Source organism: Paracoccus luteus, from assembly GCF_004522155.1.
In the GTDB taxonomy this organism is placed as follows: domain Bacteria; phylum Pseudomonadota; class Alphaproteobacteria; order Rhodobacterales; family Rhodobacteraceae; genus Paracoccus; species Paracoccus luteus.
In genome coordinates, this window is record NZ_SDEA01000016.1 from 1 (window position 1) to 54,652 (window position 54,652).

Here is a 54,652-nt window from a genome sequence, read left to right on the forward strand (position 1 = left end):
CGCGCGCGCTGGCGCCGCTGGGGCCGGATTTCGTGTCCGTCACCTATGGTGCGGGCGGCACCACCCGGCAGCTGACGCACGAGGCGGTGACGGCGCTGGCCAGCCATTACGGGCTGAACGTCGCGGCGCACCTGACCTGCGTGGACGCGACGCGCGACGAGACGATGGCCATCGTGGACGCCTATGCCGCGGCGGGCGTGACCGAGATCGTGGCGCTGCGCGGCGACGCCCCGCAGGGGGCTGCGGCGTTCGCGCCGCACCCGCAGGGCTTTGCCAGTTCGGTCGAGCTGATCGGGGCCATCGCCGACAGGGGCGGGTTCACGATCCGCTGCGGCGCCTATCCCGAACCCCACCCAGACAGCCCCGGCAACGCCGCCGATGTCGCATGGCTCAAGCGCAAGGTGGACGCCGGGGCGACCAGCGCGATCACCCAGTTCTTTTTCGACGCCGACACGTTCTTCCGCTTTCGCGACGCCTGCGCGGCGGCGGGCATCGCGGCCCCGGTCCGCCCCGGCATCCTGCCCATTCAGGGCTGGGCGGGGGCCAAGCGCTTTGCCGCGCGCTGCGGCACCAGCGTTCCGCAATGGGCCGAGGACGCGTTCGCCGCCGCCGGGCGCGAGGGCGAACGGGCGCTGGCCCGCGACATCGCCGTCAGGCTGTGCGACGACCTGATCGCGGGCGGCGTGGACGCGCTGCATTTCTATACGCTGAACCGCCCCGACCTGACCGCCGAGATCTGCGCCAGCCTGGGCGTGACCGCGCGCCAGCCCGCCGCCGCATAGGCCGGGCGGGCGTTGCAAGCGACGCGCCCGCGCCCCTGCGTGGCTGGCTGCTGGTGCGGGAACCCTTGGGCGCTGATCGCGATCCTTGCCGCGCGCGGTTCCTGACCAAGGCCGGCAGCGGCGCGAACGATGGGCGGGCGCGGGCGCTGGTGGCGAGGATGGCGCTGCCGGGGCAAGTCTGAACGCGGCGGGTGTGGCGATGGCGCTGGACGCGGGCCGGGCGCCGCAATCGGGATTTGCATCCCCGCGCTGCTGGTGACGTGGCTGGCCGCGGCGGGCGTGGCGATGGGGCCGGAACGCGTGCTGCACACGGTTTCGGGGGCGGCAATCGTGATTTGCGTCGCCGCGCCGCTGTCGTCGCTGGATGACCGGCGGCACACGGCACCGCGCGCGCGGCGCTCACGTCCTATAGCGCCGCGGGGGGCGGCCGGCCGGAACCCCCGGCATCCGGCGGAACGGCGGCCGCGCGGCGCGGCAGGCGCAGCCTGCGCCACCGGCGGGGGCGGCGGGCAAGCCCGACCAGCGCCGCGCCGTCATAGGGCAGGGCCGAGGCGTGCAGGGTATCCGCCCCGGTCGTGCCCACGGTGCGCGGCGCGCGCAGCAGGAACGCCCGCCCCCAGCCACGCCACGACCCGACCGATGGCGCGCGCGCGTCGCAGGGCAGCTTGCCGCGCCACCCCGGCGGCAGGCGCAGCCCGTGCGCCTCGGCCCGTTCCAGCATCCAGACCAGCGGGATGTTGGCCAGCGGCCGCGCCGCCTCGTCCCCGTCCAGCTGGCCGCCGATGTCGGCGTGGCTGCCGCGGAACCACGCCTGTTCGATCCGGTCCGCGCCCTCCGCGTCCAGCAGGATCGGCTGGAACGCCGCGCGCGTCTCGTCCAGCGCCAGCGCCTGCGCGCCGAAGCGGACATGGCCGCCCAGGCGGTTGTGGTCGTGGAACCGGTGCCGCGCCTCGGTCAGCATCCACAGCAGAGGCAGCCGGACGCCCAGCGCCATGACCGTGTCGAAGACGCCGACCATGTCGATGGCGACGTCCGGGTGGCAGCGCCGCCGAAAGGCCGCCATCGCCCCCGCCGACCCGCCGCGATGATAAAAGCGCCAGGCCAGCCGGATGTTGCGTTCGGTCGCCGCGCGCGGCGTCAGCAGGCCCACGCGCCCGATCATCCCCACCAGCGAGCGCGCGGCGAACGCGCCCCGCGAATAGCCGAAGACAAAGATCGGGTCGCCCGGACGCCAGCTGCTGGCCAGCCAGCCATAGGCGGCGGCGATCCGATCCTCGACCCCGCGGCCGGTGGCCACAGCGCGGATGCCGCGCCAGTCGTCCCAGGCCGGGCCGCGCGCGTAATGCACCCGCACCGGGCCTGCGCGGCGGACCAGCCGGCGGATCGTGCCGATGTGGGTCGCGCGCGGCCCGCCGGTGGTGGCCAGCGTGCCGTCCATCAGGATGATATGGGGAATGGGTCGGCGCGGTCGGGTCATGGTCAGACCCTAAACGCCCGGGATTGCGATTCGGTTGATGCCCTTTTCGACAGGCCCCCGCCTCAGCCCGGCGTCAGTCCAGCGACATCGCGGTGACGTGGCGCATCTCGCCAAAGCCGTTGAACCGGGTATTGGTCACCACCGAATAGGCGCCCGCCCCGTGGAACACGGCAAAGTCGCCCTCGGCGATGTCCTCGGGCAGCGACAGCTCGCCCGGCAGGCGGTCCACCGAATCGCAGGTCGGGCCGAAGACGACGCGGCCCGCGCCGTTTTCCCCGCGCAGCGTGCCGTCGGGGCGGAACACCTCGATCCGGTCCAGGTTGCCGATGATCGGCAGTTCCGTCAGCCCGCCATAGACGCCGTCGTTCAGGAACACGCTGGTCCCGTCGCGCACCGCCTTGACCCGCGTGATCAGCGAGAAGGCGTCCGCGCACATGCCGCGCCCCGGTTCGCAGACCAGCGTCGGCGCGTCCTTGCCGAACACCTCGGTCGTCGTCTCGCCGATGCGGGCGAAGATCGCGCTCAGGTCCGGTTCGACCCCGTGGACGCGCCAGGACGGAAAGCCGCCGCCGACGTTCAGCCGGGTCGGACGGATGCCCGCCAGTTCGGCGATGTCGCCGGCGGTGCGGATATACGTCTCCCATGCCGCGGGATCGACGCATTGCGTGCCGGGGTGGAAGGTCAGCGAGGCGACATAGCCCCGGTCGGCGACGGCGCGCAGCAGTTCGGCCGCCAGTTCCGGCGAGGCGCCGAACTTGGACCCGAAGTCATAGGCCGCCCCCGCCACCGGCAGCTTGAACCGCGGCGAGATCTCGCAGCCCTCGGGCGGCACTTGCGCGAACAGCTTGTCCAGCTCCGACCGGCTGTCCACCGACCACGCCTTGATCCCGGCATGGACGGCGTGCGCGATCTCGGCCTGCGAGCGGACGGGGTTGTGGTAATGGCGCGCGGCCAAGGGCGCGAGGCGGCCGATCAGGTCGATCTCGAACGGGGATGCCACGTCAAAGCCGCGGATGCCGGCGGCGACCAGGTTCTGGATCACCGCCTCGTCGGGGTTGGACTTGACCGCATAGGTGACAAGGCCCGGAAAGCCGGCCAGAAAGCGCCGCGCGCGATCCTGCAGCACGGTCGGCGCGAACACCATCACCGGGTTTTCCGGCTGCATCGCGCGGATGATCTCGGCCGGGTTGTCCCAGACGGTCTTGGCCAGGCGGCCTTCGGTCAATCCCATCCCTTGTCCTTTCTGACGGCGGTTCGCCCTGCCCAACGCAGGTTCGCGCCTATGCGGTCCCGATGCAGCGTTGAAAAGGGTGGAAATGCGCACGCAGGTCGTTAATCTGCCGGATGCGTCGTCAGAATGACAGGAACGGGCATGGATGAACTGGACCGCGCCATTGTGGCCCAACTGTCGCAGGATGCGCGCATGTCGGTCGCCGTGCTGGCCCGCCGGCTGAAGGTAGCGCGATCCACCGTGCAGGCGCGGCTGGAACGGCTGGAAACCACCGGCGCCATCGCCGGATACACCCTGCGCCTGGGCGAGGCGGCGCGCCTGACCCGCATCCGCGCGACATGCCTGTTGACGATCGAGCCGCGCGCGCAGGCCGCGATCCTGGGGCGGCTGCGGGCGTTTCCATCGGTGGAACGCGTCCATTCGACGTCCGGTCGCGTCGATCTGCTGCTGCAGCTGGCCTGTTCGTCCACGACCGAACTGGATGACGTGCTGGACCAGATCGGCAACCTGACCGGGGTGAAATCGTCGGAAAGCCTGATCCACCTTTCGACCAAGTTCGACCGGGCGGTCTAGCCTGCGAAGGCGCGTTCCAGCGCGGCCATGTCCAGCTTGACCATCCCCAGCATCGCCTGCGCCGTGCGGCCGGCGGCGGCGCGGTCGGGGGCACGCATCATCGCGTTCAGCCGCGCGGGCACGACCTGCCAGCGCACGCCATAGCGGTCGCGCAGCCAGCCGCATTGCTCCGCCGCGCCGCCCTCCAGCAGCGCGTCCCAGATGCGGTCCAGTTCCGCCTGCCCCTCGCAGGCGACGGTCAGCGAAATGGCGTGGTTGAACGGGTCCAGCGGCCCGGCCGCCATCGCCGTCACCGGGGTTCCGGCCAGCGTGAACTCGACCACCACGACCGCGTCCGGCGGCCCCGAGGGCGTTTCCACGGGGATCGTCCAGACATGGTCGATGCGGCTGTCGGGGATGGTGGCGCAATAGAACCGCGCGGCCTCTTCGGCGCGGTCGGTGTACCACAGGCTGGGGATCAGGCGGGTCATGCGTCTTCTCCTGCAGGAACGGGGCGACGCAGGCGGAACAGGTCGACAAAGCCCTGCCCGCGCGCGAGGTCGCCGGTGAAACGGACCCGGCCGGTTGCGGCGACCTGCGCCAGCGGCACGGGGCCGTAGATCGCCGAGGCCATGTCGTTCGGCTGGCCGGCGAAACTCATCTCTCCGACCGCCGCATCGGCGCGGCGGATGTGCAGGCCCGAGGCGTCGGCGGTCAGCGCAAAGCTCTCGCCGTCCATGTCGAAGCCGGCGGTGAAGCGGCCCGCCGGGCGGATCGTGGCCCGCATCGACAACATCAGCGCCGTCGGGCTGATCGGCAGGCGCGGGTCGTGGCCCGCCATCCCCGCGCCCCAGCGGCACAATTCGCGCACCACGGGCCACACCGCATCGCCCTGCGCGGTCAGCGCATAGCCCGACGCACCGGCCGCATCGGCCCGCGCCACGATGCCGCCCGCCGCCAGATCCTCAAGCCGGCGGGCCAGCATGTTGGTGGCGATGCCCGGCAGCCGCGCCTTGATCGCGCCGAATCGCTTTGGCCCCAGCATCAGCTCGCGCACGACCAGCAGCGACCAGCGGTCGCCGATCAGGTCCAGCGCATGGGCCGCGATGCAGCCCTCGCCATAGGATTTGCGGTTTTCTGCCAATGCGGGCGCCTCCTGCCCGCACCGTAACAAAAATCAGTTGCTTTTTGCAAGCGACACCCGCAGCCTCATCGCATCGGACGCATTCCACCGGAAAGGACAGCCAGATGCCTTACTATACCGGTTCGGTTACCCCCGTGCCGAAAGCCAACAAGGACACCTATCTGCAAAGCCTGCGCCGCAGCTGGCCGCTGATGCAGAAACGCGGCGCGGTCCGCATGGTCGAGACCTGGGCCGAGGACATCCAGCCCGGCAAGCGGACAGATTTCCTGCGCGCGGTTCAGGCCGGCGACGACGAGGCCGTCGTCTTTGCCTGGGTCGAGTTTCCCGACAAGGCCACCGCCGACGCGGCCTGGGCCGACATCATGCAGAACCCCGACGAGATGGCGCAGGCGATGGGCGACGCGCAGTATGACGGCAAGCGCATGATCTTCGGCGGGTTCGAGACATTCGTCGCCGACGGCACCGACAAGGGCGGCTTTTACACCGGCTTCCTGACCCCGGTCCCCCAAGCCAACAAGGCGGCCTTCGCGAAGATGGCGAAATCCGCGTGGGAGGAGGAGTTCCAGCCGCGCGGCTGCCTTGGCAACTATGAAAGCTGGGGCGTTGACGTGCCCCGCGGCAAGCGCACCGACATGTATCGCGCCGTGGACGCGCAGGACGGCGAGGTGGTGGTCATGTCCTGGTGCGCCTGGCCCGATCGCGCCGCCTGCGAGGAGGCCTGGCGCGGGATGCAGGCGGGCATGGAGGCAGGGCAGGACATGCCCGACATGCCCTTTGACGGCAAACGCATGATCTGGGCGGGCTTCGACACGCTGTTCGACAGCGACCGGGCCTGAGCGCGCATCCCTGTCCGGCGGCCGGCGCGGCTGCGCGCCGCCGGGTCGGGGAACGGAACCGACACCAAGCGGCAAGGACGCATGACATGAGCTATCACGGCAACCCCTGCTGGTATGAGCTGGGCACCAGCGACACCGACCGCGCCCGCGCGTTCTATGCGGGGCTGCTGGGCTGGCAGGTCCAGGACGCGGGCATGGAGGGCTTCACCTATCTGCTGGCGCAATCGGACGGCGACATGGTCGCGGGCATGATGGGGCTGGACGCGCAGGCGGGCAGCCCGCCGCCGCACTGGCTGGTCTATGTCGCGGTCGATGACTGCGACCGGACGGCCGCCGACATCGCGGCGGCGGGCGGCCGGGTCGTCCGCGGCCCCGAGGACATCCCGGGCACCGGCCGCTTTGCCGTCGCCGCCGACCCGCAGGGCGCGCATTTCGGCATCCTGCAGCCCGACACCAGCCGAATGAGCGCGGCCGACATCGCCAAGGCCGACGCGGGGCAGGGCGCCTTTGACCAGCGCAAGGCCGGGCACGGCAACTGGCACGAGCTGATGTCGCCCGACCCGGCGGCGGGCTTTGCCTTCTACGCCGCCCTGTTCGGCTGGACCAGGGGCGAGGCGATGGACATGGGCGCGATGGGCACATACCAGCTGTTCCGCCACAAGGGGGCGGATATCGGCGGGATGATGGGGCTGGGCGCGTCGCCCGTCCCCCACTGGCTGCCCTATTTCGGCGTGAACGGCATCGATGACGCCGTGCGCCGCGTCACCGACACGGGCGGCGCGATCCAGTATGGCCCGATGGAGGTGCCGGGCGGCGCCTTCGTCATCGGCGCCACCGACCCGCAGGGCGCATGGTTCGCGCTGGTCGGCCCGCGCGCGGTGACGCCGTGAGACCTGCTGCCCTGGCGCTTGCCGCGGGGCTTTGCGCGGCATGGACCGTGGCGCATCCGCCGCCCGCGCGGGCGGACGGTCACGACCGCGCGGCGCCGGCAACGGCCGCGCCCGCGCCCGACAGCATCCCGCGCGGACGCAAGGATGCGCAGGCGGCGACGGCCGGGCGCTATGTGCTGGACCCGGGGCACACGGCGGTCATCGTGCGGGTGCCCCACATGGGATTTTCCAACAGCGTGTTCCGCTTTGACAAGGTGCAGGGCGCGCTGGACTGGCAGCCCGCGCGGATCGAGGGTTCGGCGCTGACGGCGACGGTGCAGGCGGCGTCGATCTCGACCCCGGTCGCGGGGTTCGCCGCGGCGCTGGCCGGGCCGGACTATCTGGACGCCGCCGCGCATCCGACGGCCACCTTCACCTCGACCGCGTTCGCGCCCGCGTCGGCCACGGCCGGGACGGTCCGGGGTGACCTGACGATCATGGGCCGCACGCATCCGGCCGATTTCGCCGTGCAGCTTGTGGGTGCGGGGCCGGGGTATACCGGCGACGCACAGGGCAACCCGGTGATCGGTGAGCTGATCGGCGTCACCGCGACCGCCGCCATCGACCCGCAGGCCTATGGGCTGAACCCGTTCTTCACCGATCCCATCGAAATCCGCATCGACGCCGAGTTCGCCAAACTTCCCTGATGAGCAAAAGGTCCGCCATGCTGAGCATCACCACCTATGACTGGGTGCCGCCGTTCGCCCGCGGCTATGTCCGCGACCTGCGCGCCCGCTGGGCCTGCGAAGAGGCGGGGCTGGATTACCGCATCGACACCGTCCCGGTGAAGAACCGCACCGCCGCGCATCTGGCGCGCCAGCCGTTCCATCAGGTGCCGATCCTGCAGGACGGCGATCTGACGATCTTTGAAAGCGGCGCCATCGTCCTGCATCTGGCCGAGGGATGCGACGCGCTGATGCCGCCGGGCCGCGCCGGTCGCACGCTGGTCACGCAATGGGTCATCGCGGCGCTGAACAGCATCGAGACGTGGATCCTGCCCTGGGCCGTCGCCCGGTTCTTTGACAAGGACGAACAGGCCGCCGCCAAGGCCGCCCGGCAGATGAACGAACGCCTGGGGCAGCTGGACGCGGTGCTGGCCGGGCGCGACTGGCTGGTCGACGGGCGCTTCACCGCCGCCGACATAATGATGGCCGACGTGCTGCGGATCGTGGGCGACCATGACGGGCTGGCCGACTATCCGGCGCTTGCCGCCTATGTCGCCCGTGCGACGGCGCGGCCCGCGTTCCGCAAGGCGCATGCCGGCCAGCTGGCGCATTTCGCCGCGGCGGACGAAAGGCGCGCGTGATGCCGACGCTGTGGATGCACCCGTTCTCGTCCTATTGCCAGAAGGTGCTGATCGCGCTTTACGAGAACGGCACCGCCTTCACGCCGCGGCTGGTCCGGCTGGAACTGCCCGAGGACCGCGCCGCGCTGGCCGCGCTGTGGCCGCTGGCGCGGTTCCCCGTGCTGGTGGACGGGGGCGAGGCCATCGCGGAATCCTCGATCATCATCGAGCATCTGGACCGCGCCCACCCCGGCCCCGCGCCGCTGGTCCCCGCCGACGCGCTTGAGGTGCGGTTCATGGACCGGGTGTTCGACCTGTGGGTGCAGGGACCGATGCAGGCGATGGTCAATGACGCGCTGGCGCCTGCCGGCCAGCGCAGCCCCGCGCGGGTGGACCGCGGGCGCGGCGATCTGGCGACCGCCTATCGCTGGCTGGAGGGCCGCCTTGCCGGGCGCGACTGGGCGGCGGGCAGGGCGTTCAGCATGGCCGATTGCGCCGCCGCCCCGGCGCTGTTCTATGCCCATTGGGTGCAGCCGATCCCCGCCGACCTGCCGGTGCTGAACGGGTATTTCCGGCGGCTGATGGCCCGCCCCTCGGTCGCGCGTGTGGTGGACGAGGCGCGGCCCTGGCGGCATCTGCACCCGATTGCGCCCGCGGGCGACCTGCCCTGATCCCTTGGCCTTTGCCCGCGCCCCCGCTATTCCGGTCGCGAGCCAAGGGGACCGAGTGATGAGCATGGACAAGACCTTCGACGCGCGCGCCGCCGAGGCCCGCATCGCCGCCGAGTGGGAGGCGCGGGGCGCCTTTGCCGCCGGCGCTAACGCCCGGCCCGGCGCGGAAAGCTTTTCGGTCGTGATCCCGCCGCCGAACGTCACCGGCAGCCTGCATATCGGCCACGCGCTGAACAACACGCTGCAGGACATCCTTGTCCGCTGGCACCGCATGCGCGGGTTCGACACGCTGTGGCAGCCGGGGCAGGACCACGCCGGCATCGCCACGCAGATGGTCGTCGAACGCAAGCTGGCGGCCGAGGGCAAGCCCCCGCGCAAGGACTGGGACCGCAAGGATTTCACCGACGAGATCTGGCGCTGGAAGGCGGAATCCGGCGGCACCATCGTCGGCCAGCTGAAACGGCTGGGGGCCAGCCTCGACTGGTCGCGCAACGCCTTCACCATGTCGGGCGCGCCCGGCGCGCCCGCGGACGAGGGCGGCAATTTCCACGACGCGGTGATCCGCGTCTTTGTGGATATGCACGACAAGGGCCTGATCTATCGCGGCAAGCGGCTGGTGAACTGGGATCCCCGGTTCGAGACAGCGATTTCCGATCTGGAGGTCGAGAACCGCGAGGTCGACGGCCATATGTGGCACTTCAAATATCCGCTGGCGGGCGGGGCCACCTATGATTACGTCGAACGCGACGCCGACGGGAACGTCACCCTGCGCGAGACGCGCGACTATATCAGCATCGCCACGACGCGCCCCGAAACCATGCTGGGCGACGGCGCGGTGGCGGTCCACCCGGACGATCCGCGCTATGCCCCCATCGTGGGGCAGCTGTGCGAGATCCCGGTCGGGCCCAAGGCGCAGCGCCGTCTGATCCCGATCATCACCGACGCCTATCCCGATCCCGACTTCGGGTCGGGCGCCGTCAAGATCACCGGGGCGCATGACTTCAACGACTATGCCGTCGCCATGCGCAACGGCATCCCGCTGTATGCGCTGATGGACACCCGCGCCCGGATGCGCGAGGACGGGCTGCCCTATGCCGAATCCGCCGCCATCGCCACCCGCGCGGCACGGGGCGAGGATGTGGGCGACGTGTCGGCCGTGAACCTCGTCCCCGAGGATCTGCGCGGCCTGGACCGCCTGGACGCCCGCCGCCGGGTCGTGGACGCCATCACCGCCGAGGGGCTGGCGGTGACGTTCCTGCACCGCGAGATCGAGCCGGAAACCGGCGCCGAGCATCTGGAAAACCGCCCGCTGGTGGAATCGAAAAAGATCATGCAGCCCTTCGGCGACCGCTCGGGCGTGGTGATCGAGCCGATGCTGACCGACCAGTGGTTCGTGGACACCGCCCGCATCGTGCAGCCCGCCATCGACGCGGTCCGCGACGGCCGCACCCGGATCGTGCCCGAGCAGCACGAAAAGGTCTATTTCCACTGGCTGGAAAACATCGAGCCGTGGACGATCAGCCGCCAGCTGTGGTGGGGCCACCAGATCCCGGTGTGGTATGGCCTCGATCTGCACGCGCCTGCGGGCTTTGCCGATGACGAGGGCGACGGCGCGCTGGACGCGGTCGAACTGTTCACCCTGCTGGCCGACGGGCTGGTCGATCGCGGCGAGCGCCACCACGCCGCCGCCAGCTTTGACGACGTGGCCGAGGCGTTCCGCGACGACATCGCGGGCCTGCCGCAGCCGCTGGAAATCTCGCGCATCGTCGAGGTCGCCGACCGCGAGGCGGCGGTGGACGCGCTGGCCGCGTCGCTCGCCGACTACAACCTGACGCAGGATCCGACGCATCTGGTCTATCCGGTGTGGCGCGACCCCGACGTGCTGGACACGTGGTTTTCGTCGGGCCTGTGGCCCATCGGCACGCTGGGCTGGCCCGAGGACACGGCCGAGCTGCGGAAATATTTTCCGACATCGACGCTGATCACCGGGTTCGACATCATCTTCTTCTGGGTCGCCCGGATGATGATGATGCAGCTGGCCGTGGTCGGCAACGTGCCGTTCCGCAACGTCTATGTCCACGGGCTGGTGCGCGACGAAAAGGGCGCCAAGATGTCCAAGTCCAAGGGCAACGTCATCGACCCGCTGGACCTGATCGACGCCTATGGCGCGGACCCGCTGCGGTTCACCCTGACCAGCATGGCCGCGATGGGCCGCGACCCCAAGCTGGGGCCGAAACACGTCGAGGCGAACCGCAACTTTGTCACCAAGATCTGGAACGCGACCCGCTTCGCCGAGATGAACGGCGTCTTTGCGGCCCCCGCAGGCCAGCCCGCGCCGGTCCACACCGTCAACCGCTGGATCATGGGCGAGGTCGCGCGCGCGGCTGGCGGTGGACGAGGCGCTGGCGGCCTATCGCTTCAACGAGGCGGCGGCGGTGCTGTATGGTTTCGTCTGGGGCAAGGTCTGCGACTGGTATGTCGAGTTCGCCAAGCCCCTGTTCGACGGCGAACACGCCGACGAGACGCGGGCGACCATGCGCTGGGTCATCGAACAGTCGGTGACGCTGCTGCATCCGATCATGCCGTTCGTCACCGAGGAAATCTGGGCGCTGACCGGCACCCGCGACCGGATGCTGGTCCACGGCGACTGGCCGGAATACGGGGCCGAGCTGATCGACGCCGACGCCGACCGCCAGATGAACTGGGTCATCGGCCTGATCGAGGCGGTGCGGTCCGCCCGCGCCCAGATGGGCGTGCCCGCGGGCGCGCGGCTGGACCTGATCGTCACGCAGGCCGACGACGCGGCGCGCACGGCGCTGGCCGCGAACGGCGCGCTGGTCGAAAGGCTGGCGCGGGTCAACCCGCCGGTGGATGGCATCGCGGCGGGCGGCACCATCGCGGTGGCCGCGCCGGGGGCATCCTTCGCGCTGCCCATCGGCGACGTGATCGACGTCGCGGCGGAAACCGCGCGGCTGAAAAAGGCCGCCGACCGCGCCGCCAAGGACGCCGGCGGCCTGCGCGGGCGGCTGGGCAACACCCGCTTTGTCGAAAGCGCGGACCCCGAGGTGATCGAGGAAACCCGCGCCAAGCTGGCGGATTTGAACGAGGAAATCGCCCGGCTGAACGCGGCGCTGGGGCAGCTGGCGGCGATGTGATGCACTGGTTCGAACGGATCGCCCAGCGTCGCATCGACGCCGCCGCCGCGCGGGGCGATCTGTCCGGCCTGCGCGGCGAGGGCAGGCCGCTGGACCCCGAGCGTCTGCGCGAGACGGCCGACGACGTGCTGAACCGGATGCTTGCGGACGGGGGGTTCGTCCCAGCCGAGGTCGCGCTGGCCCGCGACATCGCCGCCGCCCGCGCCGTGCTGTCGCAGATCGAGGACGAGGCCGAGCGCCGCGACCTGCAACGGCGCATCGCCCTGATGGAGCTGAAGCGCGCCGTCGCGCAGGACGCGCGGCGGGCCTCGGCGCGGCGCTGATCCGAACCGCTTGATCGCGCGACAGACGCCCGGCAATGTGCGGCGAATACAGTTCCTTGAAAGGCATTCCCCATGAAGTCTGTCGCTGCCGCCCTTCTGACGCTTGTCGCCCTGACCGCCGTTCCCGCACAGGCCCGACCCGTCGTCTGCAGCCTGACCATCGCGGACCGCCAAGTTTTCGCGGGCGGCGATTGCGATTTCAGGGCCCACGGCAACGACGGCAGCTTTCAGCTGACCGCGCCGGGCGGCGAGTATTTCGTCTATGTCAACATGGACGGCGGCGGCGCGGCCAAGGGCTATTGGAACGGCTGGGAACGCGCCAGCCGCGCCCACGACGATCTGGGCACGCTGACGCGCGACGCGGCCGACCGCGCCTGCTGGTCGAACGGCTATGCGACGGTCTGCGCCCGCTAGCCGGCCAGCCGGAACCCCTCGGGGATGCGGTCCACGCCGTCCAGCACCAGGTCGGCCACCATCGCCGCGACCGCCGGGGCCATGCCGAAGCCGATCTTGAAGCCTCCGTTCGCCACGACATGCCCCGGCCGTCCGGGCCAAGGCCCGATCAGCGGGGCGCGGCTGGCGGCGCGGGGGCGGACCCCGGCCCAGCGGTCGACGACGGCGCAACCGGCCAGCGCCGGGCACAGGACGCGGGCGCGCGCGATCAGCGCGTCAAGCTGCGCGTCGGTCGCGGCCCCGTCCAGGAACGCCCGTTCCGAGGTCGATCCGATGGCCGCCGTCCCGTCCGCGTGGGGCACGATATGCAGCCCGTCGGCAAAGACCTGCGGCGCGTCGGGCGCGGCAAGGGCCAGCAGCGCCGACTGGCCCTTGACGCCGCCGCCCATCGCGCGGCCCAGATCGGCCGATAGCGCCGCCAGCCCCGGCGCGCCGGTGGCCCAGATCACGGGGCCGGGCAGGGCGCCCGGATGCTGCGGCCCGGCGCCCTCGGCCACCGTGCCGCCCGCCGCGCGGATCGCGGCGGCCAGCGCGCGGCCTGCGGCGCGGGGGGACAGCCGCGCGGTCAGGTTGTCGGTCAGCCACAGGCCCGACGGGCTGTCGGGCACCAGCGGCCCTTCGGGCGCATCGGTCAGCGTCATGCGGAACGGGGCGGGCCAGACCGCCTGCGCGGCGGCGATGCGGGCGCGGACGCGGTCCAGCGCGCCCCCCTCGACCGGCTGGACCCGGCCGGTGCGCGCATAGCCCGGACCCTCGCCGCCCGCCGCCGCGACGGCCGCCCACCAGCCTTCGGCCGCGACCAGCGCGTCCAGCTGCACCTGCTTCTTGGGGTTCCAGTTTTCCGGCGCGTGGGGCGCCAGCGCGCCCACGGTGCCGCCGCTGGACCCCGCGCCGATGCGCTCCGCCTCGATCACCGTGACCGTCGCGCCGCGCCGCGCCAGTTCCCACGCGCAGGCAAGGCCCATGATCCCCGCGCCGATCACCGTCACCGCCCTTGCCATCGTCGTGCGCCCCCGCCATGTGCGGCCCGAGAGGTAACGCCGATGACCCCCCACGACCAGAGCGGGCTGGACTGGCGCGGCAGCGTCCCGGTGTCGCGCCGCTTTGACGACCCGTTCTTCAGCCTTGCCGGGGGCTTGGCCGAGACGCGCCACGTCTTTCTGGCCGGCAACGACCTGCCCGCGCGGCTGGTCCCCGGCTTTCACGTCACGGAAACGGGCTTCGGCACCGGGCTGAACCTGCTGGCGCTGGCGCAGGTCGCGACGGTGCCGGTGCGCTTCACCAGCTTCGAGGCGTATCCGCTGACGGTGGCGGACCTGGCCCGCGCGCACGGGGCGTTCCCCGAACTGGCCGATCTGTCGGCGCAGCTGCGGGCGGGCTGGGGCGGCGAGACGCTGAGCGTCGGCCATGTCACCGCGCGCATCGTGCAGGGCGACGCGCGCGAGACGCTGCCCGCCTGGGACGGGGTGGCCGACGCCTGGTTCCTGGACGGGTTCTCCCCGGCGCGGAACCCGGAACTGTGGTCGGACGCGCTGATGGCGGCGGTGGGCGCGCATACCGCGGCGGGCGGCAGCTTTGCGACCTATACCGCCGCGGGCCATGTCCGGCGCGCGCTGGCCGCGGCGGGCTTTGCCGTGACCCGCGCCCCCGGCTTCGCCGGCAAGCGCCACATGACCCGCGGTATCCGCCCCTAGCGTCGCACCGTGGGGATGCGGCTGGGCGCATAGTCGACCGGCCGGTGGGGCGGCCGCCCTTGGGTGCGCGACCAGAACCGCGGCCCGCCCCGGCGCAGGAACACCGGCAGCGCCAGCACCACGCCCGCGACAAAGCCGCCCGCGTGCGCCCAATAGGCCACGCCCGCCTCGCCGCCCATCATCGCATAGCCCGACACCAGCTGCAGCGCGAACCAGACCGCCAGCATCACCCAGGCGGGGATGGTGAACATCTTGATCAGGATGATGATGATGGCGACCACGTCCACCTTGGCGCGCGGGAACATCAGCAGATAGCCGCCCATCACGCCCGCGATGGCCCCCGACGCGCCCACCATCGGGATGCCGTTCGTCGGATCGGCCGCGATCTGCGCCGCAGCCGCCGCAAGGCCGCTGGCCAGATAGAACACGAGAAAGCCCAGATGCCCCATCTGGTCCTCAAGGTTATCGCCGAAGATCCACAAAAACAGCATGTTCCCCCCCAGATGCAGCAGCCCCGCGTGCAGGAACATGTGGGTCATCAGCCCCCAGGCCTGCGCCCCGTTCAGGACGGCGACGGGATACAGGGCGAGGTTTTCCCACAGCCCCACCATGCCGCCCGCCCAGGGCGCGGTCAGCAGGAACAGCGCGATGTTGGCCAACATCAGCGCGATGGTGACATAGGGCGTGCGTTCGGACGGGTTGTGGTCGCGGATCGGGAACATCGGGCCTTTCCGGCATGGGCTGTGTCGGGGAACGCGCGGCGGACCAAGGGGTTGCGTGATCCGCGCGATGGGGCGGGCTCATGCGCTCATGCGCTCATGCGCTCCTGCGTTCCCGCGTCCCAGCGTCCATGCGTGCGGCATGCGTGGAGCGTCCTGGCGTCCGCGCTCGGGCGAGCGCCCGCGTCCCCGCGTCCCCCGCTTCCATGCTTCTCCCATCCTCCCCCGGCCCCGACCCGCATCCCCGCGTCGCATCGCGCGATTGTGTCCCCCCGCTCGGCGGCGCTAGATAGGCGGCGACAGGCCCGGTTGCGGGCCCGCCGCGACAGGGGATGCGCATGACCACGATGACCGACCGCAAGAACGCCGCCATCTCGCGCGGCGTGGGGATGACCACGCAGATCTATGCCGACCGGGCCGAGAACGCCGAGATCTGGGACAAGGACGGCAACCGTTATATCGACTTTGCCGCCGGGATCGCGGTCGTGAACACCGGCCACCGGCACCCCCGCGTCGTGCAGGCGATCAAGGACCAGCTGGACCGGTTCACCCACACCTGCCATCAGGTTGTGCCGTATGAAAACTATGTCTCGCTGGCGGAACGCCTGAACCGCCTGGTGCCCGGCGATTTCGAGAAAAAGACCATCTTCGCCACCACCGGCGCCGAGGCGGTGGAAAACGCCGTCAAGATCGCCCGCCACCACACCGGCCGGCCGGGGATCGTCGCCTTCACCGGCGCGTTCCACGGGCGCACCTTCATGGGCATGACGCTGACCGGCAAGGTCCAGCCCTACAAGGCGGGCTTCGGGGCAATGATGCCCGACGTCTGGCACCTGCCGTTCCCCAACGAGCTGCACGGCGTCAGCCAGGCGGATGCGCTGGCCGCGCTGGACAAGCTGTTCAAGGCCGACGTGGACCCCGCCCGTGTGGCCGCCATCATCGTGGAACCCGTGCAGGGCGAGGGCGGGTTCTATCCCGTGCCGTCCGGCTTCATGCAGACGCTGCGCGCGCTGTGCGACGATCACGGCATGCTGCTGATCGCCGACGAGGTGCAGACCGGGTTCGCCCGCACCGGCAAGTTGTTCGCGATGGAACATCACGGCGTCGCGGCCGACATCACCTGCATGGCCAAGGGCCTGGGCGGCGGCATGCCCATCTCGGCCGTGACCGGCCGGGCCGAGGTGATGGACGGGCCCAATCCGGGCGGCCTGGGCGGCACCTATGCCGGCAACCCGCTGGGCGTGGCCGCGGCCCACGCCGTGCTGGACATCATCGAGGACGAGGGCCTGTCCGAACGCGCCGAACGGCTGGGCCAGCGGCTGAAACAGCGCCTTGCGTCCTTGCGCGACGATGTCCCGGAAATCGTGGACATCCGCGGCCCCGGCCTGATGAACGCGGTCGAGTTCAACGTGGGCGCCAAGCCCAGCCCCGAGTTCACCAACAAGGTCCGCGAAGAGGCGCTGTCGCGCGGCCTGATCCTGCTGACCTGCGGCGTCTACGGCAACGTCATCCGCTTTTTGCCGCCGCTGACCGTGCCGGACGCGGTCTTCGACGAGGCGCTGGGGATCATCGAGGATTCGGTGCGCGCCGCGCGGGGCGCGGGCAGGCATCAGGCCGCGCAGGACGGCGGGCTGATGGCGGGCGCGCAAGAGGCCTGAGGCGGGAACTCATCCACGCAGGAGCGGCAATGGAAGACGCGATCCGAACGCTGCTGAGTTGCCACGAGGCGCTGTTCGGGCAGGCGTTGGCCGGGGATGGCGATGCCGAGGCCGAGGCGGCACTGTTCGCCGAAGCCTTCATCGCCGCCTCGCCGGCCGGGGTGCAGACCGGCCGCAACAACGCGGATCTGCGCCAGGCCATAGCGCAGGGGTATGAGCATTATCGCGCCATCGGCACCACCGGGATGCGTATCCGGGACCTGCGCGTGACCGCGATCGACGGCCACCACGCGATCGCGCATGTCGCATGGACGGCCACCTATGCGCGGGCGGACCTGCCCGAAATCGCGGTGGATTTCGACGTTCACTATCTGGTGCAGAAACTGGACGGCCAGCCCCGGATCTTCGGCTGGATAGCGGGGGACGAACAGGCGCTGCTGAAGGCGCGCGGGATCACCTGACCGTCAACGCCGCGACCGGGGGCCTCGCCCCCGGGCCCCGCGGGATAGTTCCGGCCGCCCGAACCGCGTGAGCCGCTTGTTGCGTTTGGGGCAGCCTGCCGGGCGTGACAGGCGGGGACGCCGATGACCGTGCCGACCGAAGCGGCCCCGGTCCGCGCGGCGGGGTCCGCGGGCCTGCGGCGGCCGAAGATGTCCTTGGGTCTTCCGAGTGCCCGGGAAACGGTCTGGACTGTCGCCAGCGAGGAAGATGACGGCAGTCGCGACCCGCGCCTTGCGAGCCAACGGGGAAGACAGCCGCTATCCCGGCCGCGATGGTGTGCGGGGGTGCGTGCGACACCCGCGCGGGGGGCAGGGCGTGCCCGCGGTTGCGCGCAACGGGTGTTTGCCGCTTACGCCGCCAGACCCTTCGAGCCCATGTCCAGGAACTTTTGCCGCCGTGCGCGGATCAGCTCGGCCGGTTTCGCGCCCTTGAGGCCGTCCAGCAGCGTCGCGATCTCGCGGCCGACCTCGGCGATGGCCTCGTCGCGGTCGCGCTGGGCGCCGCCGACGGGTTCGGTGATGATGCAGTCGATGACGCCCAGTTTCTTCAGATCCTGCGCGGTCAGTTTCAGGGCCTCGGCGGCCTCGCGCATCTTTTCGGCGTCCTTCCACAGGATCGAGGCGCAGCCCTCGGGCGAGATCACCGAATAGATCGAATGTTCCAGCATCGCCACGCGGTCCGCGGTGGCAAAGGCGACGGCGCCGCCCGATCCGCCCTCGCCGATGATGACGCTGACCAGCGGCACGCCGATCTGCAGGCATTTTTCGGTGCACCGCGCGATCGCCTCGGACTGGCCGCGCTCCTCGGCCCCCTTGCCCGGATAGGCGCCGGGGGTGTCCACCAGCGTGATGACCGGCAGGCCGAACCGGTCGGCCATCTCCATCAGGCGGATCGCCTTGCGATAGCCTTCGGGGCGCGCCATGCCAAAGTTGCGGTGGATGCGCGAGCGGGTGTCGTTGCCCTTTTCGTGCCCGATCACCACCACCGGCTGGTCGCGGAACCGCGCCAGCCCGCCCATCACCGCGTGATCATCGGCAAAGCCGCGGTCGCCGGCCAGCGGCGTCCATTCGGAAAACAGCGCGTCCACATAGTCGGTGCAATGCGGCCGGTCGGGGTGGCGCGCGACCAGCGTCTTTCGCCACGGGTCGAGGTTCCTGTAGAGGTCGCGCAGCATGTCGGCGGCCTTGCGGTCCAGCGCCGCGGCCTCTTTCTCCAGGTCCACGCCCTCGCCCTTGCGGGCCACGGCGCGCAGTTCCTCGGCCTTGCCTTCCAGATCGGCAAGCGGCTTTTCGAATTCCAGATAGGTCATGGCCCGGGCCTTTCGCTGGTCACGCGCGTTATGATGCGGGGGCGGGCGGATTGCAACGCGGGCGCCGCTTGACAGCGGGTCCGGCCGCGCCCCAGCATCGGCCGGGGCCACGGACAGGGGGCGCGACATGGGCTGGTTCCTGCTGCGGCTGCGCCCGCCCCGCGCCAGCTTTCCCGCCGACGCGACCGCCGCCGAAGGCGCGGCGATGGACCGCCACGCGGCGTTCTGGCAGGCGCGCGCCGACGCGGGCGATGCGGCGGCGGTCGGCCCGGTGCTGGACCCGGCGGGCGTCTGGGGGCTGGCGATCGTGCAGGCCGCCGACGCGGACGCCGCGCTGGCGCTGACGCGCGGCGATCCGGTGCTGACCGAGGTCGCGGGATTTTCCTATGAGGTGCTGGCGATGGGCGGGCTGATCCGCCCCGGCGGCTGAGGTCACCAGCGCGACAGCGCATCCTCGTCGTCGGCCTTGGCCGCCACCCAGCCGCCGGGGCCGCCGGGGCCGATCTCGCGTTTCCAGAAAGGCGCGCGGGATTTCAGCCAGTCCATCAGGAAATCGGCCGCGTCGAAGGCCGCGCGGCGATGGCGGGCGGCGGTGGCGACCATCATGATCGGCTGACCCACGGCCAGATGCCCGTGGCGGTGGACGACCAGCACGTCGGTCAGGCCAAAGCGGTCCGCCGCCGCCCGCGCATGGGCCTCCAGCGCCCGTTCGGTCATGCCGGGGTAATGCTCGATGTCGAGCGCCGCCAGCCCGCCGTCGCCGCGCACCAGCCCGGTGAAGGTGACGACCGCGCCCGCGCCCGCGCCGAACCCGTCCAGCAGTGCGGCCGCGTCGAACGGCTCGGACTGGACCATGACGCGCATCATCCGCCCGTCATCGGTGGAAAGAACGCGACCTCGCGCGCGCCCGACAGCGGCGCGTCCCAGTCGGCCAGTTCCTGATCGACCGCGACGCGCACCGCCGACAGGTCCGACAGCGCTGCCGCGTGGCGGTCGTCGCGGGCGGCCAGTTCGGCCACCAGCGCGGCGACGGTCGTGGCCTCGGTCTCGACCCGTTCGCGGGGCGCGCCGATGCGTTCCCGCAGCCAGGCGAAATAAAGGACGTCCAGCGTCATTGCGTGTCCCGCAGCCACGGCCGCGCCTTGTCAAAGTAATCCCAGCCGGTGATCGCCGTCAGGATGGCGGCAAGCCAGATCAGGATCAGCCCGATCTGGGTCGCAAGGTCGGACCAGCTGTCCGACCACGGCAGGCGGGTTTCCCCCACCAGCGGCGGGTGGCCCTGTTCGTAATAGGCAAGTCCGGTGCCAAGGAACATCATGGCGATGGCGACCATCTGCGCGGTGGTCTTCCACTTGGCCAGCTTCGTGACCTTCAGCTTGCCGGAATCCGCGCCCAGGAACTCGCGCAGGCCGCTGACAAAGACCTCGCGGAACAGGATCACGGTCGCGGGCAGGATCAGCCACGGGTTCATGCCGGAATAGCCGGTGATGACGACCAGCGCGATGACCACCATCGCCTTGTCCGCGATCGGGTCCATCGCCGCGCCAAAGCGGCTTTCCTGTCCCCAGGCGCGCGCGATCTGGCCGTCGAACCAGTCGGTGGCGGCGGCCAGGACGAACAGCGCCAGCGCCGCGAAATCGGCGAAGGGGCGGCTGAAATACAGGAACATCAGCGGCACGCCGGGCGCGGCAAGCAGGCGCAGCATGGTCAGGACGTTGGGCAGGTTCCATCTCATGGCGCGCAGGCTAATGGGTTGCGCGGCCGGGGGAAAGGGGGGCGGCCGCTCAGCGGCCCTCATCCTCGCCGAACAGGCCCTTGAGGCCGCGCGCCATCAGGTTGCCCACCCTGGGGCGCGGTTGCTGGATAAAGGGCAGAGGGCGGCAGACCTCCATCGCGGCGATGCCGACGCGGGCGGTCAGGGCGCCGTTCACGACCCCCTCGCCAAAGCGGCGGCTGACCTTGGCCAGCATGCCGCCGCCCGCGACGGTGTGGATCAGGTCGTCGCCAGCGGCGACCGCCCCGGTGGCGACCAGATGGGTGACGACGGTGCGGGCCAGCCGCCAGCCGCCGACCGCGCCGGCGCGCCCGCCATAGATTTCCGCCATGCGCCGGATCATCCGCAGGTTCGCGGCCAGCGCCGCCAGCACGTCGGCCAGCGCCAGCGGGATCAGCGCGGTGGCGGCGGCGACGGTGCGGGCGGCGGCCTCGATCTCGCGCCGGGCCTGTTGGTCCAGCGGGGCCAGCAGCTCGGCCTCGGCCAGCGCCAGCAGGGTGTGGGCGTCGAAGACGTCGCCCCGCCGCGCGGCCAGGTTGCGCCGCGCCCAGGCGAGTTCGGGGCGGCGGGCATACAGGCCGTCAAGCTGGTCGGCCACGCCGCGCGCCTGCGCCAGATCCGCGCGCGCCAGCGCCGCCCCCGCGGCGCGGTGGATCGCGTCGATGCGCCCGAACCGCGCCCAGGCCGCGTATTCGCGCACCGCCATCGCCAGCGCCGCCACGGTAAAGGCGGCGAACAGCGCGATCCCCACCCAGCCCAGCAGGGGATAGCGCGCCATCAGATCCTCGAAGAACCGCAACGCGGCCATCGCCAGCAGGAACGTCAGCAGCGCCACCAACGAGTTGATGAAGAACCGCGTCACCCGCGACGGGCCGCGTCCCGCCAGCCGCATGACCATCTGCATGGTCCTGGGCCGGGGCAGGGCGTCGGGCAGCCCGTCGTCGATGGGCAGCGCGTCGGCGGGCGAGGGGGCAGGGCTGCCGCCGGCCGCCGGGCGCGCGCGGGGCGCCCGCGCGTCGCGCCCGTCGCCCGGCCTGTCCGGGGACGGCGGCGCGGCGGGGTCGGCCTGCGGGGCGGCATCCGCCTGCGGCACGGACGCCGCGGGGCCGTATTCGATCAGGACCGGGCCGCGGCGGGGGGGCTTGGGAACCTCAGCCATGACGGGGCCTTTCGGGTGGGGTAAAGGTCACAGCCGGTCCCCGATCAGGAACTCGGCCGCGCGGTCCATTCGGATGTGGGGCGGGCCGTCGCCCGGGCGCAGCGTGTCGGGCGCGGGGGCAAAGTTCATCACCGCATAGTCCCCGTCCAGCCAGCGGGTCGCGCCCTCGGCCGCCGGGGCCAGAAGGGCCGCGGGGTTTTCCGGCAGCTCGCCCGGATAAAACGCCGCCTGCCGGCCGTCCATCAGCGTGCCGCGGACGGCGGGCAGATCCTCGCCGTCCTGGTGGATCGTCTCCTCGGTCGTGGTGCGCAGGGCGGCGATCGCCAGTCCCTCCGTCCGGGCGCCCTGGAAATCGGCGCGGTCGCGCGCCTCGCGCAGCATCGCGGTGACGATGGCGGCCAGCCGCGGGTGTTGCAGATGGTGCAGGTGGTCGGCCTTGGTCGCGGCGAACAGGATGCGTTCCACCCGCCGCGTGCCCAGCAGCTGCGCCAGCCAGCCCGCCCGGCCGGGACGGAACGCCGACAGGATGTCGGCCATCGCGCGGCGCATGTCCTGGACGGCGGGCGGCCCCGCGTGGATCGCACCCAGCACGTCCACCAGCACCACCTGCCGGTCGATCCGGGCGAAATGGTCGCGGAAGAACGGGCGCACCACCCGCGACTTGTAGGCGTCGAAGCGGCGGCGGAACTCTCGGTAAAGGGGGGACGCGGACTGCGCCTCGGTCAGGGGCGCGAAGGTCAGCGCGGGCGAGCCCTCAAGCTCTCCGGGCAGCAGGAAGCGGCCGGGCGTCGTGTCGGCGTGGCCCGCGTCGCGCGCCCGGTGCAGATGCGCGGTATAGGACGCGGCCAGCCGCTGCGCCGACGGCTCGTCAAACCCCGCCTGCGGGTCCAGCCGCCCCAGCGCGTCCAGAAAGGGCTGCGCGCCGGGGCGGCCCCCGATCCGGTCCAGCACCTGCGCCGACCACTGCGCGAAGGACAGCTCCATCATCCGCAGGTCCAAAAGCCACTCGCCGGGGTAATCCACAATGTCCAGATGCAGCGTCTGCATCCCCCGCAGCCCCCCGAAAAGCCCGCGCGGCTGGACGCGCAGCGACAGGCGCAGCTGGCTGACGTGGCGCGTCCCCTCGGGCCAGTGCGGGTCGGGGCCGGTCAGCGCCGCCAGGTGGCGTTCGAAATCGAACCGCGGCACCGTGTCGTCGGGCTGCGGCTGCAGCCAGGCCGCGCGGATCGTGCCGTCGGCGGCGGCGCGCAGGCCCGGCATCCGGCCCCGGTCCAGCAGGTTCGCCACCAGCGAGGTGATGAACACCGTCTTGCCCGCCCGGCTCAGGCCCGTCACGCCCAGCCGGATGACCGGATCGGACAGTCCCAGCCCGCGCATCAGGCTGTCGGCGGTGTCGGTCAAACCCATCGGGGCCCCCTGAAATCATTGGGCTGTCGGACGGGCAGCCGGGCGGTCAACGAACACTGACGGGGTTGGGTTCAGCGTGCAAGCCGGGCGCATGGCGGCCATGCCGCTGGCCCCGCCGCCGATTTTCGGCCAAGCGTTCCGCCATGACCGCCGTTCCGACCCCGCCGCCGCCCCTGCCCATCGACGACGCGATCCCCGATCTGCGCGCGGCGCTGACCGCGCATGGCCGCGCCGTGCTGGTGGCGCCCCCGGGCGCGGGCAAGACGACGCGCGTGCCGCTGGCGCTGATGAACATGATCCCCGGCCGCATCCTGATGCTGGAACCGCGCCGCCTTGCCGCGCGGGCGGCGGCAGAACGCATGGCCGCCACGCTGGGCCAGCCGGTGGGCCGCGACGTCGGCTATCGCGTGCGCGGCGATTCGGTGCCGGGCGCGCGGATCGAGGTCGTGACCGAGGGCATCCTGACCCGCATGATCCAGTCCGATCCCGCGCTGGCGGGCGTCGGCTGCGTCATCTTCGACGAGTTCCACGAGCGCAGCCTGAACGCCGATCTGGGGCTGGCGCTTGCGTGGGAAGCGCGCGCGGTGCTGCGCCCCGATCTTGCGCTGCTGGTGATGTCGGCCACGCTGGACGCCGAACCCGTCGCCGCGCTGCTGGACGGCGCGCCCGTCGTCCGCTCGCTGGGCCGCGCATTCCCGGTGGACACCCGCTGGCTGGACCGGCCGCTGCCGGCGGGCGCGCGGCTGGTCCCCGAGGCCGCGCGCCTGATCGCGCTGGCCGAGGCCGAGACGCGGGGCGATCCCGGCGGCACGATCCTGGCGTTCCTGCCCGGCGAGGGCGAGATCCGCCGCGTCGCCGCCATGCTGGACACCGACGCCGAGATCGTGCCCCTGTTCGGCGCGATGGATTTCGCCGCCCAGCGGGCCGCGCTGGCGCCCCCCGGCGAACGGCGGCGGATCGTGCTGGCGACGGCGATCGCCGAAACCTCGCTGACCATTCCCGGCGTGCGGGTGGTGGTGGACGCGGGGCGCGCGCGGCGGGCGCGGTTCGATCCCGGGTCAGGGATGAGCCGCCTTGTCACCGAACGGGTCAGCCGCGCCGAGGCCGAGCAGCGCCGGGGCCGCGCGGGCCGGGTCGCGCCGGGCATCTGCTTTCGCATGTGGGCGCGGCCCGAGGAAGGCGCGCTGCCGGCCTTTGCCCCGCCCGAGATGGCGACCGCGGACCTGACCGGCCTTGCGCTGGAACTTGCGGCCTGGGGATCGGCGGACGGGCTGGCCTTCCTGACCCCGCCCCCCACCGCCGCGCTGGCCGAGGCGCGGGCGCTGCTGGCGGGACTGGGCGCGCTGGACGCGGGCGGGCGGATCACCGCGCACGGCCGGGCCATCGCCGCGCTGCCGCTGCACCCGCGGCTGGCGCACATGCTGCTGACCGCCGGGCGCGGGGCGGCGGACCTTGCGGCGCTGCTGGCCGAGCGCGATCCGATCCGCGGCGCGCCCGCCGACCTGGCGCTGCGGCTGGTCGCGGTCCGCGACCCCCGCGCCTATGCCGACCGCCACCCCTGGCCCGCCGACCGCGCCACGGTCGAGCGCATCCGCGCCGAGGGCAGGCGCCTGCGCCGCATGGTCCCTGACGCCCCGGCGATGAGCGTCCCGGAAATGGCGGTGCTGGCCTATCCCGACCGCATCGGCCTGCGCCGCAAGGGCGATCAGCCCCGCTTTGTCCTGTCGGGCGGCAAGGGTGCGGTGCTGGCCGAGGGCGACCCGCTGGGCGCGGCCCGCCTGATCGTGGCGACCGACCTGGACGGCGATCTGCGCGAGACGCGGGTCCGCATCGGCGCGCCGCTGGACGAAACCGGCCTGCGCGCGCTTTACGGCGACCGGATCGAACCGGCCGGGATCGTCGAATGGTCGCGCCGCGAGGGGCGCGTGCTGGCGCGGCGGCAGGAACGGCTGGGCGCGCTGGTGCTGACCGACCGCGCGCTGGACGATCCCGACCCCGATGCCGTCGCCCGCGCGGCATGGGACGGGCTGCGCGACCTTGGCCTGCCGTGGACCCCCGCCGCGCGGCGGCTGCGCGCCCGCATCGCGCTGGTGCCGGGCCTGCCCGACGTGTCGGACGCGGCTTTGCTGGCCGCGCCCGACTGGCTGCTGCCCTATCTGGTCCGCGCCCGCACCGCCGCCGACCTGCGCGCGCTGGACCTGACCGAACCGCTGAAGGCGCTGATCGGCTGGGACGGCCAGCGGCTGCTGGACGCCTCGGCGCCCGCGGCCTTCACCTCGCCGCTGGGGCGGCGCATCCCCATCGACTATGACGCCGAGACGCCGACGATCGAGGCGCGGCTGCAGGAACTGTTCGGCGTCACCCGCCACCCGACCGCGGGGTCGCGCCCGCTGCGCATCGCGCTGCTGTCGCCGGGGGGCAAGCCGGTGGCGGTCACGACCGACCTGCCGGGGTTCTGGGCGGGCGGCTATGGCGATGTGCGCCGCGACATGCGCGGCCGCTATCCGCGCCACCCCTGGCCCGAAGACCCGACCGCCGCCGACCCCACCCTGCGCGCCAAGCCGCGCGGGACGTGACGCCACGCCGCAGCCCCGATGGCTTTCACCGGCAGGACAAATATCCTCCGGGGGTCCGGGGGTGGAAAACCCCCGGTCCGGCGGTCGTGCGTCTGCGCAGCCGCGACGCCCGGCGCGGCGCCGTGCGCCAGTCACCCGGCGCGTGCTCGCCCTCATGGTCCCTGATCCGCGCCCCGGTCTTGTCGGCGGCGCGCCTATGGCCTGATCTCGACCGGGGTGCCGGCGGGGGTGTGGGTGAACAGCTCGGCGATCTCGATGTTGGTGACGGCGATGCAGCCCGCCGTCCAGTCGCCGCGCACCTTGAAGCCCTCGGCCACCTGATTGGGCTGGCCGTGGATCATGATGTCGCCGCCCGGATCGACGCCCGCCGCGCGGGCGCGGGCGCGGTCCTGCGGGCGGGGGTAATCCAGCCCCAGCGACAGGTGGAACGCGCTGCGGTCGTTGCGGCGGTCCACGCGGAACGCGCCTTCGGGGGTGCGGCCGTCGCCCTGCCGCACCTTGTCGCCGCCGGGCGCGAACCCCAGCGCGATGTCGAACACGCGCGGGTTGCCGTCGCGCTGCCAGACGGTCATCCGGCGCGCGGCCTTTTCGATCAGGATGCGCTCGACCTCGCTGGTGATCTGGCGCGCCCGCGGCGGGATGGTGGGCGGACGCGGCAGCGGCGCGCGCGACACCGGCGGCCCCGGCGCGGGCGGGGGCACGGGAACCGGTGGCGCGGGGACGGTGCGCGGCCCCCCGGTCCAGATCATCCACCCGGCCAGCGCCAGCACCGCCAGCGCCGCAAGACGCCATCTCATTGCAGGTCGGCAAACGCCCGTTGCAGGCGTTCCACCGCCTCGGCCACCCGCGCGCGCGGCGTGGCAAGGTTGAACCGGGCGTGACCCTGACCGCCCAGCCCGAAGGTCTCGCCGCGGTTGGCGGCGATCCCCGCGCCGCCGAGGATGCGCGCCTGCAAATCCTCGGGCGAGAGGCCCGTGCCGGTGAAATCGACCCAGGCCAGATAGGTCGCCTGCAGCGGCATCGACCGCGCGCCGGGAATGGCGTTCACGCCCGCGTCGAACAGCGCCGCGTTGCCGGCGAGATAGGCGGTCAGCCGGTCGATCCATTCGGCGCCCTGCGGCGAATAGGCGGCGGTGACCATCGGCAGGCCGAACAGCCCCGGCGAGATCCCCAGCGCCATCATCCGCGCCTTGTATTTCTCGCGCAGGGCCGCGTCGGTGATGATCGCGTTGCCCAGATGGGCGCCTGCGATGTTGAACGACTTGGTGGCCGCGGTCAGCGTGACCAGCCGGTCGGCGGCATCGGGGGCGGCCAGCGCCGTGACGGTGTGGCGCGGGCTGCCGGGCAGGATCAGGTCGTGGTGGATCTCGTCGCTGACAAGGATCAGGTCGCGGTCGCGGCAGAAATCGGCGATCCGGCGCAGTTCCTCTGCCGACCAGACCCGGCCGCCGGGATTGTGGGGCGAACACAGGATCAGCATCCGCTCGCGCCCGGTCAGCAGGCCGTCCCAGCTGGGCCAGTCCAGTTCCAGGCGGCCGTCCGTGACCGCCAGCGGCAGCTCGGTCACAGTCCGGCCCGACGCCTTCACCACGCGGGCGAATGCGTGATAGACCGGCGTCATCAGGATCACCGCGTCGCCGGGGTCGGTATAGGCCTCGACTGCCAGGGCGGTGCCGTTGACCAGCCCGTGGACCGACAGGATGTCCCCACGCGCGACGGTCCAGCCGTGGCGGTGTTCCATCCACCAGCGGATCGCGTCCAGATAGGGCAGGTTCTCGCCCGGATAGCCATAGATGCCGCGGGCGACCACCTGTTCCAGCGCCTCGCGCACGATTGCGGGCGCGTGAAAGTCCATGTCGGCGACCCACATCGCCAGCGCGTCGTCGGGCACGTCGCCGAACACCGCGCCCATGTCGTCCCATTTGTTGCACAGTGTGCCGCGGCGGTCGATGATCTGGTCAAAGTCGGGGGTCATGGCGGTTCCTTGCTGCCGGTCGCGGCCACCATAGCGGGTCGCGCGCCGGCTTGAACCCCTTGCCCTTTGCGGGGGCGGCGCAATATCTGGGGCATCATGACCCGCCCCATCCTGCTGTTCCCCGATCCCCGCCTGAAAAAGACCTGCGCGCCCGTCGGCCGCATCACGCCCGAAATCGAGGCGCTGGCCTCCGACATGCTGGCGGCGATGTATGCCGCGCCCGGCGTCGGCCTTGCCGCGCCGCAGGTCGGTGCGCTGGTGCGGCTGTTCGTGATGGACTGCACCAAGGATCCCGACGCGCCGCGCGACCCGGTGGTGATGGTGGACCCCGAGATCGAGGCCGCCTCGGAGGCGCTGAACGTCTATGAGGAGGGCTGCCTGTCCTTTCCCGACCAGTATGCCGAGGTCACCCGCCCGGCCGAGGTCACGATGCGCTGGACCGGGCTGGACGGCGCCACCCACCGCCGCGACTTTGCCGGGCTGTGGGCGACCTGCGCCCAGCACGAGCTGGACCATCTGAATGGCAGGCTTTTCATCGACCACATCGGCCCGATGAAACGGCAGCTGATCGTCCGGCGGATGACCAAGATAAAGCGGGAACTGGCCCGTGCATAGCGGCGCGCCACCGGAACACCGGCCCGCAGGCGGCGAACCTGCGGCGGGGCCGGATGCCGCGCCGCGCGAGGCTGGGGACGGACCGTCGGGCGAGATGCCGTGCGAAGCTTCGGGCGTGTTGCCGGGCGAGATGCCGCGCGAAACGTGGGGCGAGTTGTCGGGCGGAACGTCGGGCGAGATGCCGGGCGATCCGTGGGACGACGCCGCGGGCGACGCCATCCTGGCCGACCTGCCGCCGGGCAGCGTGCGGGCGATCGTGATGCACCCCGATCCGGTGCTGCGCCAGATCTGCCGCCCGGCCGGAGAGTTGACCTTCCTCCAGCTGCAGGCGCTGGTCGGCGACCTGTTCGCCACGCTTTACGCGGCGCAGGGGCGGGGGCTGGCCGCGCCGCAGATCGGCCGGACCCGCCGCGCCTTTGTCATGGACGCGGGCTGGAAGACCGGCGCGCCCCGTCCGCGCGCCCTGCTGGAACCCGTGCTGCTGTGGCAATCGACCGAAATGGCGACGGCCGAGGAGCTGTGCCTGTCGATCCCCGGCCGCCCGGTCGCCGTGGCGCGGCCGGTCGCGGTGCGGATCGGCTGGTTCGACCTCGACGGCCGCGCCCGCGCCGCCTGCCTCTCGGGCGCCGAGGCGCGGATCGCCCTGCACGAGATGGATCACCTGGACGGGCGGCTGATCCTGGACGCCGACCCTGCCGGCCCCGCGGACCCCGCCCGGACGCCGGGCGGCGAAGGACGCGCGCCGTGACCGCCCGCCCCGTCCTGCCTTATGCCGACCGCCGCCTGCACCAGCCCGCGGCCCCCGTCGAGGCGGTCACCGAAACGGTGCGGATGATCTGGGACGACATGATCGACACGATGGAGGCGATGCCCGGCGTGGGCCTTGCCGCGCCGCAGATCGGGATCATGCTGCGGCTGGCGGTGGTCGACGCGTCCTCGCGCCGGGGCGAGGCGGTGCGGATGGCCAACCCCGAGGTGCTGCACGCATCCGTCCAGATGCGCGCGCACGAGGAGGCCAGCCCCCATCTGCCCGGCGTGTCCGCCCGGATCGAGCGGCCGCGCGCCGTCACCGTGCGATACCTGAACGCCGACGGCGAGACCGAGGACCGCGACTTTGTCGGCCTGTGGGCCACCAGCGTGCAGCACCAGATCGACCATCTGGACGGCCGCCTGTTCGTCGACCGCCTGACGCCCCTGCGCCGCAAGATGCTGGTGGCCCGGTCGGCCAAGCTGACGCGGCGCTGAACGGAACCGCAGCGCCCCAAGCCGGGGGTTTCACACCCCCGGACCCCCGTGGAGTATTTGTCCAAGGAGAATCCCATGCGCGTCATCTTCATGGGGACGCCGGCGTTCGCCGTGCCCGCGCTGCAGGCCGTCGCCGCCCGCCACGATGTCGTCGCGGTCTATTCCCAGCCGCCGCGCGCCGCCGGGCGGGGACAGCAGGCGCGCCTGACGCCCGTTCACGCCGCGGCCGAGGCGCTGGGCCTGGCGGTGCGGACGCCCGCGCGGCTGAAGGACGCGGGCGAGCAGGCCGCCTTTGCGGCGCTGGGCGCGGATGTGGCGGTGGTCGTGGCTTACGGTCTGATCCTGCCCGGCCCGGTCCTGGCTGCGCCGCGGCTGGGCTGCCTGAACATCCACGGCTCGATCCTGCCGCGCTGGCGGGGGGCCGCGCCCATCCACCGGGCGGTCATGGCGGGCGACGCGGACACCGGCGTCGCCATCATGCAGATGGAGTCGGGGCTGGATACCGGGCCGGTGCTGGCCGAGGCGAGAACGCCCATCGGCGCGACCGACACCACGGGCGACCTGCACGACCGGCTGGCCGGCATGGGCGCGCGCCTGATCGTCGAGGTGCTGGACCGCCTGCCGCTGCCGGCCGCGCCGCAGCCGGCCGAGGGCGTGACCTATGCCGCCAAGATCGACAAGGCCGAGGCGCGGATCGACTGGACCCGGCCGGCGGCCGAGGTGGACCGCCTGATCCGCGGCCTGTCGCCGTTCCCCGGCGCGTGGTGCCTGATCGGGGACGAGCGGGTCAAGCTGCTGCGCTCGCGCCTTGCAGGGGGCGGGGAGGGGCGTGCGCCGGGCACCGTGCTGGGCGGGCTTGCGGTCGCCTGCGGGGAAGGCGCGGTCGAGGTGCTCGAGGCGCAGCGCCCCGGCAAGCGCGTCATGGCCGCGGCCGAACTGTTGCGGGGCATGGACCTGCCCGAGCGGCTGGGCTGAGCGGGTTCGGCGGCGTCGGTCGGCGGGTCGGCGCGTCGCGGATCGGCGGCGCCGGTCCCCGCCGCGCGGCGCCGCGACCCCTTTCCGCGCCTGCCTGCCCCGCGTATCAGGCAGGGATGCCCGCCCTTTTGCGCCTTCGCCCCGAACTGATCGCCACCGCCGCCCTGGGGTTGCCGCTGGTCGGCAGCCATCTGGCGCGCATGATGATCGGCGTCACCGACACGCTGATGATCGGCCGCACCGGGGTCGAGCCGCTGGCCGCCCTGGTGCTGGCGAATTCGTATTTCCACATCCTGACGATGCTGGGATCGGGCTATGGGCTGGTCGTGCTGGGGCTGATCGCCGCCGCCCGCGCCCGCGGCGACGATGTCGAGGCGCGGCGCGTCACCCGCATGGCCCTGTGGCTGAGCCTGATCCATTCGCTGGCCGTGGCGCCCCTGTTCTGGTGGTCGGGCGCGATCCTGACGGCGCTGGGCCAAGAGCCGCAGATCGCGGCCCTTGGGCAGGATTACCTGCGCATCATGGCGTGGGCGATGCCCGCGACGCTGTTCGGGATGGTGCTGAACAGCTTTCTGGCGGCGCTGGGCCGGGCCAACATGGTGCTGGCGATCACCGTCGCCGCGCTGCCGCTGAACGCGGGGCTGAACTGGGTGCTGATCTTCGGCAAGCTGGGCTTGCCCCCGCTGGGCGTCACCGGCGCGGCGCTGGCCAGCGCCTCCGTCATCTGGGTGCAGGTCGGTGCGCTGGCCGCCTGTGCGGCGCTGCTGCCCGTGGCGCGGCGTTACCATCTGTTCCTGCGGCTGTGGCGGGCCGACTGGACGGCGTTCCGCGCGGTGCTGGCGATGGGGCTGCCGATCGGCCTGACGCTGGTCGCCGAAAGCGGCATGTTCACCGGCGCCAACGTGATGATGGGCTGGTTCGGCGCGGTGCCGCTGGCCGCGCACGGGATCGCGCTGCAGATCACGGCGGTGACGTTCATGGTGCATCTGGGCATCTCGAATGCCGCGACCATCCGGGTCGGCAGCGCGCATGGGGCGGGCGACGCGGACGGGTTGCGCGATGCCGCGCTGGCGGCGGTGGTGCTGTCGGCGGCGCTGGCGCTGGTCCCGGTATTCCTGTTCATCGTCGCGCCCGGCCCGCTGATCGCCGTCTATCTGAACCCCGCCGATCCCAACGGCCCGGCGATCCTGGTGCTGGCGGCGGCGCTGATGCTGTATGCGGCGCTGTTCCAGATGGTGGACGCGATGCAGGTCATCGCACTGGGCCTGCTGCGCGGGGTGCAGGACACGCGCGTGCCGATGATGCTGGCCATCGTCAGCTATTGGCTGGTCGGGCTGCCCGCGGGCTGGCTGCTGGCGTTCCCGCTGGGGCTGGGGCCGGCGGGGCTGTGGCTGGGGCTGCTGGTGGGGCTGAGCTGCGCGGCGGCGGCGCTGATGGCGCGGTTCTGGGGGCGCGGCCGGACCGGGTGGCGGGCGGGGGCGGTGCCGGGCGGCCCTCTGGCCAGCGGCGCGCGGCGCGGCTAACCTGCGGCCCAGACCGGCGGCCCGCCCGCCCGATGGAGGGTCATGATGCGCGCCGTCTTCGTCCAGTTCCGCTGCACCCCCGGCAAGACCTATGAGGTGGCCGACGCCATCTATGAACGCGAGGTCGTCAGCGAGCTTTACTCCACATCGGGCGATTTCGACCTGTTGGCCAAGGTCTATATCCCCGAGGACGAGGACGTCGGCCGGTTCCTGTCCGACCGCCTGTTCGACATCCCCGGCATCTGCCGGACGCTGACCACGATGACCTTCAAGGCATTCTAGGCCCGCCCGTTCACCCGATCAGCGCCGCGATCAGCGCCGCCAGCGCCGCCACGGCGGGCACCGTGACCAGCCACGCGGCCAGCGTGCGCACCACATGGCCGCGGCGCACCAGCCGGCGGCGGCGGCGCTCCTCGACCGGCAGGGGGGCCAGCCGGGCGCGGTGGCGCCGCTCCTCCCACTCGCGGTAAAAGCCGACGCCGAACACGCCCCCCACGGCGATATGCGTGGTGGACACCGGCAGCCCCAGCCGCGAGGCGGTCAGCACCGTCACCGCCGTCGCCAGCGAGACGCAGAGCGCGCGCACCGGCGACAGGCGGGTGATCCGGCTGCCGACCATGCGCACCAGCCGCCGCCCGAACAGCGCCGCACCCAGCGCGATCCCCAGGCCCGCCAGCATCAGCAGCCAGGGCGACAGCGCGCCCATGCTGCCCACCGACCCGGCCTGCGCGATCACCGCAAGCGGGCCGGCGATATTGGCGGAGTCGTTCGCGCCGTGGCCGAACCCCATCAGCAGCGCGCTGGCCGCAAGCGGCGGGCCGAACAGGCGGTTCAGCTGCTTGTTCTCGCTCAGCCGCGGGTCGGGGGGCGCGGCCAGCCGCCGGTGCGTGTCCCACAGCGCGGCGCCTGTGCCGGCCAGCGCCAGCGCCGCGACCGCCCATCCCGGCAGCGGCAGGAAGCTGGCCGCATAGACCAGCAGCAGCGCCGTCATCGCGGCGACCAGCCACGGCAGCCAGCGCCGCGCCGCGGCCAAGCGGTCCGGCGCGCGGTGGACCCGGGCGCGCAGCAGTGCCAGCACCGACGCCGCCAGCGCGGCCGAGAGGACGGGCGAGCCGACCCACCCCAGCGCGATGCGCGCGACGCCGCCCCAGTTGACCGCGCCCGCCCCGAACGCCACCATGCCCGCCCCGGCGATGCCGCCGACGATGGCGTGGGTCGTGCTGACCGGCGCGCCGGCCCAGGTGGCCAGCGTGATCCACGCCGCCGCCGCCAGCATCGCGGCCAGCATCACGACGCCCGCCTGCGCGCCCGATGTCATCGCTTCCGCCGCCAGGATGCCGTGGGTCAGTGTCTGGCTGACCTGCCCGCCGGCAAGGACGGCGCCCGCGACCTCCATCACCGCGACGGCGGCCAGGCCCGCGCCCAGCGGCAGCGCGCCCGCGCCTACGGCGGGGCCGAGCGAGTTCGCCACGTCGTTTGCCCCGATCGACAGCGCAAGGAACGCCCCCGCGCCCGCCGCAGCCGCGATCAGCACGCCCGGCGCGGCGGGGCCCAGCGGGCCGCCCGACAGCGCCACCGCGACCAGCGCGACGAACAGCACCGCGATGCCCAGCCGCACCACCGGCCGGGCCGAGTGCAGCCCCGCGCTTTGCGCGTTGGACAGCCGGTCCAGATCCTTGTCGAGTATCCTGAAATCCGCCATTCACCCTGCGATCAAGCCAGGCCACCGGGGCGCTGCGTTCCAGACAACCCCGACGCGCGCGCCGGGTTCAACCCTGCCTCAGGATCAGCCGCGCAAGGTCCGGCTCGTCCACCAGCCCCGCCGCCGTTTCCGGGTCGAACCAGCGGCGGGTGCGCTGCCCTGCCTCGGGGTATTCGTCGTCCAGCGCCTGCACCCCGGCGCCGAAGACGCGCACCTCGACCGGGATGGCAAAGCCGCGCGACTGCACCTTGTCATAGCGATAGCGGCCGATCTCCGCGGCGTCCCCGGCGCGGATGCCCGCCTCCTCCCACGCCTCGCGCAGGGCGGCCTCGGCCAGGCTGAGGCCGGGCATCGGCCAGCCCTTGGGGATGATCCAGCGCCCCGTGCCGCGGCTGGTGATCAGCATCACCCGCCCGGTGTCAGGGTCGCGGCACAGCGCCCCCACCTGCATCACGGGAACCCGGCCGCCCAGCAGCCGGCCCAGCCGGTCGCGGATCGACACCGTCACTCCTCGTCGCTGGCGGTGACGCGGCCGCGCAGCGACTTGACGGTGCCGCGCACGGTCTTGGCGGTCAGGCGGCGGCGCTGGCTGCCCAGCGTGGGGCGGGTGGCGATGCGCTTGCGCGGGGCGACCAGCGCCTGGCGGATCAGCTCGGCCAGCCGGTCGCGCGCGATCTCGCGGTTGCGGGCCTGGCTGCGGGTGTCCTGCACGGCGATCAGCACCGCGCCATCGGTGGTCCAGCGCCGCCCGGCCAACCGGCGCAGGCGGGTCTTGACGGGTTCGGGCAGATGCGGGGACCGCGCCGCCTCGAACCGCAGCTCGACGGCGGTGGACACCTTGTTGACGTTCTGCCCGCCCGGTCCCTGCGCGCGGGTGAAGGTCTCCGACAACTCCCAGTCGGCAATCGAGATTGTGTCCGTGATCCGCAACATCGCCACAAGATGCAGCGGGCGGGGCGACAATGAAAGATGCGGCGATGAATGTTTGTTGACAGCGACCTGTCCGGGCGCGGCGGCGCGGCGGCTGCCCGGCCGGGTGCGGCGCGGGCGGGCCGTGCGGGCGCCGGACGTGCCGGGTCACTCGGCGTCCCCGGCCGCGCGGGGCGGGGCCTCGCGCACGGCGCGGGCCAGCACGGCCACGCAGACCGGCCCGCTGCCCGCCGTGCGCAGCGCCTCGGCCGCCGCCGCGGCGGTCGCCCCGGACGCCATGACGTCGTCGACCAGCAGCACCGCGCGGCCCTGCACCGCCCCGCGCTGGCGCGGCGGCACCGCCAGCGCGCTCGCCACGTTCGCGAAACGGTCGGCCACGCCGCGATGGTCCTGCATCCCGGTGTGGCGGGTGCGAACCAGCAGCCCCGGGCAGTGCGGCAGGTCATGCGCGCGCGCAACCTGCCGGGCCAGCAGCGCGGCCTGGTTATACTTGCGTTTCAGCATCCGGCGCGGGTGCAGGGGCACGGGCACGACCAGCATCCCCGGCCGCACCAGCGGCGCCGCCGCGCCCGCCAGCCAGCGCCCCAGCGGGGGGGCAAGATCGGGGCGGTCGCCGTGTTTCAGCGCCAGCACCAGCGCGCGGCCGGTGCCGCGATAGACCAGCGCCGCGCGCCCGCGCCGCCACGGCCGGTCACGGATCAGGCAGTCGTCGCAGATCAGCGCCGCGGCCTCGTCCTCGGACTGCGGCGGCTCGCCCGGCACCGGCACGCCGCAGCGGGCGCAGGCGCTGGCGCCGACGAACTCGGCCTCGCGCCAGCAGGCGGGGCACAGCGCGCCCTGGGATGCGACGCCCGCGCCGCAGCACAGGCATTGCGGCGGAAAAACCACCCCCAGCGCGCCTTTCATCGCGCCCGCCAAGCCCGTAAGTATTGCGCCCATGTCCGACCACGTCCCTTCCCGACCCGCAGCCCCGCGGCTGACCGACCCCCGCGCGCTGGCGCGCAACCGCGCCCGCGCCGACCGGATCGGGGCGCAGGACTGGCTGCACCGCATCGCCCTGACCGAGATCCAGGATAGGCTGGCAGAGATTAACAGACGGTTTACGCGGCCCGCCATCGTCACCGGGATGCCCGCCCCCTGGGCCGGGGCGTTCCCCGGCGCGCGGATCGTGGCCGACGACCCGGTGCTGGACCTTGCCCCCGGCGGGCACGATCTGGTCATCCACGCGCTGGCGCTGCACTGGGCCGACGATCCGGTCGGCCAGATCGCGCAGGCCGCCCGCGCGCTGGTGCCCGACGGGCTGTTCATCGCCGTGCTGCCGGGGGGGCGGACGCTGGCCCCCCTGCGCGACGCGCTGGCGCAGGCGGAAATCGAGATCACCGGCGGGCTGTCGCCCCGCGTCCTGCCCTTCGGCGAGATCCGCGACCTGGGCGGGCTGCTGGCGCGGGGCGGGCTGGCGCTGCCGGTGGCCGACCAGTTCACCCAGAACGTCAGCTATGCCGGGCTGCTGCCCTTGGCCCGCGACCTGCGCGCGATGGGCGAGGGCAACGCCCTTGCGCATCGGCTGCGCCGCCCGACCCGCCGCGCGGTCCTGCTGCGCGCGGCCGCGATCCTGGACGAGATCGCCCCCGATCCGCAGGAACCGGGGCGCATCCGCGTCGGTTTCGACCTGGTGTTCCTGACCGGCTGGGCGCCGGCGGACAGCCAGCCCAAGCCCCTGCGTCCGGGATCGGCCAAGATGCCGCTGGCCCGCGCGCTTAGCCAGAGGACACGATGACCGCACATCGCCCCGCCGACCTTGCCGCCGATCCTGCCGCCGACTTTGCCACCGCGCCCGCCGCCGTCCCCGCCCATGCGCCGGACGGCCATCCCGCGCTGCCCCGTGCCCGCGTGGGCGTGCTGGTCGCCAATCTGGGGACGCCGGACGGGTATGATTACCGTTCCATGCGGCGCTATCTGAACGAGTTCCTGTCCGACAAGCGCGTGGTCGACATCCCCGACTGGAAATGGCAGCCGCTGTTGCAGACGGTGATCCTGACCAAGCGGCCGTTCACCTCGGGGGCGAACTACAAGTCGATCTGGAACCACGAGGCGGGCGAAAGCCCGCTGATGACGCTGACCCGCCAGCAGGTCGCCAAGCTGCGCGACGCCTGCCGGGCACGCTGGGGCGAGGGCGTCATGGTCGAGTTCTGCATGCGCTATGGCAACCCGTCCACGGAATCGGTGCTGACGCGGATGGTGCAGGCGGGCTGCGACCGGATCGTGTTCCTGCCGCTTTATCCGCAATACGCCGGCGCCACGACCGCGACCGCGAACGACCAGCTGTTCCGCGCCCTGATGAAGCAGTTCCGCCAGCCCGCCGTGCGCACGGTGGCCGAGTATTTCGGGCGGCCCGACTATATCGACGCGCTGGCGCAGTCGGTCGAGCGCACGCTGGCCGGGCGGCGGCCGCAAAAGCTGGTCGCCAGCTATCACGGGATGCCGCAACGCTATCTGCGGCAGGGCGACCCCTATCACTGCCAGTGCCAGAAGACCTCGCGCCTGCTGCGCGAACGGCTGGGCTGGGACGCGGACGCCATCGACACGACCTTCCAGTCGGTCTTCGGGTCCGAGGAGTGGCTGCGCCCCTATACGGTCGAACACGTCGCGGACCTTGCGCGGCGCGGCATCACCGACATCGCGGTGATCTCGCCCGCCTTCGCCACCGACTGCATCGAGACGCTGGAGGAGATCAACGGCGAGATCCGCCACGCCTTCGAGGGCGCGGGCGGGCAGCAGTTCACCTATGTGCCCTGCCTGAACGACGACGACGCGCATATCGCGGTGCTGACCGAACTGGTGGCCGACAATCTGGGCGGCTGGGTGTGACGGGCAGGGTGCGGTTTGGGATTTCCGCCCCGCGCGCTATATTGGACCCCGACGCCGCGCCTGCGGGCGGGCAACTGATTTCCGAAAGGCCAAGATGACCAAGATCAACCAGATCGCTTGGGACGACACGGTCCTGCCGTTCCAGCTCGACCGGTCGGGGGTGCGCGGGCGCGTCGTCCGGCTGGACGGCGTGCTGGACCACATCCTGTCGCGCCACGACTATCCCGAACCCGTCGCCGCGATGGTGGCGGAACTGGCGCTGCTGACGGCGCTGATCGGGCCGACCGTCAAGCTGCGGTGGAAGCTGTCGCTGCAGGTGCGCGGCAATGGCGCGATCCGCACGATCGCGGCGGATTACTATGCCCCCGCCGACGAGGGCGGGGCGGCGCGCATCCGCGCCTGGGCCAGCTTTGACCCCGAGCGGCTGGACCGCCGCCCGCCCTTCCAGCAGATCGGCGAGGGGTATTTCGCCATCCTGATCGACCAGGGAGCGGGGAACCTGCCCTATCAGGGCATCACGCCGCTGGCGGGCGCGTCGCTGGCCGATTGCGCCCAGACCTATTTCGCCCAATCCGAGCAGCTGCCGACCCGCTTCGCGCTGGCGCAGGGCCGGTCGATCCTGTCGGGGCAGCCGGAATACTGGCGCGCCGGGGGCATCATGCTGCAGACCCTGCCGGGGCATCCGATGTCGGGGGCCGAGGGCGGCGGCAGCGGCGAGGGCGGGCTGATCGCCGCCGCCGATATCCTGCAGGGCGCGGAATCCGAGGACTGGAACCGCGCCAACCACCTGCTCGATACCGTCGAGACGCTGGAGCTGGTCGGCCCCTCGGTCGCGCCGACCGACCTGCTGCTGCGGCTGTTCCACGAGGAAACCCCCCGCGTCTTCGATCCGCAGCGGGTCGAGTTCGGCTGTTCGTGCACTGCCGACCGGGTGCGCGGCACGCTGTCGATCTATTCGGCCAAGGACATCGCCCACATGACGACGCCCGAGGGGCGGGTGACGGCCGACTGCCAGTTCTGCGGCACGCATTACGACTTCGACCCGGCCAGCCTGGGGTTCGAGGCGACGGTGGACGCGGACGGGCGGCCGCTGGAAAAGGCCGCCGAGTGATCGGGGCGGCCGCCCCGCGGATCGCGGCTGCATTCGCGCAGGATGAACTGCGGGCGCGGCTGCTGGCGGCGCTGGCGGTGCCGACGCCGCCGACGTCGGATTTCGACATGAACGGCCGCGCGCCTGCGGATCTGGGCGCGCGACCGGCCGGCGTGCTGGCGGCGTTCCTGCCCGATGGCGCGCTGATCCTGACCAAGCGCGCCAGCGGGCTGCGCCACCACCCCGGCCAGATCGCGCTGCCCGGCGGCAAGGTCGATCCGGGCGACGCGGACGTGGTCGCGGCCGCCCTGCGCGAGGCGCGCGAGGAGGTGGGGCTGGACCCCGCCACGGTCGAGGTGCTGGGCACGCTGCCGCCGCATCGCACGGTGACCGGATTCGCGATGACGCCCGTGGTGGCGCTGGTGCGCGGCGCGTTCGTCCCCGTGCCCGAGGCGGGCGAGGTGGACGAGGTCTTCACCGTGCCCTTTGCCCATGTCGCCGATCCGGCCCGGTATCGGCTGGAACGGCGGCTGTGGCGGGGGGGCTGGCGGTCCTATCACGTGGCGCCCTTCGGTCCCTATTACATCTTTGGGGCGACGGCGCGGGTGCTGTTCGCGCTGGCCCGCAGGCTGGCCGCATGACCGGCGCGCCGGACGGCCCGCCGTCCTGTTCGCCGGCGCGCTTGCCGGTGCGCCTGCCGCCCGCGATCACCGCCGACCCGGCGCTGCGCCGGGTGCTGGCGGCGCTGGCGCCGCACCGCGCGCTGATCGTGGGCGGCGCGGTCAGGAACGGGCTGATCGGCGCGCCCGTGGACGACATCGACATCGCCACGGACGCCCGCCCCGACCGGGTGGTGGCCCTGGCCGAGGCCGCCGGGCTGCGCCCGGTGCCCACGGGCATCGACCACGGCACCGTCACCGTCGTGGCGGATGGGCGCGGGTTCGAGGTCACGACCTTCCGCCGCGACGTCGCCACCGACGGCCGCCGCGCTGTGGTGGCATTTTCCGTCCGCATCGAGGACGACGCCGCGCGCCGTGATTTCACCATCAACGCGCTTTACGCCGACGCGCAGGGCCGCGTGCTCGACCCCGTGGGCGGGCTGGACGACCTGGCCGCGCGCCGCCTGCGGTTCGTGGGCGACCCCGGTGACCGCATCACCGAGGATTACCTGCGCATCCTGCGCTTTTTCCGCTTTCACGCCTGGTATGGCCGGCCCGGCGCGGCCGATCCCGCGGCGCTGGACGCCTGCGCGCGCCATGCCGCGGGCCTTGCCCGCATCTCGCGCGAGCGGGTGACGGCGGAACTGAAGAAACTGCTGGCCGCGCCCGAACCGGCCGAGGCGGTGGCACTGATGGCGCGGACGGGCGTGCTGGCGCAGCTGCTGCCCGGTGCCGATGCCGCGCGGCTGGCGGCACTGGTCGCGGCCGAGCCGGGGCTCTGCCCCGGACCCCGGGATATTTCAGCAAGGAAGAACTGGCCTGTGCGGCTGGCGGTGCTGGGGGGCGATCAGTCGGGCCTGCGGCTGTCGCGGGACGAGGCGCGGATGCAGGACGAGTTGCGGCTTGGCGGGTCGCTGGCCGAGGCGGCCTATCGGCTGGGCGCGGAACGGGCAGGGCAGCTGGCGTTGCTGCGCGCGTCGCGGGGCGAGGTCTTGCGCGCGGACTGGCGCGCCCAGATCGACTTTGCCGCCGGGCAGCGCCTGCCCGTCGCCGCCGCCGACCTGATGCCGGCGCTGCACGGCCCCGCCGTGGGACGCGGCCTGCGCGCGGCCGAGGCGGCGTGGATCGACAGCGGCTTTCTGATGCCGGCACCCGCCCTGATCGACATCGCCATGCTGGCAGGGGACGACTGATGCACGCGATTTTCGCCCGGATGATCGACGCCTTCCGCCCGGCCGAGGGGCCGCCGCCCCGCACGCTGCTGGCGTTCTTTCGCTGGTGCCTGTCGGGCGCCTGGGGCGGGCTGACGGTCGCCGCGCTGACCTCGGCCCTTTCGGGGGCTGCCGAGGTGGCGTCGGCGATGCTGCTGGGGGCGGTCGTGGATGCGGTGGCAAACGGCGGGTCGCTGACCGGGCAGGGCACGCTGATCGCCGCCTTTGTCGCGTTCTTTCTGGTCGTGCGGCCCGCGATCATGGGGATTTCGACCGCCACCGCAAACGTCATCATCGGGCCGAACGTCCTGCCCCTGGTGCTGTCGCGGCTGCACCGCTGGACGCTGGGGCAGGCGGTCACGTTCTTTGACAACGATTTCGCGGGCCGCATCGCGCAAAAGCAGATGCAGACCGCGCGCGCCGTGACCGATGTCGCGTCCGAGATGGTCAACACCGCCGCCTTTGCACTGTCCGCCGTGCTGGGGTCGGCGGTCTATCTCGCCTCGGTCGATGGCTGGGGGGCGCTGGCGCTGCTGGCGTGGCTGGCGGCCTATGTCGCGCTGATCCGGTTTTTTCTGCCCCGCGTGCGGGTCTTGTCGGCCGGGCGCGCGTCGGCCCGCGCGATGGTGTCGGGGCAGGTCGTGGACACGATCACCAACATCAAGACCGTCAAGCTGTTCGCCAGCGCCGCGCACGAGGACAGCGCCGCCCTGGGCGCGATGGAGACGTTCCGCGACCGCGCGCTGGATTTCGGCCGCCTGAACACCTGGTTCCGCCTGTCGCTGACGCTGGTCGCGGGCATCCTGCCGGTGATCCTGGTCGGCGGCGCCATCCTGATGTGGAGCAGGGGCGCCGCGACCCCCGGCGACGTGGCCGCATCCGGCGCCATCGCCCTGCGGCTGGCGCAGATGACCGGCTGGGTCAGCATGGCGCTGATGTCGATCTGGGGGTCCATCGGCGAGGTCGAGGACGGCATGGCCACCCTGTCGCCGCCCCACGACCTGACCGATGCGCCCGGCGCCGTGTCCCTGGGCCGGATCGCCGGAAGGATCGCCTTTGACCGCGTGGGCTTTGCCTATGGCCGCGGCGCGGGCGGGATCGAGGGACTGTCCCTGACCGTGGCGGCGGGCGAGCGGATCGGCATCGTGGGCGCATCGGGTGCCGGGAAATCGACGCTGGTCGCGCTGCTGCTGCGGCTTTACGACGTCGAAAAGGGCGCGGTGCGCGTCGACGGCCATGACGTGCGCGCCGTCACGCAGGAAAGCCTGCGCCGCAACATCGGCACGGTCACGCAGGAAACCGCGATGTTCAACCGCAGCGCCCGCGACAACATCCTGTATGGCCGCCCCGACGCGACCGAGGCCGAGATGATCGCCGCTGCGCGCGCCGCCGAGGCGCACGAGTTCATCCTGAACCTGCGCGATTTTGCCGGGCGCACCGGCTATGACGCGCATCTGGGCGAACGGGGCGTCAAGCTGTCGGGCGGGCAGCGGCAGCGGATCGCACTGGCTCGCGCCTTTATCAAGGACGCCCCGATCCTTGTCATGGACGAGGCGACGAGCGCGCTGGACAGCGAGGTCGAGGCGCAGGTCCAGGACGCGCTGCAGCGCGTCATGCAGGGCAAGACGGTGCTGGCCATCGCGCATCGCCTGTCCACCATCGCCGAGATGGACCGCATCGTGGTCATGGACGAGGGGCGGATCGTCGAGCAGGGGCCGCACGACGAGCTGCTGGCACGGGGCGGGCTTTACGCCCGCTATTGGAACCGGCAGTCGGGCGGGTTCTTGGGCACCGACGAGGATGCCGAACCGGGGGCCGAGGCCGCGGAATGAGCCAGTGGACGGTGGAACGACTGGGCCGGCGCGGCGACGGGGTGGCGGTGTCGGCGGACGGCGCGCGCGCGCTGGCGCCGATGGTCCTGCCCGGCGAGGCGATCGAGGGCGAGGCCGTGGACGGCCGCATCCCGCTGCCGCGCATCGTCACGCCCTCGGCCGACCGGGTGCGCGCGCCCTGTCCGCATTACCGCGCCTGCGGCGGCTGTTCGCTGATGCACGCCAGCGACGCGTTCGTCGCCGGCTGGAAGGGCGAGGTGGTCGCGCGCGCCCTGCAGGCGCAGGGGCTTGCGGCGGCGATCACCGGGGTCGCCACCTCGCCCCCGCGGTCGCGCAGGCGGGCGGTGCTGTCGGGGCGGCGGACGAAAAAGGGCGCGCTGGTCGGGTTTCACGCCCGCGCGTCCGACGTGGTGGTCGATGTCGCGGAATGCCTCGTTGTGACGCCGGCGATCCTGTCCGCGCTGCCCGACCTGCGGCGGCTGGTGACGCTGGGCGGATCGCGGTCGGCCGAGCTGTCGATGGCGGTCACGGATACGCCCGCCGGGCTGGACGTGGCGGTGACGGGGGGCAAGCCGCTGACGCCCGCGCTGTTCGCCGCGCTGGCCGATCTGGCCGCGCAGGCGGACTGGGCGCGGCTGGACTGGGGCGGCGAGACGCTGGTCCGCCGTCCGCCCGCGCTGCCGATGGGGCGGGCGCAGGTGGTGCCGCCGCCCGGCGCCTTTCTGCAGGCGACCGCCGCCGGGCAAGACGCCCTGCTGGCCGCCGTGCGCGCGGCCGTGGGGGACGCGGCGCGTGTGGCCGATCTGTTCGCGGGCGTGGGCACCTTTGCGCTGCCCCTGGCCGAGACGGCCGAGGTTCACGCAGTCGAGGGGCTGTCCGCGCCATTGGCCGCGCTGGACGCCGCCTGGCGGGGCGCGCCCGGCCTGCGCAGGGTGACGACCGAGGTGCGCGACCTGGCGCGCCGCCCCCTGCTGCCCGACGAACTTGCGCGATTCGACGCGGTGGTGATCGACCCGCCGCGTGCCGGTGCGGCCGCGCAGGCGCAGGCGCTGGCCGCGTCGCAGGTGCCCGTGGTGGCGTGGGTCAGCTGCGATCCCGTGACGTTCGCGCGCGATGCGCGGATCATGGCGGGCGGCGGCTATCGGCTGGGCGCGGTTCATGTGATCGACCAGTTCCGCTGGTCCCCGCATGTCGAGACGGCTGCGGTATTCCGGCGACAGGACGCGTCCGTTCGATAGAATGCCGCGCATTCCGGCGTTGGCAGAAAACCGCCGGTCCTGTATCGCTGTCCCAAAGCAACGCGGAATCGCGGACATTGATGGGGCAGTGATGATTCGGACCTTGCGCGCAATATTGGCGCTGACTTTGCTTGTGGTGATTGCGGCCTGTGCCGCGCCCAAATCGAAATTCAGGGGCTATGACGGCCCGCCGGTCACGCAGATCGTGGTGAACAAGGGCGATCGCGCCATGTATCTGCTGAGCGGGCGCAAGGTGCTGAAAACCTATGGCATCGGGCTGGGGTCGCAGCCGTCCGGGCACAAGCTGTTCGAAGGGGACGGCCGCACGCCCGAGGGGATGTATTTCATCAGCCACCAAAACCCCAACAGCCAGTATCATCTGTCGCTGGGGATTTCCTATCCCGACCCCGAGGACAAGGCGCGGGCCATGATGTTGGGCCAGCAGCCCGGCGGCGACATCATGATCCACGGACGTGGCCCCTTTGGCGCCAAGCAAACCGCCCGCGACTGGACCGCAGGGTGCATCGCCGTCGACGACGAAGAGATCGAGGAGATCTTCGCGATGGTCCGGCCCGGCGTGCCGATCGTGATCTATCCCTGAGACAGCCTGGCGCTTGCGCGCGGCGGCACGGCCCGGCAAGCGTCGGGCCGTGCCTCGGCGGGTGTGGGCCGGGCAGCAAGCCGGGTTCGATCCGGGACGATGCTTGCGGCTCGGCGGTGGCGATCAGGGCGCCCGCGCATCATCTTGGCGGGGCAGGTGCCGGACGCCGCCCCAATCCGCCGCGCGGGCGGGGGTGACGCGGATTTGCCCGATGCCCGGATTGCCGCGCGCCCCGATCCGCCACGCGAAGGGGGGGCGATGCGGTCACCGGGCAAACCCTTTCGCGACAACGCAATCCGCCACATGGGCGGGGATGGCCCCCACTGCGCCGATCGGCAGCGGGTGCAGCGGCCGAACGCCGGCCCAATCCGCCGCGTGGGCGGTGGCGACGCTGCGGCCATCGGGCAAATCGTTTCGCGGCAACGCAATCCGCCAAATGGGCGGGGATGGACCCCACTGCGCATATCGGCAGCGGGTGCAGCGGCCGAACGCCGGCCCATCCGGCCGCAAGGCCGCGCTGCCGGCCAACTNTCCGGCCGCAAGGCCGCGCTGCCGGCCAACTGCGCAGGTCCGCGGATGCAGGGCCGCCGCAGCGGCCCCCAACCCTGGCGGTTCAGCCGCCGATCAGCAGCGTCCACCAGATCTTGCTGGTCGGTTCCTGATACCAGCCGATGCCCAGCTCGCGCGCGTTCGGGTCCATGATGACGTCGCGGGTATCGCGCACCTGCATCCAGGCGGACAGGGTCGCGATCTCATTCTCGTAGGTTTCCGAGATGTTCTCGCCGATCAGCCGCCCGTAATAGCCCTGCCGGCCCGCCCGATCCAGCGGCGACGAGCCGTCGGACCCGAAATGCCACGACCGGTTCTGCGCCGCCATGTCGCGGGAATGCGCCGTCGCCGCCGCCGCCAGCTGCGGGCTGAGGACAAGCGGTCCCAGCGCCGACCCCGCGCGCAGGGTGTTGACCTGCGCCAGCAGCCGGTCCGGGATCGCCGCCTGTTCGCGCGCGGTGATCTGATAGGCGACCGGCAGCGGCTGCCCGTCCGGCCCCAGCTGCGGCGCAGGCGCCGCGCAGGCCGTCAGCGCCATCAGCGCCGCCAAGGCAAGAAGGTTGTGTCTGGTCATCGTCGGTTGTCCCTGAGCGGTGTTTTCCTGCCGCTTACCCAAGCCCGCGCGCGCGGGCAAACCGATCTTTCGTGATCGCAGCGGGCTGTGGCCCGGTTGCCGCGCCGCCGGGCACTGCCGGCGCGCTGGTGCCGGTGGCGCGCCCCCCCCGGGGTGCCTGCCCGCTGGCATGCGGCGGCCCCGAATGACAAAGGGCCCCCGGATCGGGGGCCCTCCTGTCCAGGACGGCGGGTGTCAGCCGGCCAGTGCCTTGTTCAGATACTCGTCCACCTTTTCCAGATAGCCCATCGTGGACAGCCACTTCTGGTCCGGTCCGACCAGCAGCGCCAGATCCTTGGTCATGTGGCCGTCCTCGACCGTCTGCACGGTCACCCGCTCGAGCGTCTCGGCGAAGCGCATCAGCTGCTCGTTGCCGTCCAGTTTCGCGCGGTGCTTCAGACCGCCCGTCCAGGCATAGATCGACGCGATCGAGTTGGTCGACGTCTCCTTGCCCTTCTGATGCTCGCGATAATGGCGGGTGACGGTGCCGTGCGCGGCCTCGGCTTCGACGGTCTGCCCGTCGGGCGTCATCAGCACCGAGGTCATCAGGCCCAGGCTGCCGAAGCCCTGCGCCACCGTGTCCGACTGCACGTCGCCGTCATAGTTCTTGCAGGCCCAGACATAGCCGCCCGACCATTTCAGGCTGGACGCGACCATGTCGTCGATCAGCCGGTGTTCATAGGTGATGCCGGCGGCCTTGAACTTGTCGGCGAACTCGGCGTCGAACACCTCCTGGAACAGATCCTTGAAGCGGCCGTCATAGGCTTTCAGGATGGTGTTCTTGGTGGACAGATAGACCGGATAGCCGCGGTTCAGGCCATAGTTCATGGACGCGCGGGCAAAGTCGCGGATCGAATCGTCCAGGTTGTACATGGCCATCGCCACGCCCGACGACGGGGCCTGGAAGACCTCGTGCTCGATCGTCTCGCCATCCTCGCCGACGAACTTGATCGTCAGCTTGCCCTTGCCGGGAAAGCGGAAGTCGGTGGCCTTGTACTGGTCGCCAAAGGCGTGGCGGCCGACGATGACCGGCTGGGTCCAGTGCGGCACCAGGCGCGGCACGTTCTTGCAGATGATCGGCTCGCGGAAGATCACGCCGCCCAGGATGTTGCGGATCGTGCCGTTGGGCGACTTCCACATCTTCTTCAGGCCGAACTCTTCCACCCGCGCCTCGTCCGGGGTGATGGTCGCGCATTTGACGCCCACGCCGTATTGCTTGATCGCGTTGGCGGCGTCGATGGTGACCTGATCGTCGGTCGCATCGCGGTGCTCGATGCCCAGGTCATAGTATTTCAGGTCGATGTCCAGATAGGGCAGGACCAGCTTCTGCTTGATGAAATCCCAGATGATCCGGGTCATCTCGTCGCCGTCGAGCTCGACGACGGGGTTGTCTACCTTGATCTTGGTCATGGGGCGGCCCTCAGGTTCAGGATTGGGTTGACGGCCTCATAGCGGGCAGCACGCGAAAAAGAAAGACGGTATGCGATGGTATGCGATGACGTCCTGGCCTTCCACAATGATCCTTTGCGCCGCCGGGCAGTCTTCAAGGAGGAGTGCCGGGAGGTGCGCGGCGAGGCCGACCAGTCCTGTCGTTCCGAGTTGGCGGCAGAGCGGTGGGTTCGCGTGATGTGCGACTATGGCGCCGACGGGGTCTGGGCGAAAGGCGGGTTCGCGGTGCACCCCGCCGATCTGCCGATTTCGGATGACCTCGCCGTCCGCATCCTGGAATGGCAGTATCGTCATGACAACTGGCGCACCCTGCAGGACAACGCGGAACATCCGGTCTATATCGAGGATGCGCCACCCGACGTGCTGGAGCCGTTCGCCGGAGAAGGCTTCCTGATCGCACTGGTGGTCAGGCGTCAGCTGCCGGACTGGACCGTCGTCTATCGCGACGAGCGGCGGCGCGTGCCCTATGAACGGGTGGGTTTCACCGACGAGGTTCGCGCCCACTACCGCCAGTGGTCCCAATACGAGATCACCGACGCGGTTCTGGCAACCGGCACGCCCCCCGACAACCATCCCGGCGATTACGGCGCGGGGATCACCTGAAATATCTCTCGGCCCGCGCCCACAGCCAGCGCCACAGCACGGGCGCGCCGCGTTCGACCCGCGCGCCCACCAGCCGAAGGAAGCCGTCGCGCCCGACGCCATAGTCGCGCCAGCCGCGGCCGTCGTTCTGCAGGATGTGGACGACCGGCTGGCTGCGGTCCAGCGCCTTGGCGAATATCGCGTCCTGGGTCTGCACCGCCTCGAACTCTGCCCACAGGGCGCGGAACCCGGCGGACTGGTCGGGGGGCAGCAGGCCAAAGATGCGGTCGGCGGCGGCCTCCTCGGCCAGGGCCAGGGCCACCGGGTCATAGTCGCCGTGGATCGGGGCGTCGCCCGCGTCGATCTCGACCAGATCGTGGATCAGCAGCATGCGGATCACGCGGTCGATGCTGACGCCGGGCGGGGCCTGGTCGGCCAGCACCATCGCGTAAAGCGCAAGGTGCCAGCTGTGTTCGCCGCTGTTTTCCGGGCGCGAGCCGTCGACCAGCGTCGTCGCGCGCAGCACGTGCTTCAGCCGGTCGGCCTCGATCAGGAAGGCAAGCTGGCGGTCCAGCCTGCCATCTTCGCCGTGGTCCAAACATCCCGGGGCGCGGGGCAGCGCCCCGCTTTCGCCCGCGCCGCCCGCGCCATCTGTCACCGCGTCGTCTCGGTCAGCCTGCGGCGGACATAGGCCTGCACCGTGTCGATCATCGGCTTCATGTGGGCCTCGTCGTCGCGGAAGAAATGGTCCGCGCCCTCGATTTCCTCGTGGGTGACGGTGATCCCCTTCTGTTCGCGCAGCTTGCCGACCAGGGTGTTGGTGTCCTTGGGCGGGGCCACGCGGTCGGCGGTGCCGTTGATGATCAGCCCCGACGACGGGCAGGGGGCCAGGAAGCTGAAATCATACATGTTGGCGGGCGGGGCCACGCTGACAAAGCCGGTGATCTCGGGGCGGCGCATCAGCAGTTGCATCCCGATCCACGCGCCGAAGCTGAAGCCCGCGACCCAGCAGTGCTTGCTGTTGGGGTTCATCGCCTGCAGGTAATCCAGCGCCGAGGCGGCGTCCGACAGCTCTCCGATGCCTTGGTCGAACTCGCCCTGGCTGCGGCCGACGCCGCGAAAGTTGAACCGCAGCACGGTGAAACCCATGCGGTGGAACGCATAATGCAGGTTATAGACGACGCGGTTGTTCATCGTCCCGCCGTATTGCGGATGCGGGTGCAGGACGATGGCGATGGGGGCATCGGGCTTGGCCTGCGGGTGATAGCGGCCTTCCAGACGGCCTTCGGGGCCTGGGAAAATCAGTTCGGGCATGGCTCTCCTAACGGGCAGGCCGCGACGAGGCGGATCGACGGGCCGGATCGGTTTCTTGACGCTGGCCGCGGGCGACCTTAGACCGCTATCTGGGACGCGCGATCGATTTCCGCAAGAAACGGGCAAGGCGGGCTTAGCGCAGGGCGCAAGACCCCGTCAATCGCGCCCGTCCGCGCCCAAGGGGGCCGGCCCGGAGGAATTGCCATGAAACTGTCCACCAAGGGGCGCTATGCGATGGTCGCGCTGGTCGATCTGGCGACCAGCCCCGGCAACCTGACCACGCTGGCCGACATCTCGAAACGGCAGGACATCTCGCTGCCCTATCTGGAACAGCTGTTCGTGCGGCTGCGCCGGGCGGGGCTGGTGGACAGCGTGCGCGGTCCGGGCGGCGGCTATCGGCTGGCCCGGCTGCCCGAACAGATCCGCGCCGCCGACATCCTGGGCGCGGTGGACGAAACGGTCAGCGCGCTGCATGTCGGCGCCGGCGCGTCCGGCGGGCAGACCGGGACGCCCGCGCAGGCGATGTCGAACCGGCTGTGGGAATCGCTGTCGGCGCATGTCTATGTGTTCCTGCACAACACGACGCTGGCGGACGTCGCGCGCGACGCGCTGCTGCCGTGCCCGGCGGTGCCCGCGCTGCTGTCCGTCGTGGACGACTGACCGGCCCCCTTTCATTGGCGGCGCCCAGCGATTATCTGCCAGACCAACCCCCCGGACCGGAGCCTTGCCATGGAAGCCGCCGTCGTCACCTTTCCCGGATCGAACTGCGACCGCGACCTGGCCGTCGCGCTGGACCATGCGGGCGCAAGGGTCACGCGGGTCTGGCACAAGGACGAGGCGCTGCCGCCGGGGACCGACCTTGTCGCGCTGCCCGGCGGGTTCTCCTATGGCGACTATCTGCGCTGCGGGGCGATTGCCGCGCGCTCGCCCATCGCGGCGGCGATCCAGGCGCACGCGGCGCGCGGCGGGCTGGTGCTGGGCATCTGCAACGGCTTTCAGGTGCTGACCGAACTGGGGTTGCTGCCCGGCGCGCTGATGCGCAACGCCGGGCTGACGTTCCTGTGCCGCGACGTCCGCCTGCGGATCGAGGCGGGCGGCAACCCGTTCCTGGCCGCCTTCGCGCCGGGCGAGGAGCTGACCCTGCCGGTCGCCCACCACGACGGCAACTATCAGATCGACGCCGAGGGCATGGCCCGGCTGAAGGGCGAGGGGCGCATCGCGCTGACCTATCGCGGCGGCTGCAACGGATCGGTGGCCGACATCGCGGGCGTGCTGTCGGAAAACCGGCGGGTGATGGGGCTGATGCCGCATCCCGAACGCGCGGCCGAACCCGAACACGGCGGGTCGGACGGCGCGCGGCTGTTCCGCGGCCTGATCGACGCGGCGGTTGCCGCCTGATCGGGGGCGGCCGTCCGGGCGCGGCCCGCGCTGGACGCTTGAGCGGCGGGTCAACCGGGCCTAGATTGGCGCGCAGCCCTGTTCCCGACGCAAGCCCCCGACAGCGAGCCGGCATGACCGAGCCTGACGACCACGCCATCCCGCGGCCGCACCGCGACGCCCGCCCGGGCGCGCGCGGGCGGCTGCTGCAGCGGCTGTCGGTGCTGGTGCTGCTGGTCGCCGCGGTTGGCGCGATCTGGTACACCAACGCCTGGCTGACGGCGCGCTTTTCGGAGAACACCCGCGTCCGCGCCGAACTGCGGCTGGCGTTGTATACCGGCAACCTGCTGTCGGAACTGCAGCGCACGGCGGTCGTGCCGCTGCTGCTGGCGCGCGACCCGGCGCTGATCGGGTCGCTGGCGGGCAAGGATTACGCCACCGTCTCGTCGCGGCTGATCACGGCGCAAAAGGACATCGGCGCGGCGTCGATCCTGCTGCTGGACAGCTCCGGGCGCGCGGTGGGGGCGACGGACCGCAAGCTGCTGGGCACGAACTATGTGTTGTCGCCCTTTTACGTCGAGGCGCTGCGGACCAACGACACGGTGTTCACGGTGTCGCCGTCCGACATGGGCGGGTTCGATTTCACCTATTCGCGCGCCGTCGTGTCGGACGGGCGGTCGCTGGGCGTGATCGTGGTCGAGGCCGACCTGACCCGGCTTGAGCGGTCATGGGCCGGAATCTCGGACGCTGTGGCCGTGACCGACAGCGAAGGCCGGATCATCCTGACGACCGAGCCGCGCTGGCGCGGCCTGCCCTTTGACGAGGCGCTGGCGGTGCGGTCCGCGCCCTCGGCCATCGAGCGGGCGTTCCAGGTCACGGCCGACTGGTCCAGCCGGTCGGCCGACGCCTATGTCAAGGGCAAGGCGGTGATGCAGTCCGAGGTGCGCGTCCCCTTCCGCGGCTGGCGGATGACGCTGTTCACCACCTATGATTCCATCCGCGAGCGGGTGAACGCGTTCCTTGCGCTGGAGATCATGGGTTTCGCCATTCTGCTGGCGGCGGGGTTCTATGTCCTGTCCCGGCGCGCCCGCGTGCAGTCGGCGCAATACATGCGCGAATCCGCGGACCTGCGCGCCCTGAACGCCCGCCTGACCCGCGAGATCGCCGAACGCGAGCGGATGCAGCGCGAATTGCGCGTGGCCGAGCAGACCGTCCAGCAGGCGTCCAAGCTGGCCGCCCTGGGCGAGATGTCGGCGGGCGTCAGCCACGAGCTGAACCAGCCGCTGGCCGCGATGAAGACCTATATGGCCGGCGCGCGCCTGCTGCTGGACCGCGGGCGCGGCGACGAGGCGCTGTCGTCGTTCCAGCGCATCGACGACCTGCTGGACCGGATGGGCGCGATCACCCGGCAGCTGAAATCCTATGCCCGGAAGGGCGGCGAGGCCTTCGAGCCGGTCGATCTGCGGGTCGCCCTGTCGGGCGCGCTGACCATGATGGAACCGCAGCTGCGCAACCGCCGCGTGCGGCTGCAGCGCAGCATCCCGGGCGACCCGGTGATGGTGTTCTGCGACCGCATCCGGCTGGAACAGGTCATCGTGAACCTGATCCGCAACGCGATGGACGCGACCAAGACGGTGCGCGACCCGTCGATCGAACTGGTGGTGGACCAGCTCTCTCACGCGCATTTGTCGGTGCGCGACAACGGGCCGGGTGTCACCGACCTGGAAAAGCTGTTCGAACCCTTCTGGACAACCAAGAAGCCCGGCGAGGGGACTGGACTGGGGCTGGCAATCTCGTCGGGCATCGTGGCCGATTTCGGCGGCAGGCTGACCGCGCACAACCGCGACGGCGGCGGGGCCGCGTTCGATGTCGAGCTGCCGCTGTGGGAACCGCAGGCCGGCCGGGGCTATCCCCAGGCAGCCGAGTGACGAAAGGACGAAACGGATGACGCAGACCATGACCGTGGCCATCGTGGACGATGAGCCGGACATGCGCGAATCGATCAGCCAGTGGCTGGTCCTGTCGGGGTTCCGCACCGAAAGCTTTGCCAGCGCCGAAGAGGCGCTGAAGGCCATCGGCCCCGACTGGCCCGGCGTCGTCATCACCGACATCCGCATGCCCGGCATGGACGGCATGGCGTTCCTCAAACGCCTGATGGGCCAGGACAGCGGCCTGCCGGTCATCATGATCACCGGCCACGGCGACGTGCCGATGGCGGTCGAGGCGATGCGGCTGGGCGCGATGGATTTCATGGAAAAGCCCTTCAACCCCGACCGCATGACGGAACTGGCGAAAAAGGCCACGAACGCGCGCCGGATCACGCTGGACAACCGCGCCCTGCGCCGCGACCTGTCGGAAGGCCAGCAGGTCATGTCCAAGCTGGTCGGCGCCAGCCCCGCGATGGACCGCCTGCGCGAGGACATCCTGGACCTGGGGCAGGCCGACGGCCATGTGCTGATCGACGGCGAGACGGGGACCGGCAAGACGCTGGTGGCCCATGCGCTGCATGCGGTGGGGCCGCGCGCGTCCAAGAAGTTCGTGCCGATCTCGTGCGCCGCCTTCAACGACGAGGCGCTGGCGACGCGGCTGTTCGGCCCGGTGGACGAGGGCCTGCCTGCCGTCGAGGAGGCGCGCGGCGGGACGCTGTGCCTTGAGGACATCGAGGCGCTGAGCGATCCGCTGCAGGCGCGGCTGCTGGCCTTTATCGCCGACCAGGGCGCGCCGGCCGAGACGCGGATCATCGCCATTTCCAACGCGCGGGGCGAGGGGCGGCGGGCCGAGGACAGCCTGCGCCCGGACCTGTTCTATCGCCTGTCGGCGCTGAAGATCACCGTGCCCGCCCTGCGCCAGCGCGGCGAGGACATCCTGTCGCTGTTCACCCGCATGACGGACCAGTTCGCCGAGGAATACGGCTGCGAGCCGCCGCAGGTCACGGCGCAAGAGGCCGCGCAGCTGCTGCAGGCGCCGTGGCCGGGCAACGTGCGCCAGCTGATCAACGTGGCCGAGCGCGCCGTGCTGCAGAACCGGCGCGGCACCGGCTCCATCGCCTCGCTGCTGATGGCGGACGGGGACGAGACGCCCGAGGCCACCACGACCGAGGGCAAGCCGCTGAAGGAATACGTCGAAAGCTTCGAGAAGATGCTGCTGGACAACACCATGCGCCGCCACAAGGGCAGTATCAGCGCGGTCATGGACGAATTGTGCCTGCCGCGCCGGACGCTGAACGAGAAGATGGCGAAATACGGGCTGTCGCGGGGCGATTACCTCTGACGGCAGCGGCCCGTGCCTGTCGCAAAGGACAGGCGCAGCCCCGATGCGCCGACCCCGGTTTTCCGGTATGCTGCCGGAAAGCGGAGGGGAAGGATGCGCAACGCAGTCATCTTCTTGCTGGCCGTGCTGGCGCTTGCGGGCTGTCGTTTTGACAGCACGGCGGATCTGCGGTCATCCGCCAGGCAGTATACGACCGCGGCGGCGTTCCCGCCCGGCGATCACGTCTTCCAGTCCAAGGACCAGAGCAGCCTGCTGCTGTTGTCGGTGCAGCCGGACAAGGCCGTCGTCACCTATCAAAGCAAGGGCGACGACGCGCTCAGCGAGACGATGGTCGCGCTGCTGGATTCCGACGCCTTTCCGCAGAACATGTTCGTCGCGGTGGCGCTGGGCGGAAAATCGAAGGCGGGCGTGCAGACGTATTACTATTATCCCTTCTCGTTCGGAAAGACGCATGTCGAATGGCACAGCCCGTCGCAGCCGACCGAGGTCTTTGGCCTGGCCGACCTGGCCGATCAGATGAGGACGATCCAGAAGGGCACGGTTTTCTCGCTCGTGCCGCCGGAACAGCAGGGGGCGGTGCTGGCGCGGTTCGTGGAATGGAAGGCCCGCACCGCCGCCGCACGCGAGGCGAAGAAGGCCGCGCAAGCCGCGCCCGCGCCTGCGCCCGTGATGACCCAGCCCGCCATGACCCAGCCCACCGTGGACGGGCTGACGATCGGCGACGGGGTGCATGTGGCGGGGGTGTTCAGCGATTCGCCGTCGATCATCCAGGACATCGATCAGGCCAACCGGCGGGTGAAGGTGCGGCGCTATTCGGACGGGATTTCCGAATGGGTGCCCTATGACCGCATCATCTCGCGCGAGCAATCGACCGTGAACAACGTGGCGCGGACCGGCGTCGTCATCGGCGCGTTCGTCTGCATGCTCAGCCCCGAGACCTGCGCGACCGACCCGAAGTGAACCTTGCGCGGGCGCGGCCGGCGGAACCGGCTGACAGTTTCGCATTGTAATCCAATCCCCCGTTCCCCTATGTTCAGGCCATGCGTGGGCAGTCGTCACAACCGGCGATTGCGTCGCGCAGCCAGTTTCGCAGCGCGGTCGACGCATCCGGCCCCGACGGGTCCGGGTCGGCCGCGCGGAAGAAAGCAGGCCATCGACGCGCCCTTGTGGTGCGCCCGGCCATCAATATTCGCCACCGCACCGGGCCTGTGTCCGGCTGCGGTCCCAAGGAAACAGACGCGATGGATCGCGCGGCGGACAGTGACGCAAGGGGGCGGCGGGCGATGGCCCGGTCCGCCCCTGCGGTCGTTCCGGCCGCCGTTCGCCCCGCTGCGCGGCCCGCGTCCGCATCATGTGCCGCCCCGACCCTTTCCCCGTCCAAGGACGGGCCGGCGGGGCA

General features: G+C 71.7%; 56 protein-coding genes and 1 pseudogene. 35 read left to right on the forward strand and 22 right to left on the reverse strand.

Features of this window, described 5'->3' with window-relative positions; all coding sequences use genetic code 11:
• Window positions 1–782: methylenetetrahydrofolate reductase (locus EPA64_RS14585; RefSeq protein WP_134727040.1), on the forward strand; the 782-nt coding region annotated here is incomplete at its 5' end.
• A 406-nt stretch (window positions 783–1,188) separates the two neighbouring features.
• Here the strand turns inward: EPA64_RS14585 and EPA64_RS14590 are convergent.
• Together EPA64_RS14590 and EPA64_RS14595 are read right to left on the reverse strand one after the other, a co-directional pair.
• Window positions 1,189–2,259: a DUF2235 domain-containing protein gene (locus tag EPA64_RS14590; protein ID WP_246026780.1), complete on the reverse strand. Its 1,071-nt coding sequence runs from the start codon at window positions 2,257–2,259 to the stop codon at window positions 1,189–1,191.
• 73 nt (window positions 2,260–2,332) lie between these two features.
• Window positions 2,333–3,490, reverse strand: a complete 1,158-nt coding sequence (locus tag EPA64_RS14595) for a type III PLP-dependent enzyme (RefSeq protein ID WP_134727041.1) — start codon at window positions 3,488–3,490, stop codon at window positions 2,333–2,335.
• Between the two features lie 141 nt (window positions 3,491–3,631).
• Between EPA64_RS14595 and EPA64_RS14600 the strand changes: the two genes are divergently transcribed.
• Window positions 3,632–4,063 (forward strand): Lrp/AsnC family transcriptional regulator, encoded by a 432-nt coding sequence (locus EPA64_RS14600; RefSeq protein ID WP_134727042.1) that lies wholly within the window; start codon window positions 3,632–3,634, stop codon window positions 4,061–4,063.
• Here EPA64_RS14600 and EPA64_RS14605 read toward each other — a convergent pair.
• Both EPA64_RS14605 and EPA64_RS14610 read right to left on the reverse strand, forming a co-directional pair.
• On the reverse strand, window positions 4,060–4,533 hold the full coding sequence (locus tag EPA64_RS14605) for a VOC family protein (RefSeq protein WP_134727043.1): 474 nt from the start codon (window positions 4,531–4,533) through the stop codon (window positions 4,060–4,062). The two genes, EPA64_RS14600 and EPA64_RS14605, sit on opposite strands and share 4 nt — an antisense overlap.
• Window positions 4,530–5,186, reverse strand: coding sequence for a winged helix-turn-helix transcriptional regulator (locus EPA64_RS14610; RefSeq protein ID WP_134727044.1), 657 nt, complete (start codon window positions 5,184–5,186; stop codon window positions 4,530–4,532). The genes EPA64_RS14605 and EPA64_RS14610 overlap by 4 nt, the downstream gene beginning before the upstream one ends.
• A 104-nt stretch (window positions 5,187–5,290) precedes the next feature.
• Here EPA64_RS14610 and EPA64_RS14615 point away from each other — a divergent pair, with 104 nt between their 5' ends.
• The 8 genes and pseudogenes from EPA64_RS14615 (at window position 5,291) to EPA64_RS14650 (ending at window position 12,799) form a co-directional block, all read left to right on the forward strand.
• Window positions 5,291–6,022 carry a DUF1428 domain-containing protein gene (locus EPA64_RS14615; protein WP_134727045.1) on the forward strand — a complete coding sequence of 244 codons (732 nt, stop codon included), beginning with the start codon at window positions 5,291–5,293 and terminating at the stop codon, window positions 6,020–6,022.
• An 86-nt stretch (window positions 6,023–6,108) separates the two neighbouring features.
• Window positions 6,109–6,912 (forward strand): VOC family protein, encoded by an 804-nt coding sequence (locus EPA64_RS14620; RefSeq protein ID WP_134727046.1) that lies wholly within the window; start codon window positions 6,109–6,111, stop codon window positions 6,910–6,912.
• The gene (locus EPA64_RS14625) at window positions 6,909–7,598 is read left to right on the forward strand and encodes a YceI family protein (RefSeq protein WP_246026781.1); all 690 of its coding nucleotides are present in this window, start codon (window positions 6,909–6,911) and stop codon (window positions 7,596–7,598) included. The genes EPA64_RS14620 and EPA64_RS14625 overlap by 4 nt, the downstream gene beginning before the upstream one ends.
• Window positions 7,598–8,257 carry a glutathione S-transferase family protein gene (locus tag EPA64_RS14630; protein ID WP_246026782.1) on the forward strand — a complete coding sequence of 220 codons (660 nt, stop codon included), beginning with the start codon at window positions 7,598–7,600 and terminating at the stop codon, window positions 8,255–8,257. Before EPA64_RS14625 ends, EPA64_RS14630 begins: the two co-directional genes overlap by 1 nt.
• Window positions 8,257–8,907 (forward strand): glutathione S-transferase family protein, encoded by a 651-nt coding sequence (locus EPA64_RS14635; protein ID WP_134727049.1) that lies wholly within the window; start codon window positions 8,257–8,259, stop codon window positions 8,905–8,907. Before EPA64_RS14630 ends, EPA64_RS14635 begins: the two co-directional genes overlap by 1 nt.
• Before the next feature lie 58 nt (window positions 8,908–8,965).
• Window positions 8,966–12,062: pseudogene (locus EPA64_RS14640) on the forward strand (valine--tRNA ligase).
• Window positions 12,062–12,385, forward strand: a complete 324-nt coding sequence (locus EPA64_RS14645; RefSeq protein WP_134727050.1) for a DnaJ family domain-containing protein — start codon at window positions 12,062–12,064, stop codon at window positions 12,383–12,385. Before EPA64_RS14640 ends, EPA64_RS14645 begins: the two are co-directional and overlap by 1 nt.
• Before the next feature lie 72 nt (window positions 12,386–12,457).
• Window positions 12,458–12,799, forward strand: a complete 342-nt coding sequence (locus tag EPA64_RS14650) for a hypothetical protein (protein ID WP_134727051.1) — start codon at window positions 12,458–12,460, stop codon at window positions 12,797–12,799.
• Here the strand turns inward: EPA64_RS14650 and EPA64_RS14655 are convergent.
• Window positions 12,796–13,839, reverse strand: a complete 1,044-nt coding sequence (locus EPA64_RS14655) for an NAD(P)/FAD-dependent oxidoreductase (protein ID WP_134727052.1) — start codon at window positions 13,837–13,839, stop codon at window positions 12,796–12,798. The genes EPA64_RS14650 and EPA64_RS14655 overlap by 4 nt on opposite strands.
• Window positions 13,840–13,881: 42 nt before the next feature.
• On the opposite strand from EPA64_RS14655, the gene mnmC2 reads away from it, so the two are divergent.
• Entirely contained in the window at window positions 13,882–14,532 is a 651-nt protein-coding gene (gene mnmC2, locus EPA64_RS14660) for a tRNA (5-methylaminomethyl-2-thiouridine)(34)-methyltransferase MnmC2 (protein ID WP_134727053.1), read from the forward strand.
• On the opposite strand, the gene EPA64_RS14665 is transcribed toward mnmC2, so the two are convergent.
• On the reverse strand, window positions 14,529–15,254 hold the full coding sequence (locus tag EPA64_RS14665; RefSeq protein WP_134727054.1) for a rhomboid family intramembrane serine protease: 726 nt from the start codon (window positions 15,252–15,254) through the stop codon (window positions 14,529–14,531). The two genes, mnmC2 and EPA64_RS14665, sit on opposite strands and share 4 nt — an antisense overlap.
• Before the next feature lie 335 nt (window positions 15,255–15,589).
• Between EPA64_RS14665 and EPA64_RS14670 the strand changes: the two genes are divergently transcribed.
• Both EPA64_RS14670 and EPA64_RS14675 read left to right on the forward strand, forming a co-directional pair.
• The gene (locus EPA64_RS14670; protein WP_134727055.1) at window positions 15,590–16,909 is read left to right on the forward strand and encodes a 4-aminobutyrate--2-oxoglutarate transaminase; all 1,320 of its coding nucleotides are present in this window, start codon (window positions 15,590–15,592) and stop codon (window positions 16,907–16,909) included.
• Between the two features lie 29 nt (window positions 16,910–16,938).
• Window positions 16,939–17,370 carry a DUF4440 domain-containing protein gene (locus tag EPA64_RS14675; RefSeq protein WP_134727056.1) on the forward strand — a complete coding sequence of 144 codons (432 nt, stop codon included), beginning with the start codon at window positions 16,939–16,941 and terminating at the stop codon, window positions 17,368–17,370.
• 389 nt (window positions 17,371–17,759) lie between these two features.
• Here the strand turns inward: EPA64_RS14675 and EPA64_RS14680 are convergent, their stop codons facing one another.
• A complete protein-coding gene (locus EPA64_RS14680) occupies window positions 17,760–18,719 on the reverse strand; it encodes an acetyl-CoA carboxylase carboxyltransferase subunit alpha (RefSeq protein ID WP_134727057.1) in 960 nt (319 codons plus the stop codon).
• Between the two features lie 127 nt (window positions 18,720–18,846).
• On the opposite strand from EPA64_RS14680, the gene EPA64_RS14685 reads away from it, so the two are divergent.
• Window positions 18,847–19,149 (forward strand): YciI family protein, encoded by a 303-nt coding sequence (locus EPA64_RS14685; RefSeq protein ID WP_134727058.1) that lies wholly within the window; start codon window positions 18,847–18,849, stop codon window positions 19,147–19,149.
• Between the two features lie 2 nt (window positions 19,150–19,151).
• Here the strand turns inward: EPA64_RS14685 and EPA64_RS14690 are convergent, their stop codons facing one another.
• From EPA64_RS14690 to EPA64_RS14710, 5 genes are read right to left on the reverse strand one after another with little or no spacing between them, the layout of a single operon-like run.
• Window positions 19,152–19,583, reverse strand: a complete 432-nt coding sequence (locus EPA64_RS14690; protein WP_134727094.1) for a molybdenum cofactor biosynthesis protein MoaE — start codon at window positions 19,581–19,583, stop codon at window positions 19,152–19,154.
• The gene (gene moaD, locus EPA64_RS14695) at window positions 19,583–19,828 is read right to left on the reverse strand and encodes a molybdopterin converting factor subunit 1 (protein WP_134727095.1); all 246 of its coding nucleotides are present in this window, start codon (window positions 19,826–19,828) and stop codon (window positions 19,583–19,585) included. Before moaD ends, EPA64_RS14690 begins: the two co-directional genes overlap by 1 nt.
• 2 nt (window positions 19,829–19,830) lie before the next feature.
• Window positions 19,831–20,454, reverse strand: a complete 624-nt coding sequence (pgsA, locus tag EPA64_RS14700; RefSeq protein ID WP_134727059.1) for a CDP-diacylglycerol--glycerol-3-phosphate 3-phosphatidyltransferase — start codon at window positions 20,452–20,454, stop codon at window positions 19,831–19,833.
• Between the two features lie 49 nt (window positions 20,455–20,503).
• Window positions 20,504–21,652, reverse strand: coding sequence for a YcjF family protein (locus EPA64_RS14705; RefSeq protein WP_134727060.1), 1,149 nt, complete (start codon window positions 21,650–21,652; stop codon window positions 20,504–20,506).
• 27 nt (window positions 21,653–21,679) lie between these two features.
• Window positions 21,680–23,059 (reverse strand): YcjX family GTP-binding protein, encoded by a 1,380-nt coding sequence (locus tag EPA64_RS14710; RefSeq protein WP_134727061.1) that lies wholly within the window; start codon window positions 23,057–23,059, stop codon window positions 21,680–21,682.
• 143 nt (window positions 23,060–23,202) lie between these two features.
• Between EPA64_RS14710 and hrpB the strand changes: the two genes are divergently transcribed.
• On the forward strand, window positions 23,203–25,635 hold the full coding sequence (gene hrpB, locus EPA64_RS14715) for an ATP-dependent helicase HrpB (RefSeq protein ID WP_134727062.1): 2,433 nt from the start codon (window positions 23,203–23,205) through the stop codon (window positions 25,633–25,635).
• A gap of 194 nt (window positions 25,636–25,829) precedes the next feature.
• Here hrpB and EPA64_RS14720 read toward each other — a convergent pair whose 3' ends face one another.
• A complete protein-coding gene (locus EPA64_RS14720; RefSeq protein WP_134727063.1) occupies window positions 25,830–26,432 on the reverse strand; it encodes a L,D-transpeptidase family protein in 603 nt (200 codons plus the stop codon).
• On the reverse strand, window positions 26,429–27,610 hold the full coding sequence (locus tag EPA64_RS14725; protein WP_134727064.1) for a MalY/PatB family protein: 1,182 nt from the start codon (window positions 27,608–27,610) through the stop codon (window positions 26,429–26,431). The genes EPA64_RS14720 and EPA64_RS14725 overlap by 4 nt, the downstream gene beginning before the upstream one ends.
• A gap of 96 nt (window positions 27,611–27,706) precedes the next feature.
• On the opposite strand from EPA64_RS14725, the gene def (EPA64_RS14730) reads away from it, so the two are divergent.
• The 6 genes from def (EPA64_RS14730) to EPA64_RS14755 all read left to right on the forward strand — a co-directional run bounded on the left by def (EPA64_RS14730) (window position 27,707) and on the right by EPA64_RS14755 (window position 32,250).
• A complete protein-coding gene (gene def, locus EPA64_RS14730; protein ID WP_134727065.1) occupies window positions 27,707–28,225 on the forward strand; it encodes a peptide deformylase in 519 nt (172 codons plus the stop codon).
• Between the two features lie 130 nt (window positions 28,226–28,355).
• On the forward strand, window positions 28,356–28,973 hold the full coding sequence (locus EPA64_RS14735) for a peptide deformylase (RefSeq protein ID WP_246026783.1): 618 nt from the start codon (window positions 28,356–28,358) through the stop codon (window positions 28,971–28,973).
• Window positions 28,970–29,470 (forward strand): peptide deformylase, encoded by a 501-nt coding sequence (def, locus tag EPA64_RS14740; protein WP_134727066.1) that lies wholly within the window; start codon window positions 28,970–28,972, stop codon window positions 29,468–29,470. Before EPA64_RS14735 ends, def (EPA64_RS14740) begins: the two co-directional genes overlap by 4 nt.
• 75 nt (window positions 29,471–29,545) lie before the next feature.
• On the forward strand, window positions 29,546–30,445 hold the full coding sequence (gene fmt, locus EPA64_RS14745) for a methionyl-tRNA formyltransferase (protein ID WP_134727067.1): 900 nt from the start codon (window positions 29,546–29,548) through the stop codon (window positions 30,443–30,445).
• Between the two features lie 116 nt (window positions 30,446–30,561).
• Complete coding sequence (locus tag EPA64_RS14750; protein ID WP_134727068.1) at window positions 30,562–31,968, forward strand: MATE family efflux transporter; 1,407 nt, start codon at window positions 30,562–30,564, stop codon at window positions 31,966–31,968.
• 45 nt (window positions 31,969–32,013) lie between these two features.
• Complete coding sequence (locus EPA64_RS14755; protein ID WP_112873536.1) at window positions 32,014–32,250, forward strand: Lrp/AsnC ligand binding domain-containing protein; 237 nt, start codon at window positions 32,014–32,016, stop codon at window positions 32,248–32,250.
• Between the two features lie 10 nt (window positions 32,251–32,260).
• Here EPA64_RS14755 and EPA64_RS14760 read toward each other — a convergent pair whose 3' ends face one another.
• The 4 genes from EPA64_RS14760 to EPA64_RS14775 form a co-directional block, all read right to left on the reverse strand.
• On the reverse strand, window positions 32,261–33,670 hold the full coding sequence (locus tag EPA64_RS14760) for an inorganic phosphate transporter (protein ID WP_134727069.1): 1,410 nt from the start codon (window positions 33,668–33,670) through the stop codon (window positions 32,261–32,263).
• Window positions 33,671–33,737: 67 nt separating this feature from the next.
• Window positions 33,738–34,172 (reverse strand): NUDIX hydrolase, encoded by a 435-nt coding sequence (locus EPA64_RS14765; protein ID WP_246026784.1) that lies wholly within the window; start codon window positions 34,170–34,172, stop codon window positions 33,738–33,740.
• A 2-nt stretch (window positions 34,173–34,174) separates the two neighbouring features.
• Window positions 34,175–34,603, reverse strand: coding sequence for an alternative ribosome rescue aminoacyl-tRNA hydrolase ArfB (arfB, locus tag EPA64_RS14770; protein WP_134727071.1), 429 nt, complete (start codon window positions 34,601–34,603; stop codon window positions 34,175–34,177).
• A 144-nt stretch (window positions 34,604–34,747) separates the two neighbouring features.
• Window positions 34,748–35,539: a double zinc ribbon domain-containing protein gene (locus tag EPA64_RS14775; RefSeq protein ID WP_246026785.1), complete on the reverse strand. Its 792-nt coding sequence runs from the start codon at window positions 35,537–35,539 to the stop codon at window positions 34,748–34,750.
• Between EPA64_RS14775 and EPA64_RS14780 the strand changes: the two genes are divergently transcribed.
• The 8 genes from EPA64_RS14780 (at window position 35,538) to EPA64_RS14815 (ending at window position 44,099) form a co-directional block, all read left to right on the forward strand.
• Window positions 35,538–36,377: a class I SAM-dependent methyltransferase gene (locus EPA64_RS14780; protein ID WP_134727072.1), complete on the forward strand. Its 840-nt coding sequence runs from the start codon at window positions 35,538–35,540 to the stop codon at window positions 36,375–36,377. The two genes, EPA64_RS14775 and EPA64_RS14780, sit on opposite strands and share 2 nt — an antisense overlap.
• Window positions 36,374–37,468: a ferrochelatase gene (gene hemH, locus EPA64_RS14785; protein ID WP_134727073.1), complete on the forward strand. Its 1,095-nt coding sequence runs from the start codon at window positions 36,374–36,376 to the stop codon at window positions 37,466–37,468. The genes EPA64_RS14780 and hemH overlap by 4 nt, the downstream gene beginning before the upstream one ends.
• Window positions 37,469–37,562: 94 nt before the next feature.
• Window positions 37,563–38,579: an Hsp33 family molecular chaperone HslO gene (gene hslO / locus EPA64_RS14790; RefSeq protein WP_134727074.1), complete on the forward strand. Its 1,017-nt coding sequence runs from the start codon at window positions 37,563–37,565 to the stop codon at window positions 38,577–38,579.
• Window positions 38,579–39,199, forward strand: coding sequence for an NUDIX hydrolase (locus tag EPA64_RS14795; protein ID WP_425467049.1), 621 nt, complete (start codon window positions 38,579–38,581; stop codon window positions 39,197–39,199). The genes hslO and EPA64_RS14795 overlap by 1 nt, the downstream gene beginning before the upstream one ends.
• Complete coding sequence (locus EPA64_RS14800) at window positions 39,196–40,410, forward strand: CCA tRNA nucleotidyltransferase (protein ID WP_134727075.1); 1,215 nt, start codon at window positions 39,196–39,198, stop codon at window positions 40,408–40,410. Before EPA64_RS14795 ends, EPA64_RS14800 begins: the two co-directional genes overlap by 4 nt.
• Window positions 40,410–42,260 (forward strand): ABC transporter ATP-binding protein, encoded by a 1,851-nt coding sequence (locus EPA64_RS14805; protein ID WP_134727076.1) that lies wholly within the window; start codon window positions 40,410–40,412, stop codon window positions 42,258–42,260. Before EPA64_RS14800 ends, EPA64_RS14805 begins: the two co-directional genes overlap by 1 nt.
• Complete coding sequence (locus EPA64_RS14810; protein WP_134727077.1) at window positions 42,257–43,498, forward strand: class I SAM-dependent RNA methyltransferase; 1,242 nt, start codon at window positions 42,257–42,259, stop codon at window positions 43,496–43,498. Before EPA64_RS14805 ends, EPA64_RS14810 begins: the two co-directional genes overlap by 4 nt.
• Before the next feature lie 91 nt (window positions 43,499–43,589).
• Window positions 43,590–44,099, forward strand: a complete 510-nt coding sequence (locus EPA64_RS14815; protein WP_134727099.1) for a L,D-transpeptidase family protein — start codon at window positions 43,590–43,592, stop codon at window positions 44,097–44,099.
• A 613-nt stretch (window positions 44,100–44,712) separates the two neighbouring features.
• Here the strand turns inward: EPA64_RS14815 and dalA are convergent.
• Complete coding sequence (gene dalA, locus EPA64_RS14820; protein WP_134727078.1) at window positions 44,713–45,222, reverse strand: divisome-associated lipoprotein DalA; 510 nt, start codon at window positions 45,220–45,222, stop codon at window positions 44,713–44,715.
• Window positions 45,223–45,456: 234 nt separating this feature from the next.
• Window positions 45,457–46,671 carry an NADP-dependent isocitrate dehydrogenase gene (locus EPA64_RS14825; RefSeq protein ID WP_134727079.1) on the reverse strand — a complete coding sequence of 405 codons (1,215 nt, stop codon included), beginning with the start codon at window positions 46,669–46,671 and terminating at the stop codon, window positions 45,457–45,459.
• Between the two features lie 75 nt (window positions 46,672–46,746).
• Here EPA64_RS14825 and EPA64_RS14830 point away from each other — a divergent pair, with 75 nt between their 5' ends.
• Window positions 46,747–47,313, forward strand: coding sequence for a hypothetical protein (locus EPA64_RS14830; protein ID WP_134727080.1), 567 nt, complete (start codon window positions 46,747–46,749; stop codon window positions 47,311–47,313).
• Here EPA64_RS14830 and EPA64_RS14835 read toward each other — a convergent pair.
• Window positions 47,306–47,890 (reverse strand): HD domain-containing protein, encoded by a 585-nt coding sequence (locus EPA64_RS14835; RefSeq protein ID WP_134727081.1) that lies wholly within the window; start codon window positions 47,888–47,890, stop codon window positions 47,306–47,308. The genes EPA64_RS14830 and EPA64_RS14835 overlap by 8 nt on opposite strands.
• Window positions 47,891–47,946: 56 nt before the next feature.
• The gene (locus EPA64_RS14840; RefSeq protein ID WP_134727082.1) at window positions 47,947–48,606 is read right to left on the reverse strand and encodes an alpha/beta hydrolase; all 660 of its coding nucleotides are present in this window, start codon (window positions 48,604–48,606) and stop codon (window positions 47,947–47,949) included.
• Window positions 48,607–48,810: 204 nt separating this feature from the next.
• On the opposite strand from EPA64_RS14840, the gene EPA64_RS14845 reads away from it, so the two are divergent.
• The 5 genes from EPA64_RS14845 (at window position 48,811) to EPA64_RS14865 (ending at window position 54,213) form a co-directional block, all read left to right on the forward strand.
• A complete protein-coding gene (locus tag EPA64_RS14845) occupies window positions 48,811–49,266 on the forward strand; it encodes an Rrf2 family transcriptional regulator (protein ID WP_134727083.1) in 456 nt (151 codons plus the stop codon).
• Window positions 49,267–49,335: 69 nt separating this feature from the next.
• Window positions 49,336–50,004, forward strand: coding sequence for a phosphoribosylformylglycinamidine synthase subunit PurQ (gene purQ, locus EPA64_RS14850; RefSeq protein ID WP_134727084.1), 669 nt, complete (start codon window positions 49,336–49,338; stop codon window positions 50,002–50,004).
• Between the two features lie 113 nt (window positions 50,005–50,117).
• The gene (locus EPA64_RS14855; protein ID WP_134727085.1) at window positions 50,118–51,911 is read left to right on the forward strand and encodes a sensor histidine kinase; all 1,794 of its coding nucleotides are present in this window, start codon (window positions 50,118–50,120) and stop codon (window positions 51,909–51,911) included.
• Window positions 51,912–51,927: 16 nt separating this feature from the next.
• Window positions 51,928–53,253: a sigma-54-dependent transcriptional regulator gene (locus tag EPA64_RS14860; RefSeq protein WP_134727086.1), complete on the forward strand. Its 1,326-nt coding sequence runs from the start codon at window positions 51,928–51,930 to the stop codon at window positions 53,251–53,253.
• A gap of 93 nt (window positions 53,254–53,346) precedes the next feature.
• Entirely contained in the window at window positions 53,347–54,213 is an 867-nt protein-coding gene (locus tag EPA64_RS14865; protein ID WP_134727087.1) for a hypothetical protein, read from the forward strand.
• Window positions 54,214–54,652 lie beyond the last annotated feature (439 nt).

Excerpts from the sequence above, each read along its gene's own strand:
- EPA64_RS14590 (WP_246026780.1), bottom strand. The coding sequence starts at position 2,259 with ATGACCCGACCGCGCCGACCCATTCCCCATATCATCCTGATGGACGGC.
- EPA64_RS14595 (WP_134727041.1), bottom strand. The coding sequence starts at position 3,490 with ATGGGATTGACCGAAGGCCGCCTGGCCAAGACCGTCTGGGACAACCCG.
- EPA64_RS14600 (WP_134727042.1), top strand. The coding sequence starts at position 3,632 with ATGGATGAACTGGACCGCGCCATTGTGGCCCAACTGTCGCAGGATGCG.
- EPA64_RS14605 (WP_134727043.1), bottom strand. The coding sequence starts at position 4,533 with ATGACCCGCCTGATCCCCAGCCTGTGGTACACCGACCGCGCCGAAGAG.
- EPA64_RS14615 (WP_134727045.1), top strand. The coding sequence starts at position 5,291 with ATGCCTTACTATACCGGTTCGGTTACCCCCGTGCCGAAAGCCAACAAG.
- EPA64_RS14620 (WP_134727046.1), top strand. The coding sequence starts at position 6,109 with ATGAGCTATCACGGCAACCCCTGCTGGTATGAGCTGGGCACCAGCGAC.
- EPA64_RS14630 (WP_246026782.1), top strand. The coding sequence starts at position 7,598 with ATGAGCAAAAGGTCCGCCATGCTGAGCATCACCACCTATGACTGGGTG.
- EPA64_RS14635 (WP_134727049.1), top strand. The coding sequence starts at position 8,257 with ATGCCGACGCTGTGGATGCACCCGTTCTCGTCCTATTGCCAGAAGGTG.
- EPA64_RS14645 (WP_134727050.1), top strand. The coding sequence starts at position 12,062 with ATGCACTGGTTCGAACGGATCGCCCAGCGTCGCATCGACGCCGCCGCC.
- EPA64_RS14650 (WP_134727051.1), top strand. The coding sequence starts at position 12,458 with ATGAAGTCTGTCGCTGCCGCCCTTCTGACGCTTGTCGCCCTGACCGCC.
- EPA64_RS14655 (WP_134727052.1), bottom strand. The coding sequence starts at position 13,839 with ATGGCAAGGGCGGTGACGGTGATCGGCGCGGGGATCATGGGCCTTGCC.
- mnmC2 (WP_134727053.1), top strand. The coding sequence starts at position 13,882 with ATGACCCCCCACGACCAGAGCGGGCTGGACTGGCGCGGCAGCGTCCCG.
- EPA64_RS14665 (WP_134727054.1), bottom strand. The coding sequence starts at position 15,254 with ATGTTCCCGATCCGCGACCACAACCCGTCCGAACGCACGCCCTATGTC.
- EPA64_RS14670 (WP_134727055.1), top strand. The coding sequence starts at position 15,590 with ATGACCACGATGACCGACCGCAAGAACGCCGCCATCTCGCGCGGCGTG.
- EPA64_RS14675 (WP_134727056.1), top strand. The coding sequence starts at position 16,939 with ATGGAAGACGCGATCCGAACGCTGCTGAGTTGCCACGAGGCGCTGTTC.
- EPA64_RS14680 (WP_134727057.1), bottom strand. The coding sequence starts at position 18,719 with ATGACCTATCTGGAATTCGAAAAGCCGCTTGCCGATCTGGAAGGCAAG.
- EPA64_RS14685 (WP_134727058.1), top strand. The coding sequence starts at position 18,847 with ATGGGCTGGTTCCTGCTGCGGCTGCGCCCGCCCCGCGCCAGCTTTCCC.
- EPA64_RS14690 (WP_134727094.1), bottom strand. The coding sequence starts at position 19,583 with ATGCGCGTCATGGTCCAGTCCGAGCCGTTCGACGCGGCCGCACTGCTG.
- pgsA (WP_134727059.1), bottom strand. The coding sequence starts at position 20,454 with ATGAGATGGAACCTGCCCAACGTCCTGACCATGCTGCGCCTGCTTGCC.
- EPA64_RS14705 (WP_134727060.1), bottom strand. The coding sequence starts at position 21,652 with ATGGCTGAGGTTCCCAAGCCCCCCCGCCGCGGCCCGGTCCTGATCGAA.
- EPA64_RS14710 (WP_134727061.1), bottom strand. The coding sequence starts at position 23,059 with ATGGGTTTGACCGACACCGCCGACAGCCTGATGCGCGGGCTGGGACTG.
- hrpB (WP_134727062.1), top strand. The coding sequence starts at position 23,203 with ATGACCGCCGTTCCGACCCCGCCGCCGCCCCTGCCCATCGACGACGCG.
- EPA64_RS14720 (WP_134727063.1), bottom strand. The coding sequence starts at position 26,432 with ATGAGATGGCGTCTTGCGGCGCTGGCGGTGCTGGCGCTGGCCGGGTGG.
- EPA64_RS14725 (WP_134727064.1), bottom strand. The coding sequence starts at position 27,610 with ATGACCCCCGACTTTGACCAGATCATCGACCGCCGCGGCACACTGTGC.
- def (WP_134727065.1), top strand. The coding sequence starts at position 27,707 with ATGACCCGCCCCATCCTGCTGTTCCCCGATCCCCGCCTGAAAAAGACC.
- EPA64_RS14735 (WP_246026783.1), top strand. The coding sequence starts at position 28,356 with ATGCCGCGCGAAACGTGGGGCGAGTTGTCGGGCGGAACGTCGGGCGAG.
- fmt (WP_134727067.1), top strand. The coding sequence starts at position 29,546 with ATGCGCGTCATCTTCATGGGGACGCCGGCGTTCGCCGTGCCCGCGCTG.
- EPA64_RS14750 (WP_134727068.1), top strand. The coding sequence starts at position 30,562 with ATGCCCGCCCTTTTGCGCCTTCGCCCCGAACTGATCGCCACCGCCGCC.
- EPA64_RS14755 (WP_112873536.1), top strand. The coding sequence starts at position 32,014 with ATGCGCGCCGTCTTCGTCCAGTTCCGCTGCACCCCCGGCAAGACCTAT.
- EPA64_RS14760 (WP_134727069.1), bottom strand. The coding sequence starts at position 33,670 with ATGGCGGATTTCAGGATACTCGACAAGGATCTGGACCGGCTGTCCAAC.
- arfB (WP_134727071.1), bottom strand. The coding sequence starts at position 34,603 with ATGTTGCGGATCACGGACACAATCTCGATTGCCGACTGGGAGTTGTCG.
- EPA64_RS14780 (WP_134727072.1), top strand. The coding sequence starts at position 35,538 with ATGTCCGACCACGTCCCTTCCCGACCCGCAGCCCCGCGGCTGACCGAC.
- EPA64_RS14775 (WP_246026785.1), bottom strand. The coding sequence starts at position 35,539 with ATGGGCGCAATACTTACGGGCTTGGCGGGCGCGATGAAAGGCGCGCTG.
- hemH (WP_134727073.1), top strand. The coding sequence starts at position 36,374 with ATGACCGCACATCGCCCCGCCGACCTTGCCGCCGATCCTGCCGCCGAC.
- hslO (WP_134727074.1), top strand. The coding sequence starts at position 37,563 with ATGACCAAGATCAACCAGATCGCTTGGGACGACACGGTCCTGCCGTTC.
- EPA64_RS14800 (WP_134727075.1), top strand. The coding sequence starts at position 39,196 with ATGACCGGCGCGCCGGACGGCCCGCCGTCCTGTTCGCCGGCGCGCTTG.
- EPA64_RS14805 (WP_134727076.1), top strand. The coding sequence starts at position 40,410 with ATGCACGCGATTTTCGCCCGGATGATCGACGCCTTCCGCCCGGCCGAG.
- EPA64_RS14810 (WP_134727077.1), top strand. The coding sequence starts at position 42,257 with ATGAGCCAGTGGACGGTGGAACGACTGGGCCGGCGCGGCGACGGGGTG.
- EPA64_RS14815 (WP_134727099.1), top strand. The coding sequence starts at position 43,590 with ATGATTCGGACCTTGCGCGCAATATTGGCGCTGACTTTGCTTGTGGTG.
- dalA (WP_134727078.1), bottom strand. The coding sequence starts at position 45,222 with ATGACCAGACACAACCTTCTTGCCTTGGCGGCGCTGATGGCGCTGACG.
- EPA64_RS14825 (WP_134727079.1), bottom strand. The coding sequence starts at position 46,671 with ATGACCAAGATCAAGGTAGACAACCCCGTCGTCGAGCTCGACGGCGAC.
- EPA64_RS14830 (WP_134727080.1), top strand. The coding sequence starts at position 46,747 with ATGGTATGCGATGACGTCCTGGCCTTCCACAATGATCCTTTGCGCCGC.
- EPA64_RS14840 (WP_134727082.1), bottom strand. The coding sequence starts at position 48,606 with ATGCCCGAACTGATTTTCCCAGGCCCCGAAGGCCGTCTGGAAGGCCGC.
- EPA64_RS14845 (WP_134727083.1), top strand. The coding sequence starts at position 48,811 with ATGAAACTGTCCACCAAGGGGCGCTATGCGATGGTCGCGCTGGTCGAT.
- purQ (WP_134727084.1), top strand. The coding sequence starts at position 49,336 with ATGGAAGCCGCCGTCGTCACCTTTCCCGGATCGAACTGCGACCGCGAC.
- EPA64_RS14855 (WP_134727085.1), top strand. The coding sequence starts at position 50,118 with ATGACCGAGCCTGACGACCACGCCATCCCGCGGCCGCACCGCGACGCC.
- EPA64_RS14860 (WP_134727086.1), top strand. The coding sequence starts at position 51,928 with ATGACGCAGACCATGACCGTGGCCATCGTGGACGATGAGCCGGACATG.
- EPA64_RS14865 (WP_134727087.1), top strand. The coding sequence starts at position 53,347 with ATGCGCAACGCAGTCATCTTCTTGCTGGCCGTGCTGGCGCTTGCGGGC.